The 57,671-nt window shown below is 68.1% G+C and carries 46 protein-coding genes (2 of these 46 cut by a window edge); 27 read left to right on the forward strand and 19 right to left on the reverse strand.

What is annotated here, in order from left to right:
* The 3 genes from ENSA7_RS29490 to ENSA7_RS29500 all read left to right on the forward strand — a co-directional run.
* On the forward strand, nt 1–1,669 hold the 3' portion of the coding sequence (locus ENSA7_RS29490; protein WP_106092706.1) for a protein kinase domain-containing protein. 410 nt of this gene lie to the left of the window's left edge; only the last 1,669 of its 2,079 coding nucleotides appear in the window; the start codon falls outside the window, past its left edge; it ends in the stop codon at nt 1,667–1,669.
* A 60-nt stretch (nt 1,670–1,729) separates the two neighbouring features.
* Complete coding sequence (locus ENSA7_RS29495) at nt 1,730–3,097, forward strand: protein kinase domain-containing protein (protein WP_106092707.1); 1,368 nt, start codon at nt 1,730–1,732, stop codon at nt 3,095–3,097.
* Nucleotides 3,098–3,166: 69 nt separating this feature from the next.
* The gene (locus tag ENSA7_RS29500; protein WP_146158261.1) at nt 3,167–4,723 is read left to right on the forward strand and encodes a transglutaminase-like domain-containing protein; all 1,557 of its coding nucleotides are present in this window, start codon (nt 3,167–3,169) and stop codon (nt 4,721–4,723) included.
* 15 nt (nt 4,724–4,738) lie between these two features.
* On the opposite strand, the gene modA is transcribed toward ENSA7_RS29500, so the two are convergent.
* Nucleotides 4,739–5,509: a molybdate ABC transporter substrate-binding protein gene (gene modA / locus ENSA7_RS29505; RefSeq protein ID WP_106092709.1), complete on the reverse strand. Its 771-nt coding sequence runs from the start codon at nt 5,507–5,509 to the stop codon at nt 4,739–4,741.
* A 338-nt stretch (nt 5,510–5,847) separates the two neighbouring features.
* Between modA and ENSA7_RS29510 the strand changes: the two genes are divergently transcribed.
* The 10 genes from ENSA7_RS29510 to ENSA7_RS29555 all read left to right on the forward strand — a co-directional run bounded on the left by ENSA7_RS29510 (nt 5,848) and on the right by ENSA7_RS29555 (nt 22,732).
* Nucleotides 5,848–11,559, forward strand: coding sequence for an AAA family ATPase (locus ENSA7_RS29510; protein WP_106092710.1), 5,712 nt, complete (start codon nt 5,848–5,850; stop codon nt 11,557–11,559).
* A gap of 168 nt (nt 11,560–11,727) precedes the next feature.
* Nucleotides 11,728–13,824 carry an aldehyde dehydrogenase family protein gene (locus ENSA7_RS29515; RefSeq protein ID WP_106092711.1) on the forward strand — a complete coding sequence of 699 codons (2,097 nt, stop codon included), beginning with the start codon at nt 11,728–11,730 and terminating at the stop codon, nt 13,822–13,824.
* Nucleotides 13,817–14,563: an SDR family NAD(P)-dependent oxidoreductase gene (locus tag ENSA7_RS29520; protein ID WP_106092712.1), complete on the forward strand. Its 747-nt coding sequence runs from the start codon at nt 13,817–13,819 to the stop codon at nt 14,561–14,563. Before ENSA7_RS29515 ends, ENSA7_RS29520 begins: the two co-directional genes overlap by 8 nt.
* A gap of 29 nt (nt 14,564–14,592) precedes the next feature.
* Nucleotides 14,593–15,006, forward strand: a complete 414-nt coding sequence (locus tag ENSA7_RS29525) for an STAS/SEC14 domain-containing protein (RefSeq protein ID WP_106092713.1) — start codon at nt 14,593–14,595, stop codon at nt 15,004–15,006.
* A 13-nt stretch (nt 15,007–15,019) separates the two neighbouring features.
* Entirely contained in the window at nt 15,020–16,153 is a 1,134-nt protein-coding gene (locus ENSA7_RS29530) for an acyl-CoA dehydrogenase family protein (RefSeq protein ID WP_106092714.1), read from the forward strand.
* Nucleotides 16,150–17,634 carry an amino acid adenylation domain-containing protein gene (locus ENSA7_RS29535; RefSeq protein WP_106092715.1) on the forward strand — a complete coding sequence of 495 codons (1,485 nt, stop codon included), beginning with the start codon at nt 16,150–16,152 and terminating at the stop codon, nt 17,632–17,634. Before ENSA7_RS29530 ends, ENSA7_RS29535 begins: the two co-directional genes overlap by 4 nt.
* Entirely contained in the window at nt 17,635–17,928 is a 294-nt protein-coding gene (locus ENSA7_RS29540) for an acyl carrier protein (RefSeq protein WP_106092716.1), read from the forward strand.
* A complete protein-coding gene (locus tag ENSA7_RS29545) occupies nt 17,873–19,414 on the forward strand; it encodes an NAD(P)/FAD-dependent oxidoreductase (RefSeq protein WP_106092717.1) in 1,542 nt (513 codons plus the stop codon). The genes ENSA7_RS29540 and ENSA7_RS29545 overlap by 56 nt, the downstream gene beginning before the upstream one ends.
* Nucleotides 19,411–20,505, forward strand: a complete 1,095-nt coding sequence (locus ENSA7_RS29550; RefSeq protein ID WP_106092718.1) for a beta-ketoacyl-[acyl-carrier-protein] synthase family protein — start codon at nt 19,411–19,413, stop codon at nt 20,503–20,505. The genes ENSA7_RS29545 and ENSA7_RS29550 overlap by 4 nt, the downstream gene beginning before the upstream one ends.
* A gap of 331 nt (nt 20,506–20,836) precedes the next feature.
* Entirely contained in the window at nt 20,837–22,732 is a 1,896-nt protein-coding gene (locus ENSA7_RS29555; protein WP_106092719.1) for a hypothetical protein, read from the forward strand.
* A gap of 78 nt (nt 22,733–22,810) precedes the next feature.
* Here the strand turns inward: ENSA7_RS29555 and ENSA7_RS29560 are convergent, their stop codons facing one another.
* Nucleotides 22,811–23,926, reverse strand: coding sequence for a hydroxymethylglutaryl-coenzyme A reductase family protein (locus ENSA7_RS29560; protein ID WP_106092720.1), 1,116 nt, complete (start codon nt 23,924–23,926; stop codon nt 22,811–22,813).
* A gap of 338 nt (nt 23,927–24,264) precedes the next feature.
* Here ENSA7_RS29560 and ENSA7_RS29565 point away from each other — a divergent pair, with 338 nt between their 5' ends.
* Entirely contained in the window at nt 24,265–25,821 is a 1,557-nt protein-coding gene (locus tag ENSA7_RS29565; RefSeq protein ID WP_146158262.1) for a right-handed parallel beta-helix repeat-containing protein, read from the forward strand.
* A 10-nt stretch (nt 25,822–25,831) separates the two neighbouring features.
* Here ENSA7_RS29565 and ENSA7_RS29570 read toward each other — a convergent pair whose 3' ends face one another.
* From ENSA7_RS29570 to ENSA7_RS29595, 5 genes are all read right to left on the reverse strand, one after another.
* Nucleotides 25,832–26,944: a hypothetical protein gene (locus ENSA7_RS29570; RefSeq protein ID WP_106092722.1), complete on the reverse strand. Its 1,113-nt coding sequence runs from the start codon at nt 26,942–26,944 to the stop codon at nt 25,832–25,834.
* A gap of 21 nt (nt 26,945–26,965) precedes the next feature.
* Nucleotides 26,966–27,811 (reverse strand): MlaD family protein, encoded by an 846-nt coding sequence (locus ENSA7_RS42620; protein ID WP_146158263.1) that lies wholly within the window; start codon nt 27,809–27,811, stop codon nt 26,966–26,968.
* Between the two features lie 78 nt (nt 27,812–27,889).
* The gene (gene arsB / locus ENSA7_RS29585) at nt 27,890–28,915 is read right to left on the reverse strand and encodes an ACR3 family arsenite efflux transporter (protein WP_106092724.1); all 1,026 of its coding nucleotides are present in this window, start codon (nt 28,913–28,915) and stop codon (nt 27,890–27,892) included.
* A 12-nt stretch (nt 28,916–28,927) separates the two neighbouring features.
* Entirely contained in the window at nt 28,928–29,290 is a 363-nt protein-coding gene (locus ENSA7_RS29590) for an ArsR/SmtB family transcription factor (protein ID WP_244923948.1), read from the reverse strand.
* A gap of 143 nt (nt 29,291–29,433) precedes the next feature.
* Complete coding sequence (locus ENSA7_RS29595; RefSeq protein ID WP_244923949.1) at nt 29,434–30,177, reverse strand: ribulose phosphate epimerase; 744 nt, start codon at nt 30,175–30,177, stop codon at nt 29,434–29,436.
* 187 nt (nt 30,178–30,364) lie between these two features.
* Here ENSA7_RS29595 and ENSA7_RS29600 point away from each other — a divergent pair, with 187 nt between their 5' ends.
* From ENSA7_RS29600 to ENSA7_RS44345, 5 genes are all read left to right on the forward strand, one after another.
* Complete coding sequence (locus tag ENSA7_RS29600; protein ID WP_106092726.1) at nt 30,365–31,312, forward strand: metallophosphoesterase family protein; 948 nt, start codon at nt 30,365–30,367, stop codon at nt 31,310–31,312.
* Nucleotides 31,313–31,420: 108 nt separating this feature from the next.
* Nucleotides 31,421–31,984, forward strand: coding sequence for an NADPH-dependent FMN reductase (locus tag ENSA7_RS29605; RefSeq protein WP_106092727.1), 564 nt, complete (start codon nt 31,421–31,423; stop codon nt 31,982–31,984).
* A gap of 168 nt (nt 31,985–32,152) precedes the next feature.
* Complete coding sequence (locus tag ENSA7_RS29610) at nt 32,153–33,220, forward strand: hypothetical protein (RefSeq protein WP_106092728.1); 1,068 nt, start codon at nt 32,153–32,155, stop codon at nt 33,218–33,220.
* 37 nt (nt 33,221–33,257) lie between these two features.
* Nucleotides 33,258–33,683, forward strand: coding sequence for a thrombospondin type 3 repeat-containing protein (locus ENSA7_RS29615; RefSeq protein WP_146158264.1), 426 nt, complete (start codon nt 33,258–33,260; stop codon nt 33,681–33,683).
* A gap of 81 nt (nt 33,684–33,764) precedes the next feature.
* On the forward strand, nt 33,765–35,009 hold the full coding sequence (locus tag ENSA7_RS44345) for a right-handed parallel beta-helix repeat-containing protein (RefSeq protein ID WP_181234240.1): 1,245 nt from the start codon (nt 33,765–33,767) through the stop codon (nt 35,007–35,009).
* Here ENSA7_RS44345 and ENSA7_RS29625 read toward each other — a convergent pair.
* From ENSA7_RS29625 to ENSA7_RS29635, 3 genes are all read right to left on the reverse strand, one after another.
* Entirely contained in the window at nt 35,006–36,322 is a 1,317-nt protein-coding gene (locus ENSA7_RS29625) for a hypothetical protein (RefSeq protein ID WP_106092730.1), read from the reverse strand. The genes ENSA7_RS44345 and ENSA7_RS29625 overlap by 4 nt on opposite strands.
* Nucleotides 36,323–36,356: 34 nt before the next feature.
* On the reverse strand, nt 36,357–36,806 hold the full coding sequence (locus ENSA7_RS29630; protein WP_106092731.1) for a hypothetical protein: 450 nt from the start codon (nt 36,804–36,806) through the stop codon (nt 36,357–36,359).
* 84 nt (nt 36,807–36,890) lie between these two features.
* Nucleotides 36,891–37,628: a DNA-binding protein gene (locus tag ENSA7_RS29635; protein ID WP_244923950.1), complete on the reverse strand. Its 738-nt coding sequence runs from the start codon at nt 37,626–37,628 to the stop codon at nt 36,891–36,893.
* A gap of 303 nt (nt 37,629–37,931) precedes the next feature.
* Here ENSA7_RS29635 and ENSA7_RS29640 point away from each other — a divergent pair, with 303 nt between their 5' ends.
* Both ENSA7_RS29640 and ENSA7_RS29645 read left to right on the forward strand, forming a co-directional pair.
* Nucleotides 37,932–39,224, forward strand: coding sequence for a DEAD/DEAH box helicase (locus tag ENSA7_RS29640; RefSeq protein WP_106092732.1), 1,293 nt, complete (start codon nt 37,932–37,934; stop codon nt 39,222–39,224).
* Nucleotides 39,225–39,314: 90 nt separating this feature from the next.
* Nucleotides 39,315–40,370 (forward strand): formylglycine-generating enzyme family protein, encoded by a 1,056-nt coding sequence (locus ENSA7_RS29645; RefSeq protein ID WP_106092733.1) that lies wholly within the window; start codon nt 39,315–39,317, stop codon nt 40,368–40,370.
* A 69-nt stretch (nt 40,371–40,439) separates the two neighbouring features.
* Here the strand turns inward: ENSA7_RS29645 and ENSA7_RS42625 are convergent, their stop codons facing one another.
* Together ENSA7_RS42625 and ENSA7_RS29655 are read right to left on the reverse strand one after the other, a co-directional pair.
* A complete protein-coding gene (locus ENSA7_RS42625) occupies nt 40,440–40,886 on the reverse strand; it encodes a hypothetical protein (RefSeq protein ID WP_146158265.1) in 447 nt (148 codons plus the stop codon).
* 170 nt (nt 40,887–41,056) lie between these two features.
* Nucleotides 41,057–41,653 (reverse strand): 3'-5' exonuclease, encoded by a 597-nt coding sequence (locus ENSA7_RS29655; protein ID WP_106092734.1) that lies wholly within the window; start codon nt 41,651–41,653, stop codon nt 41,057–41,059.
* A gap of 32 nt (nt 41,654–41,685) precedes the next feature.
* Between ENSA7_RS29655 and ENSA7_RS29660 the strand changes: the two genes are divergently transcribed.
* Nucleotides 41,686–42,702: a hypothetical protein gene (locus ENSA7_RS29660; RefSeq protein ID WP_146158266.1), complete on the forward strand. Its 1,017-nt coding sequence runs from the start codon at nt 41,686–41,688 to the stop codon at nt 42,700–42,702.
* A 209-nt stretch (nt 42,703–42,911) separates the two neighbouring features.
* Nucleotides 42,912–43,910 (forward strand): DUF4350 domain-containing protein, encoded by a 999-nt coding sequence (locus ENSA7_RS29670; protein ID WP_181234241.1) that lies wholly within the window; start codon nt 42,912–42,914, stop codon nt 43,908–43,910.
* A gap of 34 nt (nt 43,911–43,944) precedes the next feature.
* On the opposite strand, the gene ENSA7_RS29675 is transcribed toward ENSA7_RS29670, so the two are convergent.
* A complete protein-coding gene (locus ENSA7_RS29675) occupies nt 43,945–44,793 on the reverse strand; it encodes a LysR family transcriptional regulator (protein ID WP_106092737.1) in 849 nt (282 codons plus the stop codon).
* Nucleotides 44,794–44,880: 87 nt separating this feature from the next.
* On the opposite strand from ENSA7_RS29675, the gene ENSA7_RS29680 reads away from it, so the two are divergent.
* Entirely contained in the window at nt 44,881–45,504 is a 624-nt protein-coding gene (locus ENSA7_RS29680) for an RNA 2'-phosphotransferase (RefSeq protein ID WP_244923951.1), read from the forward strand.
* Nucleotides 45,505–45,528: 24 nt separating this feature from the next.
* Here the strand turns inward: ENSA7_RS29680 and ENSA7_RS29685 are convergent, their stop codons facing one another.
* Together ENSA7_RS29685 and ENSA7_RS29690 are read right to left on the reverse strand one after the other, a co-directional pair.
* Nucleotides 45,529–47,955, reverse strand: a complete 2,427-nt coding sequence (locus ENSA7_RS29685; protein WP_181234242.1) for a TonB-dependent receptor — start codon at nt 47,953–47,955, stop codon at nt 45,529–45,531.
* Nucleotides 47,956–47,996: 41 nt separating this feature from the next.
* Complete coding sequence (locus ENSA7_RS29690; protein WP_146158268.1) at nt 47,997–48,632, reverse strand: hypothetical protein; 636 nt, start codon at nt 48,630–48,632, stop codon at nt 47,997–47,999.
* Nucleotides 48,633–48,843: 211 nt separating this feature from the next.
* On the opposite strand from ENSA7_RS29690, the gene ENSA7_RS29700 reads away from it, so the two are divergent.
* On the forward strand, nt 48,844–50,460 hold the full coding sequence (locus ENSA7_RS29700; RefSeq protein ID WP_181234243.1) for a hypothetical protein: 1,617 nt from the start codon (nt 48,844–48,846) through the stop codon (nt 50,458–50,460).
* A 2-nt stretch (nt 50,461–50,462) separates the two neighbouring features.
* On the opposite strand, the gene ENSA7_RS29705 is transcribed toward ENSA7_RS29700, so the two are convergent.
* The 4 genes from ENSA7_RS29705 to ENSA7_RS29720 all read right to left on the reverse strand — a co-directional run bounded on the left by ENSA7_RS29705 (nt 50,463) and on the right by ENSA7_RS29720 (nt 55,839).
* Complete coding sequence (locus tag ENSA7_RS29705) at nt 50,463–51,572, reverse strand: STAS domain-containing protein (RefSeq protein WP_106092742.1); 1,110 nt, start codon at nt 51,570–51,572, stop codon at nt 50,463–50,465.
* Nucleotides 51,573–51,650: 78 nt separating this feature from the next.
* A complete protein-coding gene (gene uvrC / locus ENSA7_RS29710) occupies nt 51,651–53,702 on the reverse strand; it encodes an excinuclease ABC subunit UvrC (protein WP_181234244.1) in 2,052 nt (683 codons plus the stop codon).
* Nucleotides 53,703–53,745: 43 nt separating this feature from the next.
* Nucleotides 53,746–55,059 (reverse strand): M50 family metallopeptidase, encoded by a 1,314-nt coding sequence (locus ENSA7_RS29715; RefSeq protein ID WP_181234245.1) that lies wholly within the window; start codon nt 55,057–55,059, stop codon nt 53,746–53,748.
* A gap of 114 nt (nt 55,060–55,173) precedes the next feature.
* The gene (locus ENSA7_RS29720) at nt 55,174–55,839 is read right to left on the reverse strand and encodes a hypothetical protein (RefSeq protein ID WP_106092745.1); all 666 of its coding nucleotides are present in this window, start codon (nt 55,837–55,839) and stop codon (nt 55,174–55,176) included.
* A gap of 233 nt (nt 55,840–56,072) precedes the next feature.
* Here ENSA7_RS29720 and ENSA7_RS29725 point away from each other — a divergent pair, with 233 nt between their 5' ends.
* The gene (locus ENSA7_RS29725; RefSeq protein ID WP_106092746.1) at nt 56,073–56,663 is read left to right on the forward strand and encodes a single-stranded DNA-binding protein; all 591 of its coding nucleotides are present in this window, start codon (nt 56,073–56,075) and stop codon (nt 56,661–56,663) included.
* Nucleotides 56,664–57,671 carry the 5' portion of an arginine N-succinyltransferase gene (locus tag ENSA7_RS29730; RefSeq protein ID WP_146158269.1) on the forward strand. The gene runs 267 nt beyond the window's last position, so only the first 1,008 of its 1,275 coding nucleotides appear in the window; the start codon lies at nt 56,664–56,666; its stop codon lies off the right edge, out of view.

Consider the following 57,671-nt stretch of genomic DNA (forward strand, 5'->3'; position numbering starts at 1 on the left):
CATCGATCCACCGCTCGCGGTGCTGATCATCTGCGAGGCGCTCAAAGGCCTGATCGCCGCCCACGCGGCTGGGATCATCCATCGCGACCTCAAGCCCGAGAACATGTTCCTGCACGAGCCCGAGCCGGGGCGCATGCTGGTCAAGCTCATGGACTTCGGGATCTCGAAGTTCACCGAGGATCCGGGCGGCGGCCGGACGGGCGCCAACGTGGTCATGGGCACGCCCGAGTACATGTCGCCGGAGCAGGCGGCCGGGGCCGCCAACGTCGACGCCCGCACCGACATCTGGGCGATGGGCGTGATGCTGTACCGCGCGCTCACAGGCACCGAGCCGTTCAAGGGCAACACCATGGCCGCGCTGCTGCTCTCGCTGTCCATGGAGGACCACGCGCCCATCGAGAACTTCGTGCCGCAGCTGCCCGCGGGCCTGATCGCGGTCGTCGATCGCTGCCTGGCCAAGGATCCCCAGTACCGCTACGCCACCGCGCAAGAGCTGTTCAACGCGCTCGCGCCATTTCAGCAGCTGGTCGCCGAGGGCGAGCGGCCGCAGGCGCCCGTGCGCACGGGCAACACGATGGCGGTCATCCCCGGGCAGGTGCCGATGGTGGCCCCGGGTGCCGCGTCTGCAGGCTCGCCCCCAACCTCCGCTGGCGGCGAGCCGGGCCCAACCCGCAAGCTCAGCCCGGTGCCCGGCGGCCCCACGTCGGCGCCCGCGGGGCCGATGACCTACAAGTCCAACACCACGGGCCCGTCTGGTTCGGGCTCTGGTCCGGGCTCTGGTCCGGGCCACCACAGCCAGCCAGTCGACACCACCGCGGGGACGTGGTCGTCCGAGCTCACGACACCCGCGGTCGAGCCGGGCCAGAGCTGGTCCATGGGCGTCCGCAGCTTCAGCGACGCGGAGAGCCGGCCCTACACGCCAACCACCGCGCGACCCGGGCGGGGCGTCGGCTGGTACGTCGGGGTCGGCGTGCTCGGGCTCGGGCTGATCGGGCTGATCGGCGGCGGCGCGGTCTTGGCCTGGAACTCGGGCGTGTTCGCGGGATCTGCCAGCGACACCGCCGCGTCGGATTCAGATTCAGGCGCGACCGAGACTGGTGGGGGAACCGTGGTCGCCGACGCAGACACGGACGCCGATCAGCCCGCCACGACGGGCGGCGAGACCGGCGGCGCGACCGAGACCGGCGGCGAGACGGGGACTGCAGCGGCGGCCGAGACCGGCGAGGGCGGTGACGACAGCAAGGCCAACGATGACGACGGCGGCGGCGGCGACGACGGCGGCGACGACGATGATGGCGACGACGACGATGGCGGAGCCGCGGGCGACGGCGGGAGCGCTGAAAAGCCCAAGCCGATCGAGTACGGCAACCTGATCCGGTCGGGCAGCATCTACACCCACAAGTCGCGCGGACCCAACGGCACCTGGAAATCGGCCCGCGACTACTGCCGCAGCCTCAAGCGGAAAAAGCGGCATGGCTTGACCAAGTGGCGGCAGCCGACGGTCGCCGAGCTGGCCAGCTTTGGCGGCACCGAGGTCGCGAACTTGCTGTACTGGAGCAGCGAGACCGACGGCAGCAAGGCCAAGACCGTCGCCGTCATGGACGGCAGGGTCAGCGAGCGCGACGTCGACATCCCCTCGCCGCGGGCGTTTTGCGTCTCGCGGAAATGAGCACGGGGCGATCGGCTCAGGGCACGCGAGCGCTGGGGCGGTTCGTGTACCATCGGGTCAGTGACCGCCAACAAGCCCGAGCCGGATCACACCCCGCGAGCCACCGCCGACAAGACCGTCGCCGAGCCGCGCTCTCCGGCGCCCCAGCTGTTGGACTACGACGCCTCGATGATCGAGCAGCTGCTGCGCAGCACGCTCCCGGCCCACAGTGAGCGGCTCGAGCTGCGCCGCGAGGTCGGTCGCGGGGGCATGGGCACGGTGTGGCTGGCGATCGACCGCTCGCTGCGGCGCCCCGTCGCGCTCAAGCAGCTCGACGACAGCTTCGCGACCAACATGAGTCAGGTCGCCAATTTTCTCCGCGAGGCCCGGGTGACCGCGCAGATCGACCACCCCAACCTGGTCCCAGTCTACGAGGTTGGAGTTCGCGACGGTCACCGCATTTACTACACGATGAAGCTGATCGAGGGCGAAGACCTGGCCGTGCGCGTGCGGGCCAAGCCGCTCGAGGAGCGCAGCCAGACCGAGCTCTTGGATCAGATCGACGCGGTGATCCGGATCTGCGGCGCGGTCGCGGCCGCGCACGACTTTGGCTACGTGCACTGCGACATCAAGCCGCACAACATCATGATCGGGCGCTACGGCGCGGCCTACTTGATGGACTGGGGCCTGGTCCAGCCGCTGCGGCGCGAGTCGGTGATCCGCTCGTCGTCGTACAGCGAGGCGCAGGAGGTCAGCGGCAACGAGCCCAAGTGGATCCGCGACGCCAACCTGGTCAGCGGGGGCACCCCCGCGTTCATGGCTCCCGAGCAAGCACGCGACGCGCCGATCACCGCCCAGACCGACGTGTTCGCGCTGGGGGCCGTGCTGTACTTCATCCTCACCGCGCGCGGTCCGTTCACCAATCGCTCGCGCGACGAGGCGCTGCGGCGGGCCCGGGCCTGTGACTTCGAGCGACCGTCGGCCCTGCGCGAAGACATCCCGCCCGCGCTCGAGGCGATCGTGCTCAAGGCCATGGCCGAGCAGCCCTGCGATCGCTACGCCACCGTCGAGGCCCTGGCGACCGCTCTGACTCGCTACCTGCGGGGCGGCGGCTGGGAATTCGAGTCGGTCAGCGTCGCGGCGGGCGAGCTCGTGGTTCGCCAGGGCGAGTTCGCCGACGCCGCCTACATCATCGTCACCGGTCGCTGCGAGGTCACCCGCGAGGAGCAGGGCGAGCAGCGTGTGCTGCGGGTCATGGAGGCCGGCGAGGTGTTCGGCGAGACGGCGATCCTCGCCGGCTCGCCCCGGACCGCGACGGTCCGCGCGCTGACTGACGTCACGCTGTACGCGATCACCGGTGAGGTGTTCGAGCGCGAGGTCGGGCGCTGGAATCCGTGGGTCGCCCAATTCGTGCAGACGCTCGCGCGGCGACTCGGCGAAGATCGCTGAGCTCTCGTCCGTGGCGGCCTGGCTCACCGCCTGCTGGACCGGCGGCCCTGGGCCTGTCACCTTGGAGCGGTGCTACGCGCTCGCTTGCTCGCCCTGCTCGCTCCCCTCGCGCTGACCGCAGCGATCGCCTGCCAGTCGGTCCCGCCCGCCCACGAGCATCCCAGCCAGCAGGTCGACGACCAAGCCAGCGTCGACACGGGCGTCGTGGTGGTCGAGCGGCTGCTCGCGGTCACCGTCGCCGGGCAGACCGTTGGCACCGTGCAGAGCTTCCTGGAGAAGGCCCCCGACGGGACCTGGACCACGCGCGAGCTGGTGACCTTCGCCCTGACCCGCGAAGGCGGGGGCGCCGACGCGCAATTCTCGAGCACGACCCAGAGCGTGTCGATCTACGACGCCAGCCACCAGCTCGTGTCGGAGGTCGAGATCGAGCGCGAGGCCGACGTCACGATCACCCGCTCGGTCACCGTGAAGGACGGCGAGATCATCTCGAGCTACTCGGGCCCGGGCCGCACGGAAGACATCAAGCACTTTCAGCTGCCCGACGACTATCGCAGCGCGCTCGCGGTCGACTTCGAGCTGGTGGAAGAGTGGAACCGGACCGGACAGCCGGCCACGCGCAGCTTCTCTACCTTCGACGACAATCGTGAGCGGTTTGAGCAGACCACGGTCACGCTGACCGGTGAGATCGAGTTTCGCCACGGTGATCAGCTGATCCCCGCCTATGTGTTTCGCTCGACCCAAGAAGACGGCACGATCGTCGACTCGATCGTCGATCACGACTTCACCCCGCTAAAGGTCGACGCGGCTGGCACCTTTGTCGCCACGCTGGTCGATCAGCCGCCCGCGCTCGGCCAAGGGGGCGGGCGGATCAACAGCGAGCTACCGGTGACGGGGCGGACGACCAATCGCTGGTGGGAGCTGGCCGAGCAGAAGATCACCGCGACCGTGACCGGCGACGACCCCAACGCGCCCTCGCTGTGGGACGACAATCACTATCACGAGGTCGTCCGCGAGGGAGAGCGCTACAACATGACGCTGCTGTCCACGCTGCCGTCCGCTGGGTTTGTCGCGCCCAAGCTGCCGGTCGCCGTCAGCGACCCCGAGGTGCGCCGGTTCCTAGAGCCGACGGCCATGGCCCAATCCGATGATCCCAACATTGTCGCGATGGCCGCGAAGATCGTCGGTGGTGAGACGAATTCACTGGCCGCGGCGTCGCTCATCGTGACGGCGGTGTTCGATAGTCTCGACAAGCAAGCGGGCGTCCGCGGCAGCGCGACCGCCAGTGAGGTGCTGCAAAACGGCGCGGGGGACTGTACGGAGCACGCGGTGCTGGTCGTGGCATTGATGCGCGCCGCGGGGATCCCCGCGCGCGCGGTCGATGGGATCGTGTTCGCTTCCGACAAGGGCGGCAGCGGCATGGCCGGCTATCACGCGTGGGCGGAGATCTGGCTGGGTCAGTGGATTGGCGTGGACGCGACGGTCAACGAGACGGGGACGTCGGCCCGGTATCTGGAGTTTGGGATCGACGAGCCAGGCTCGATGGGGTCAGGCGGAAAGATGATGCGCTCGATCGGCAGGACGGCGATCGAGCTGGGACCGCACCTGACCCACGAAGAGCTGCGCTGAGGGCAGCCGGCGATCTCAGTTCGGTGGGGGGGCCGAAAACCCATACTCTCGCAGCACCGCCTGGCCCTCGTCGCCGACCACGAACGCCGCGAACGCGGTCCCCTGCTCCTCGCTCGGCTCCGGGCTGAGCACCGCCAGCTCATAGATCGCGCTGACCTGCACCGTCGCTGGCATCTCGATCCCTCGTAGACTCGGCGAGCGGGCGAGGTCTGTGGCATATGCGATCCCAGCGTCGGCCTCACCAAGCGCGACCTTCGACAGCACGCCATTGACGCTGTCTTCGTTCGACGCGAGGTTCGCCTCGACGGCCGACCGAATCCCCAGCTGGTCGAGGGCCGCTCGCGCGTAGCGACCGGCGGGGACCTCGGGGCCCGCGAGCACGATCCTGAGCCCCGGCGCGCCCAGCTGGTCGAGGGTGCGCAGCGGTGAGTCTGCGGCCACGACCGCGACCACACGATTGCTCGCGAACACGCGCCGCGACGGGCCCGCTGTGGGCCGCTCGAGCAACACGCGATCGAGCGTCTGGGTGTCAGCCGAAGCGAAGAGATCGGCCTGGGCCCCCTCGGTCAGCTGGCTCGCCAGCAGCTGCGAGCCGGCGAGGTTGAGCACCACGTCCACGCCCGGGTGGGCCGCCTCGTACGCGCGCTCGAGCGCTCGGAATGGCTCGCTCAGCGAGGCGGCCGCGAACACCACCACGGTCTCCTGCGCCCTCGCTCGGCAGCTCGACCCAAGGATCGTCACAGCTGCCAGCAGCAGCGCGCGCAGCGAGGTCAGCGACGGGAGCACGGTCGCAAGCTAGCGGATCCCTGCGACGGGTGCGAACACCCCAACCGGGTCGGGTGGTGGGTCACATCGACTCAGCCACGGCGCTGACCATTGTGGTCGACCGCCATGGGGAATTTCGTGACACCCGGGCGCGGCGCGCTTCAACTCGGGTCGAATGGCTATTTGCTATCGGGCCACGATGTACGCAACGACTGAGCATATTCGCCCACCCCGCGCGGAGCTCGGTTTCTCGCACCATGCGCGACGACAAGCACGTGAAACCCACGCGCTGGCTTCTCCCGTGTGCGGATTGGTCGTCAGGGGGTGCCAGCGGCAGGTACGAGCGGTAGTCTGGTGTTGTGAATCCTGTACCGCGCCGCTCCGGCCAGCTGTCACTCGACGGCTATCGGAGCACGCAGGTGCTGCGGGAGTCGGAGCGCACCCGCGTGTACGCGGCCCAGCGCGAGAGCGACCAGCGACGCGTGGTCGTGAAGCTCTACGACCTCGATGACCTCGACGGGCTCGAGGTCCGCATCGACCACGAGTTTCGCACGATTCACGGCCTCGAGCTCGAAGGCATCGTCAGCGTGCTCAGCTATGAGTGCCACGCCCGCGAATTCGCGCTGGTGCTCGATTGGTGCGAGGGCGTCACGCTCGAGGAGTACCGCGGAGGTCGGCCGCTGCCGGTCGCCGACGCCATGGTGATCGCGGTCCAGCTCGCGCGAATTCTCGCTGATCTGCACCGCTACAAGGTCACCCATCGCAACATCAAGCCTTCGAACATCTTCATCGACCCCAAGACCAAGGTCGTCTCACTCGGCCACTTCGGGCTCAGCGTGGTGCTCGAGAGCGAGCGCCAGCGGATCAACGATCCGCGCGTCATCGACAGCATCCTGCCCTACGTCTCCCCCGAGCAGACCGGTCGCACCCACCACGAGGTCGACTTCCGCAGCGATCTCTACTCGCTCGGCGTCAGCTTCTACGAGCTGCTCGTGGGCCGCCGCCCGTTCGAGGCCACGACCCCGCTCGAGCTGATCCACGCCCACCTCGCGCGTCGGCCCCAGACCCCGCAGCGACTCCGCCCGGAGCTCCCCACCATGCTCAGCGCGGTGGTGATGAAGCTGCTCGAGAAGGCTCCCGAGCGGCGCTACCAGTCCGCCCGGGGGCTGCTCGCCGATCTCGATCGCATCCACGCCGCGCTGACCTCCGGCTCCCCGACCGAGGCCTTCTCGCTTGGCGCCGACGACGTCCCGGCGGTGCTGCAGCTGCCGCATCGGCTCTACGGTCGCAGCCGCGAGACCGAGAAGCTCGCCCAGCTGTTCCGCGACGCGAGCCACGGTCACCCTCACTGCGCGCTGATCTCGGGGCCCACGGGGATCGGCAAGACCGCGCTGGTCGCCCAGCTCGCCGAGCCGGTGCTGGGGCGCCACGGCTACTTCGCGCGCGGCAAGTTCGAGCGCGAGCAGATGGACAAGCCCTACGCGGGCGTGTTCGCGGCGTTCTCCGACCTCGCCGATCAGCTGCTCACGCGCAGCGACAGCGAGCTCGCGCCGATCCGCGCCAAGCTGCTCGAGCGCCTGGGCCCGAGCAGCTTCGTGCTGCATGAGCTCGTGCCCAAGCTGCGACCGATCCTCGGCTCGGTCCCGGCGAGCCCCGAGATCGGGCCAGTCGAGTCTCGCAACCGGATCGCGCTGGCGTGCGCGGGTCTGATCGCCGAGTTCGCCCGCGTCGAGCACCCGCTGGTGTTGAGCCTCGACGACCTCCAGTGGGCCGACGAAGCCAGCTGCGAGCTGATCGCCGCGATCCTGGTCGAGCCCGAGGCGGCGCTGTTGGTGGTCGGCACGCTGCACACGGACGCGCTGGCCCCCGACGCACCCGCGCAGCAGCTGCTCGATCTGCTGGCGGGCCGCCCCGATCAGGCCGAGCTCATCCAGCTCGGACCGCTCAGCCGCGACGACCTCGCAACCTTGATCGCCGACGCGCTGGCCTGGCCGATCGATCTGATCCGTCCGCTCGCCGAGATCGTCGGCCGCAACACCAACCACAACCCCTTCTTCGTGGGCCAGTACCTCGCGCACCTGGTCGAGCTCGGGTTGCTGCGGTCGACCTCGCTCGGCTGGGAGTGGGACGCGGGCGCGATCGAGTCCGCCGGTCTACCCGAGGATCTCTTGTCGATGATGACCGCGAAGCTCGGGCTGCTGACGCCCGCGCAGCGCGAGCTGCTGGCCGCCGCCGCGGTGATCGGCATGCGCTTCGACGTCGCCACGCTCGGCGCGCTAGTTGGCAACGACGTGGTCAACCTGGCGCTGGTCCCGATGATCAAAGAAGGCCTGCTGACCTCGCTCCCGGCCGGCCGCTACGGGTTCACGCACGACCGGATCCGCGAGGTCACCTATCAGATGAGCGCCCCCGAGCAGCGCGCGCAGCTGCACCGCATCGTCGGGGAGAAGTGCCTCGAGCGCAGCGGCCTGGGCGAGATCGAGGAGTCGATCTTCGAGATGGTCGACCACCTCGACCTCGGCTACGGGCTGGTCCCGTTCGCGGAGGAGCCGGCCGAGGTCAGCGCGGAGCGGGCCCGTCGGATGCTCGGCGAGCTCGGTGAAGAGCACCGCTCGTTGCTCGCCGAGCTCAACGCCCTCGCCGGCCACAACGCCCAGATCGGGGCGGCTCACCGCGCCGCGGTCCGCTACTTCGAAGCCGGGATTGCCCTGGTCAGCAAGGGCGAGACCCAGGGCGACGACACCAAGGATCCCGCCGAGCCACGCCGCAGCTCCCACCTCAACCACGAGCTGCGCTTCTCGCTGGAGCTGGGTCGCTGTCAGGCGCTGGGCTTGGCCGGCAAGCGAGCGCAGGCGGAGCTCCACTTCGACCGGCTGCTGCAGGCGCCCCTCGACTTCGCCCGGGTCGGGCGGGCGATCGCCGGGCGCGTCGAGCTGCGGATCGCCAGCACCGACCGACTCGGCGCGATCGAGTGTGGCATGGACGGGCTCACGCGACTCGGCGTGCAGGTCCTGCCCGACGACCCCAGCCCCGACCAGTTCCCGCTCAATCGCCTGGTCCCGATGCTGCGCTCGGCCGAGCTGCGCAAGCTCGGCGACACCCAGGCGGTCCGCGATCAGCGACTCGAGGCCGCGCTCGAGATCCTGACCACGCTGATCCCGGTCTCGCACCTGCTCGACGCGGATCTCCACGTCGCCATCGTCACCGAGCACACCCGGATCATGCTCGAGCACGGGCGCCATCGCTCGGCCTCGCTGGCGCTCAGCTACGCGGCGATGATCGTCGGCACCACGGTCGGCCAGCGCCAGCTCGCGCTCGAGATCGTCGAGCTCGCGCGCGAGCTCGCCAACCGCCCGGGTTCACACCGCCAGCGGATCGAGCCACCCTACTGGGTCGTGGCCTCGTGGGTCCGGCCCTACGCCGAGGGCCTGGCCCCGCTGCGCGAGTCCGTTGGCCTGGCGCTCGGGGCCGGCGACAGCGAGGTCGCCAGCTACGCCACCGACATGGGCGTGACCATGAGCCTGTCCGCGGGGGTCAGCTTGCCAGCGCTCGAGCGCATGGCCGGCACCGCGACTCGCCGGCTGCGACAGTGGCAAGCGGGGCCGCTGATCGTCCGCGCCGAGGCCTACCTCGACTTCGCGGGCTCGCTGCTGAGTGGTGATGAGGCGGCCCTGCGAGCTCACGAGCACGAGGACGACGCGGGCGCCAGCAGCATCTCGCACCTGCCCTCGCAGTACATGGTCCGCCTGCTGCGGGCGTGGAGGCGCTGCCTGTTCGGCGACTGGCAGCAGGCCTTCGCCGAGCTCGACGCCATGGATGACTTCCAGCGCGTCGTGTTTGGGGCCTGGCACCTGTGCGACTACGCGTTCTTTCATGGGCTCAGCGCGGCCGGCCTGCGCGGCGCCGCACAGGACGAGGAGACCCGCGAGCAGCTGCTGTGGGTCATGCGCTTGAACCTCGAGCTGCTCGAGGCCGCGGCCGAGCTCGCGCCTGCCAACTGCGTCCCGCGGGCGGCGGTGCTGGCCGCCGAGGTCCACGCCGCCGAGGGCAGCTCGGTTCAGGCGCTGGCCAGCTACTCGGCCGCGCGCCGCTCCGCGGTCGAACATCAGCTGCCGTGGGTCGAGGCGATCGCGCTGGAGCGCTCGGCCCTGCACCTGCGCGCGCTCGGCCTCGATGACCTCGCGCTGGGCCCGATGCGTGACGCTCGCGCGCGCTACGGCAGCTGGGGTGCGCTCACCAAGGTCGCGCAGCTCGACCGGCAGTGGCCCGAGCTCGCCGACGGGCCCAGCCAGGCGACCGACCGTCGCGCCCACGCTGGCGGTCCCGCGCGGCGGTCAGACGGAGCAGGCGAAGCGAGCGCTGCAGCTGCAGGTGCGAGCTCGCAGGCGTTCAACGCCAGTCGGGCCCTGGACCTCGCGTCGATCCTCAAGGCCTCGCAGGCGATCGCCGGCGACATTCGGCTCGACGACGTCGTCGATCGGGTCATGGCGATCGCGCTCGAGAACGCGGGCGCCGAGCGGGGCGCCCTGCTGCTGCCGGGCGCCGCCGGCTTCGAGCTCGCGGCGCTGTGCTCGGCCGACGGACCCACGTCGGGTCAGGGTTCACTCCCGCATCCAATACCCGTCGAGAGCGCGGGCGCCCGGGTCCCAGTCTCGCTGCTGCGCTGGGTCGAGCGCACCCGCGAGTCGGTGATCCTCGACGACGCCGCCGCCGACATGCGCTTCGCCAGCGATCCGTACATTGCGGCGCAGGCGGTCCGCTCCGTGCTCAGCATGCCGATCCTCAAGCACGATCGCCTGGTCGGGCTGCTGTACCTCGAGAACAAGCTCAGCACCGGGAGCTTCACGATCGATCGCCTGGAGCTGCTGCACCTGCTGATGGCCCAGGCCGCCAGCGCGCTCGAGAACGCCCAGCTGTTCGAGGCCCTGCGCGGCAGCGAGGTCCGCTGGCGCTCGCTGGTCGAGGGTCTGCCCGACGTCGTGATGCTGGTCGACCCTCGCGGCCGGCTGGAGTTCATCAACCATTTCGTCGGCGAGTTCGCCCCTGGCGGGGAGCACCACGCGGTGATCGGCGCCCCAGTCGACGCGCTGGTGCACCCAGACGACGCCGACGGACTCCACGAGCAGATGAGCCAGGCGATCCGCGATCTGCGACAGACCGAGCTCGAGCTGCGCGCTGCCCTGCGCAGCTCCAAGATGCGCTGGTACGCCGTGCGCCTGGCCCCGATCGCCGTCGACGGTCGCGTCGAGCGGATCATCGCGGTCGCGACCGACATCACCGAGCGACGCGACGCGCAGCAAGCCAGGGAGCAGCTCGAGGCCCAGATCCGTCAGCAGCAGCGGCTCGAGTCGATCGGCACGCTCGCCAGCGGCGTCGCCCACGAGATCAACAACCCGGTCCAGGGCATCATGAACTACGCCGAGCTGATCGCGACCATGCCGGGCATGGACGAAGTCGCTCGAGAATTCGCGGGCGAGATCGGCTACGAGTCACAGCGTGTCGCGGCGATCGTCCGCAGCTTGCTGTCGTTCTCGCGCGAAGAGAGCGAGCTTCGGTTCGCGGCGACCGACATCGGTGACGTGATCGAGGGGACCCTGCTGCTGGTTCGGACCGTGATCGGCAAGGACCAGATCGAGCTGAGCGTCGACCGACCCAAGCATCAGATCATCGTCGAGTGTCGGGCTCAGCAGATTCGCCAGGTGATCATGAACTTGGTCACCAACGCGCGTGACGCCCTGTGCTCGCGCTGGCCCGGCTACCACGAACACAAGCGCATAGAGATTCGGGTCCAGCCGTTTCGCCACGACAGCGGTCGTCCCTGGCTTCGCATCAGCGTGGCCGACGAGGGCGGCGGCATTCCACCCGAGGTCGTCGGTCGGATCTTTGATCCCTTCTTCACGACCAAGGGTCGGGATCAGGGCACGGGATTGGGTCTCTCGGTCAGCCACGGGATCATCAGCGATCACGGCGGAGAGCTACGGCTCGAAAACGAGCCTGGGGTTGGAGCCTGCTTCCACGTAGAGTTACCCACCGAGACCAGCCAGGCGGCCGGCTCCGAGTCACGCGATTAGCGCGACGTTTCAATTCCACCCAAGCCTGCCTCAAATTTCCATTCTGACTGGATTACTGTTGCTTTTTACACATAAATACTGGAAAATACTCGCCGTGAATCCTGCCAGAATTCACAAATACTGAATTTCTAATAATGGATCCTCAACCACCGCCGTATCCCCGATCAGATGTTCGACACCGTCGCCCGTGATGTCCAAGGTGCCGCCCTCGAGTGGCGTGGTGTCCCGATCCTCGACCGCTTGAGGCTGCTCCGCAGCGCTGGTGAGCTGCTGCGTGACAACCGTGAGGCCCTGCTCGACTGTCTGCGGGCCGACGGGTTATCCACAGCCCTGGCTGAGTACTACGGCGCCTGGATCCTGCGTCAGGCCGAGCCTGACTTGCTCGAGCAGACCGCGAACGAGCTGCTGCGAACCACGCCGGCGCGCGATGAAGTGTTGGTCCGCCGACCCGACGGCGTCGTCGCGCTGATCACTCCCGGCAACTCGCCAACCATCAACACCGCGCCGCTGTTCAGCATGCTGCTGGTCGGCAACGGCGTGATCATGCGGGCGCCAGGCAGCGACGGCGGCGTCCGGCTGATCGCCTCGCAGTGCGTCGGGGCCACGCTCGCGTCCGCCGGCTACTCGCCCAAGCTCGTGCAGGTGGTCACGGGCAAGACCCGGCCGCTGCTCGAGCAGATCTACGCCAGCCCGATCGTCGACACCATCGTGTTCTTTGGCAACGCCGCGTCCGGCAAGTCCGTGGCCGAGCGCGGCCACGCAGCCGGCAAGAAGGTCGTGCTCGAGCTCGAGGGCAGCGACTGCATGGTGGTCTGGTCCGACGCCAACCTCGACGCCGCGCTCGACAGCGCGACCCGGGGCTTCGACTTCTCGACCCAGCCGTGCCCGATCCCCAAGCACTTCTTGGTCCACCCGGCGATCCGGTCGGCGTTCGTCGCTGGCCTGTGCGAGCGGGCCAACGCGCTCGCCAGCGTGGAGGCGGACCCCGAGGCGGGCCCCCTGGTCCCCCTGTTTCGACCCGAGAAATTCGACCTGCTGCTCGAGCAGGCCAAGCGCTGCGGCGAGATCGCCTGCGGGGGCCACCGCACCGACGCGACCGGTCAACCCAGCGTCAGCGGCCAGTACGGGGCGCCCACCGTGGTCGTGCTCGAGCACGACGCCGCGCTGCTGAGCAGCCCGCTGTTCCGCGAAGAGATCAACGTGCCGATCCTCCCCGTCGTCAGCTACGCCGGAGACGACGCCGCGATCCTGCAGACGATGGTGCAGACCATCAACGAGATCCCGTTTGGCCTGCGCACCTCGATCTGGACCGCCGACGATGAGATCGCGACGAGCTTCGTGCGCGACGCGAAAGACGTCGGCCTGGTGCTGGTCAACAAAGATCACGCCCATCACCCCTGCTACCTGTCGCCGTGGGGCGGGCCCAAGCGCAGCGGTGGTCCGCACGGCGAGAGCCACCTGTTCTGGCAGAAGACCTCGCGGCTGCAGGGCGTGGCCGCGCCGCCCCACGTGATCCGCAAGGCCCTGCTCGGCGCGGGCGACAAGCTCGAGCTGAACATCGTCGATCAGATCGCATGGTTGACCCTCAACCGACCCGAGCGCCACAACGCGATCGATCAGGGCCTGGCCGCGGAGCTGTCGGACGCGGTGGATCAGCTCGTCACCCAGGCACAGGATCTGCGCGGCGTGGTCCTGCGCGGGGCCGGCTCGTCGTTCTGTAGCGGCGCCGATCTGACCATGCTGCGCCACCTCGACGCCAAGGCGGCGCGGCGCTTCATGCAAGACGTGACCTGGACCCTGCGCCAGCTCGAGCGCCTGCCGGTCCCCAGCTTGGCGTTGGTCCGCGGGTTCTGTGTCGGCGGCGGCTTTGAATTTGCGCTCCACTGCGACGCGATCATCGCCAGCGCCGACGCCAAGTTTGGGCTCCCCGAGGTCCGCCATGGCCTGACCACCACGGCCGGCGCCGTCGGTCGGCTGGTCCAGGCGGTCGGCAAGCGGCGCGCCAGCCAGTGGCTGTTGACGGGCGCCCGGATCGACGCGGCCACAGCCGAGGCCGCCGGCTTGCTCAGCGCGGTGGTCCCCCCCGATCAGCTCGACGCCGCCGCCCACAGCTGGTGCGAGCACGCCCGCAGCCTCCCGCGCTCGGGCGTGAGCGCCTACAAGCGACTGCTCGCGCCGCTCGGCCCGTCCGACACCTGGCTGTCCGAGCTCGAGGCCTTCGAGGCGCTGGTGCGGGGCCAAGATCAGGGGCAAGACCATGCTTGATCTGACCGGGCAGGTCGCGCTCGTGTCCGGGGGCTCACGCGGGATTGGAGCGGCGATCTGTCGGGCGCTGGCGGCCCGCGGAGCCAAGGTCGCCGTCAACTACCGCAGCAGCGAGGCCGCCGCGACCAGCCTGTGTCGCGAGATCGAGGCAGCTGGCGGCGTCGCGCAACCATTCGTGGGCGACGTGGGCGACTCGGCTCAGGTCACCCAATTGGTCGCGGCGGTCGCCCACACCTGGGGTCCGATCAACGTGCTCGTGCACAACGCCGGGCTGCAGCACTCGGCCATGGCCCACCGCATGAGCGACCAGCAGTGGCGCGAGAGCCTGGCCGTCAACCTCGACGCAGCCTTCTATCTGGCTCGCGCCGTGCTCCCGGCCATGCGCGCCGCCGAGGCGGGCGTCGTCGTGTTCATCGCCTCGGCCTCGGGCAGCATCGCCCAGGCTGGCGCCGCCGGCTACGTCGCGGCCAAGCACGGCCTGATCGGGCTGACCAAGGCGCTCGCGCTGGAGTCGGCCGCCAAGGGCATCCGCGTCAACGCCGTCTCACCGGGTCTCACCGACACCGATATGGTCGCGGACTTGAGTCCAGACCAGCGCGCCGGCCTGCTGGGCATGATCCCGCTGCGGCGCATCGCCAGCCCCGACGAGGTCGCGGCCACGGTCGACTGGGTCGTCCGCGGCGCGACCTATACGACCGGCAACGTGTTTCACGTTGGTGGCGGCGTCGCGATGGGCTGAACCAACCTCCACACGCACACGACTCCCGCATGGCTGACAACCGGACCTTTCTCTACGACATCGCCGGCAACGCGCACGTCGCCGTGCATGGCACCGCGCCTCCCGGTGACGAAGAGTGGCAGGCATATCTCGACGACATCCTCGATCGCGTGCACGAGTGCCGCGGCGTCATCGTCAACACCACGGGCGGCGGCCCAACGGCGGCCCAGCGCCGCGCCTCGACCGAGCACTGGAATCGCTACGGCAGCACCCCGCGCATGGCGATCATGACCGTCTCACCGGTCGTCCGCGGGATGGTCACCGCCCTCAGCTGGTTCCTGGGGACCAATATTCGCGCGTTTACAATCGATGGGTTCTCCGACGCTGGCAAGCACCTCGCGCTCAGCGACGCGGACGTCGAAGAAGTCCGCACAATGGTCGAGAAGCTGCGTGCGCAGCTGTAGAAAGGGAGATTGCGTGGATTTCAACTGGTCGCCGAACCAAGCCGAATTGTTCGAGCGCAGCCTCGAATTCGCCAAACGCCGCGTCGAGCCGCACGCCAAGGCCGAGCAATTCAATCTGGATGTGTGGAACGAATGTGGTGAGTTCGGCCTGACCGGGCTGGCGATACCAACCGAGCACGGCGGCCTGGGCCTCGACGCGCTGACCACCGCGCGCGTGCTCGAGGCGTTTGGCCAGGGCACCTGCGATCTCGGCTTGCTGTTCTCGGCGGGCGCTCACCTGTTCGCGTGTGCGCGCCCGATCCTCGAGCACGCCGAGCCCGAGCTGGTCGAGCAGCTGATCCCGGCGCTCGCGCGCGGCACCAAGATCGGCGCCAACGCGATGACCGAGCCTGGGGCTGGCTCCGACACTCAGCAGCTCGCCGCGCGTGCGGTCCGTGACGGTGACGACTACGTGCTGCAGGCCGACAAGGCGTTCGTCACCAACGCCCCGATCGCCGACGTCTTCCTGGTCTACGCCACGACCGAGCCCTCGCACGGGTACCTGGGCCTCAGCGCGTTCGTCGTCACGCCCGACATGCCGGGCGTGCGGGTCGGCGCGGCCATGGCCAAGGTCGGGCTCGGGTCGTCGCCGTTCGGCAGCCTGTACCTCGAAGACTGCCGCGTGCCCGCTCGCTACCGGGTCGGCCCAGAGGGCGCGGGCTCGCGGGTGTTTCAGAGCTCGATGGCGTGGGAGCGGGCCTGCCTGTTTGGAATCTATCTCGGCGCCATGCAGCGGCAGCTCGACGCCGTCGTCTCGCACGCGCTCGAGCGCAAGCAATTCCGCCGGCCGATCGGCAAGTTCCAGGGCGTCAGCCACCGCATCGCCGACATGCAGCTACGCCTCGAGTCGGCCCGCATGCTGCTGTATCGCGCGTGCTGGATGCACGACCAGCAGCGCGACTCGGTCCTCGCGATCAGCCTGGCCAAGCTGGCCGTCAGCGAGGCCGCGGTCCAGTCCGGGCTCGACGCCATTCAGCTGCACGGTGGGCTCGGCGTGGTCGCCGAAGCCGGGATCGAGCGTGGCCTGCGTGACGCCCTGGCGAGCACGGTGTTCTCGGGCACCTCCGAGATCCAACGCAACCTGATCGCGCGGGCGCTGGGCCTATGAACTTGGCGGCGTTGGTGATCGAGGCCGCCCGCCGCACACCCAGCGCGGTGGCGATCGTCGGGCCCGACGCGCAGCTGAGCTACGCCGAGCTCGACCAGCAGGCCGCCGGCCTCGCAGCCGTGCTCGTGGCCGCGGGCGTCCAGCCAGGTGACCGCGTCGCGCTGTGGCTCCCCAAGTCCGCCCGGGCGATCGTGGCCATGCAGGCGACGCTGCGAATTGGCGCCGTGTATGTGCCGATCGACCCCGAGAGCCCGGCCGCCCGCGCGCGCAAGATCATCACGGACTGCGCGGCGCGGTGCCTGGTGATCGATCGTGACCGCCCCTCACCGCTCGACGATGAATTGGCCGATCGCGTCGCGCTGATCCCCGCCGATGAGCGGCCGCCATCGCCCCTTCAGCCTGGCGTGGCCGCGGTCGAGCTCGACCCCGAGCAGCTCGCCTACATTCTCTACACCTCCGGCTCGACCGGCACCCCCAAGGGCGTCGCGCTCAGCCACCGCGCCGCGCTCTCGTTTGTCAGCTGGGCCCACCAGACCATCGGCGGCGGCCCCGATGATCACTTCGCCTCGCACGCGCCGCTGCACTTCGACCTCTCGGTGCTCGATCTCTACGCCGCGTTCATGGCCGGCGCCCGGGTGTGCCTGATCCCCGAGGGCCTGGCCTACGCGCCCGCGCAGCTGGTCGAGTTCATTCGCAGGCACGCGATCACCGTGTGGTACTCGGTGCCCTCGGCGCTGATCATGATGATGGATCACGGCGGCCTGCTCGAGCTCGAGTCGCCGCCCACCCGCATCCTGTTCGCGGGCGAGCCGTTCCCGATCAAGCACCTGCGCCGGCTCCACGAGCGGTTCGCGGGCGTTCGCCTGCTCAACCTCTACGGTCCGACCGAGACCAACGTCTGCACCTCCCACGAAGTCCTGACCATCGACCCCGCGCGCGCGAACCCGGTCCCGATCGGCCGGGCCTGCTGCGGCGACGAGGTCTGGGCGATCAAGCCAGACGGCGAGCACGCGGGTGTTGGCGAGACGGGCGAGCTCATGGTTCGTGGCCCCACCGTCATGACCGGGTATTGGGGCCAGCCGCCCCTCGCCCACCAGCCCTACCCGACCGGCGACATCGTCCGCGTGCTCGAGGACGGCGTCTACGAGTACGTCGGCCGCCGCGATCACATGGTCAAGGTCCGGGGCATGCGGATCGAGATCGGCGAGGTCGAGGCCGCGCTGCTCGAGCACCCGGCGATCAACCAGGTCGCCGTGGTCGTCGCCGGGACCGGGCTCGAGGCCCGACTCGTCGCGTTCATCTGTGCGCGCGAGCGCGTGTCCCTGCTCGCGCTCAAGCGCCACTGCGCCGCGCGCCTACCCAAATACATGCTGATCGATCAGGCAACGATCCTCGCCGAGCTCCCGCGCACCCGCAACGGCAAGATCGACCGAAAGCTGCTCGTTGCATCGACCCAACCAGTACCCGAGGCACAACCGTAAATGGACGTCAAATCAGTCAATCAAGCGCTCAAGGGCTTCATCACCGACAAGCTGCTCCACGGTGATGGCGCCGAGCTGACCGACCACACCCCGCTGCTCGAGTGGGGGATCGTCGACTCCCTCGCCATGGTCTCGCTGTTGACCTTCGTGCAGACCAGTTTCGGCGTCACGATCCCCGACGACGAGGTCTCGCCTCGCAACTTTCAGAGCATCGAGGCCCTGCAGAACCTGATCATGCGTGTTGCTCGAGACCGCCCCGAGGGTGCGGACGGAGGGGCAGACCAAGGTGCGTGATCACTACGATGTCATTGTGATCGGCGGCGGGCCAGCGGGCTCCGGCTCCGCGATGCTGCTGGCCGAGCGCGGGCTGAGCGTGCTGATGCTCGAGAAGGATCAATTCCCTCGCTACCACGTCGGCGAGAGCTTGACCGGGACCGCCGGCGACTTCATCACCCGCGCGGGGCTGAACGAGCAGATGGCCGCGCTCGACTTCGTGCCCAAGCCCGGTGTCAAGGTCGTGGGTCGTGAAGGCGCCGAGTTCTTCGTGCCCGTGTTGCGACCGACCTGGCAGGTTCGAAGGGCCGAGTTCGACCACCTCCTGCTCGATCTCGCGATCTCCAAGGGCGTCGAGCATGTTCGCGGCGCCGCCAAGAGCGTGCTCTCGGAAGCCGGACGTGTCACGGGCATTACCATGACGACGGCCGAGGGTGACGACCGAGTCGTCCATGCATCGTTCGTCATCGATGCGTCTGGCCAGAGCGTGTTCATGTCCCGGCAAGAGATCGCCGGCCCGCGTCGGGTCGCGGCTTTCAATCGCCAGATTGCCCTGTACTCCCAGTTCTCTGGGGTGGTGCCCGACGTCGGCGTCCAACATAACTCGACCGTCATCTTTTATCGTGATACCTATCATTGGGCTTGGTTGATCCCGGTCAGCTCGGAGCTCGTCTCGATCGGCGTGGTGTTGCCGACCTCCAGCTACAAGCTGCGCGGCGGCACCTCGAAAGGCGCGATGGCGTGGGGCCTCGAGCACCTGCACCCCGAGCTCACGCAGCGGGCGTCTGGGGCCACCCAGGTCGAGGGCATGCACGTGTCGCGCAACTACTCGTACCGGGTCGATCCCTTCGCCGGTCCTGGCTGGCTGTGTGTCGGCGACTCACACTGCTTCACGGATCCCATCTTCTCGTTTGGGGCCTCGTTCGCGCTCACGGAGGCTCAGGCCGCCACCGACACGATCGTCGCCGCGCTCGCAAACCCGACCGCCGAGCCGGAGTTACTCCAGACCTACGCCGACTACTGCAATCGCGGCCAGGGTCGCGCCGCAGAGCTCATCCGATACTTCTGGAAGTTCCCCGCATTCTTTGCATACATGACCAAGGGTCAGTACGGCGATGATCTCGTCCGTCTACTGGCGGGCGACTGCTTCACGCCCGAGCCGCTGGCCGCCACGGTCGAGATGAAGAAGAGCCTCCAGGACTCGCCGTTGCTGCACCGAATCCCCGAAGGTCGGGGTCGGGACATCGCCGCGCGTATCTACGAGCGCTTTGACTTCTTCCAGGGCGTCGACGCGGCGTTCTTGGATCTCAGCGAGGGCGTGATGATCTACTTCATCCTCGCCGAGGACGACATTGATCTCTACGACTCGCTGCGCGACTTCGAGGAGCAGCTGGTCAGCGACTTCGGCCGCGATGAGCTCGCGGTGCTCAGCTTCACGCCAGACATCATCGAGGCGATGCCCCCGCTCGACGACGCCTACACGATCGTGGATCGGCGGCGGCAATGATGGCGACGGGGGCTGCTACAGGGACCGGGCGCCGGTTCCTCGAGCGTCCGGTCGTCGAGCCGGGCCTGAACACCTACCCGCAGGCCGAGCTCGCCGAGCTGTTCCGTCGGCGCTTGAGCTCGCTCGAGGGCAGCGAGCAGATCCGCCAGATGGTCGGCTTCGTCTACGAGCACTCGGGGATCGAGCAGCGCCACGTCGAGGTCAGCGTCCCGGAGATCGAGTCGCGCGGCGGCTGGTATCGCCTGGTCAACGCCGCGACCTTGTCGCTCGCGACGCGAGTCCTCACCAAGCTCGTGCGCGATGATCTACCCGCCGACAGCTTTGACGCGCTGGTGGTCGTCAGCGCCAGCTACGCTGGCTTTCCCTCGCTGAGCCGGCTGCTGCAGACCGAGCTGGGCATGCGCCTGGACGCCCTGTGTTACGACCTGACTGGGCTCGGCTGCGCGGGCCCAACCCACGGCCTGCACCTCGCCGACATGCTGATCACCAGCGGCGCCGCCCGGCGGGTGTGCGTGGTCTGTGCCGACGCAATGGGCACCCACGGTGAGAGCCGCGTCCACAACCAGGTCCCCGACATGTCGCAGCTGGTCGCGCACTGCCTGGCCTCCGACGGCGCCGCCGCGGTCGTGGTTGGCGCCGAGCCGAGCGCGGACGGCTGTATCTCGTGGGACGGCTGCCAGCTCGACAGCCGCCTGTGGCCCGACAGCCTGGCCGAGAACGACTTCACCGCGTCCGAGGACAACCAGCCGCTGATCTCCGTTGGCAAAGAGATCCGCACGCGCCTGCTCGACGAGCTGGGCCCCACCGTCTCCGCCGCCCACCCCGAGACCACCTACTTTCACCCCGGCGGCGCCTCGCTCATGCGCCAGCTCGGCGCCAGCTTTCCTGCGTTTGCGCCCACGCTGGATATCTCGAGCAAGGTGTTGCGCGAGCACGGCAACATCGGCTCGGCCTCGGTGCTGTGGGTGCTGCACGAGGCCTGGGCGCTGCACGACGCGGGCGTGCGTGGGTTTGGGCCGGACTTGCGGTTGATCGCGCTTGGGCCGGGGATCATGTCCACGCAGCTGCGCTTGACCGGAGTCAGCAAGTGATCAGTTCGCGAGATCGCCACCACCACAAATTAGCTAGGAATGACAACCGACGTGAGATACGACCAGGCGGACGAGCCGAAATCCGGCAATTGAACTGAGTCGGCAATTGGGTGTCCAACCTGAACGACCTGGAAGCGTTGAGGAGGACTATTGGATGCATGGGAATTGAGAGAGAGCGAGCTACTCGCTGCGTGAGGCGGCCTCCGAAAACAACGCACCGGACGGGAGTTCTCGCAGGAGTGGGCGGCGGCGGACCAGAGTCGCCGCGCGAGCTTTCACGAGCCTACGTTCGCGCCCATCTCGCGCGCCCGCGCTGTTAGCCTCCCCGCGCATGCGCTGGGAAGATACCTGCATCATCATCGCCGCCGTCACGGTCATGGCCTGTGGCGAGCCCGCTGGCGAGGGGGCCGAGACCAGTGGTTCGGCCGGCACCGAGTCGAGCGGCACCGAGTCGAGCACGACCTCGTCCGAACCGGAAACCGACACGAGCACGGACACGGACACGGGCACCGACACCGACTCCGACTCCGACACCGACACCGACACCGACGGAAACATCGACCTCGGTCCCCCCGTGATCCGCGTCAACGTTGGCGGCCCGGCGATCGCCGAGTTCCTCGCCGACGACGCCCAAAATTCTCCCTACCGCTTCAGCCCCGACACGCAGGTGTTCGCGCCCGCCTCCCCCATCCCAGGGCCAACGGTCCCGGCGGAGCTGCCCGTCGAGGTGCTCGAGAGCGGCCGCGTCGAGGCGCCCGAGCTCGAGGGCGGCACGGGCCAGCTCCGCTACGCGCTCCCGGTCGAGCCTGGCCCCTACCAGCTGCGCCTGCACTTCGCCGGGCCGTCCGCAGGACCCGGCACACGCCTGGCCCAGCTGCTCATCGACGGCCAGCCCGTGGGCGAGGTCCTCGATCTGTCCGCCCTCGTCGACGGCGGCGTCGCGTCCAGCGTGGTCGTCGAGATCGAGGCCGAAGCGTGGCTCGACATCGAGCTCGTGCGTGTCCCCGGCAGCGAGATGCCACTGCTGTCGGCGTTCGAGCTGTTCGGCGCAGGGGCGCTGCGCGACGGGCCAGACGGCGCTGTGTTTCACATCACCCCGGCCGGGGCTGGCAGCGGCGCGAGTCTCGAAGACGCGGCGGGTCTGGCCCAGCTGCCTGGGCTGATCGCCGCCGCCGCGCCCGGCGACGAGCTGTGGATCCACGCAGGCATGGGCGACTACATGACCAACGGCGAGCTGGCGATCAGCGCTGGCGGCAGCGAAGCGGCCCCCATCGTGATCCGGGGCGTCGGCGCAGACTGGCACGACCACGGCCGTCCGCGGTTTGTCGGCAGCCGTGCTGATCCGTGGACCCCCGACGGCGCCACGGGTGGCACGGTCTTTCGGCTGCAGCCTGGCGCCGATCACCTGCACTTCATCAACCTCGACTTCGCCAACCAGGGCAACGGCGTGTGGCGGACCACGGGCAACCTCGAGGATCTGCACATCGAGAACGTGGTCGCGCGCAACGTCCACCGCCTGGTCGAGGACTACGCTGGCGGCGGCGAGTCCGAGTCCACGATCACCGACCTCATCCTGAAGGACGTCAGCGTCCGCGGCTATGCCCGGGCCGTCGCGCGCTTGCAGTACAGCACCCACGACGTGCTGATCGAAGACGTCTTTGGTGACTCGGAGTCGCAGCAGTACGAGTCATTCTCCACCGGCCTGACCTTCTACGAGTTCGCCCACGACGCGGTCGTTCGCCGCACCGTCATGCTCAACCACCGCCAGCTCGACGTCGAGGGCTACTGGAACGCAGACGGCTTCTCGAGCGAGCGCGACAACACCAACCTCCGGTTCGAGGACACCTACGCCGCGGGCAACACCGACGGCGGCTACGATCTCAAGTCGACGCAGACCACGCTGGTCAGGGCGATCGCCGTCGACAACAAGCGCAATTTCCGGTTCTGGGGTCAGGGGGAATTTGTCGAGTGTGTCGGCCTCGACCCAAACCAGCGCGGTGGCTCGGGTACCCAGGCGCAGCTGCACGTGGTCAGCGGCGCGCAGCTGCAGGTCAGCAACAGCCGATTCCAAGACGACGACGCGAGCACGATCGTGTTCGACATCGACGACGACGGCGTGGCGATCGTGACCGGGGGCTGCGCTCAGCATCATCCTCAGGCGACCTTGCAGACCGTCGAAGCGCAAGCGTCGCTGGACCTCGAGGACGTCGCCCCGCAGTGCCCGTGACGGGGAAGGCGACGTCGACTTCCCGTCTCGGTGGTCTGCCAGCCCCTGGGCGCCGGAGGTGCTGGGGTCGAGCCTAAATCAATGGCGATTGCGCCCCATGCGAGCATGCGCCGTGACCCAGTCGCCGGCACACACCGCGGCGATCAGGCTGATCTCGGCCGCCATGATGGTCGCGGCCGCCAGCTCACATAGTTTGTACACCTTGCCCGTACCGTAGCAGTCCATCATCTCGAGCGCGGCTCGCTGGCTCGGCAAATGGGTGCCGCCGCCGTAGGTGCCGACGACAAGGCCGGAGATCGTCATCTCCCACTCGAGCACGCCGCGCTCGATATCGTGGCGCACGGTGGTGAAGGACAGGCTCGACTCGGGCACCGAGCCGACATCCTGACCCGTGGCGATGAAAAGTGCCGCTAGCGTATTGGAGGTGGAAGGTGTCGAAGTGCCCTGCCAGCCGATGCTCGCTGCGCTGCTGGCGAAGATGCTGTGCCAGGCGACAATGTCCTCAGACCGAGCGCGGGTGGTCTCATACAGCAGCGTGTCTGGAATTGCCGCCGAGCACGTAACCTGCTTGCCCCGGCCCATGAGGGTGTTCATGTGACTCGGCATCTTTTCGCCGCTCAGGCCACCATCCATGAAATAGCGGACGATCGCCGGATACCTGTCTGCGATGCCCGCACAAGCATTGGCCACGGCCACCGAGACCATGTTCTGGCCGGCTGCGTCGCCGCTTAGCAAGGACACGCGTAGATGGACGAAGCGCCCGATAGTGAACGGGGTGAGCGATTGTAAGCGTCCGACCCGTGTTGTCGCTTCCACACGTTCCGTGAACCACGCCGTGTCATTCACAATATCCTGTGCGAATTGCCTTGCCGCCACAATTGAGTCGAACTCGAACACGGGAGCGCGCTGGATGCCGCGGTCGGCGACCAGACAGACACGCACGCCACCTGACGCCGTCAGGAGCTTCATACCTCGACTGGCGGACGCCACCAGGGTGCCCTCGGTGGTTGCTAGCGGCACGTGGAACTCGCCCTGCGCGTGCTCGCCATGGATCACCAGCGGTCCTGCCAGCCCGATCGGTACCTTGGCGAGGCCGATGAAATTCTCGATGTTGTTGGTGATCTTGTCTTCGTATACTTCCTGGCCTGCGAAAATTTCTGCGGGAACGTCGCTGGTCATAGTCTTGCGTTTCATCGCGGCACCGTAAACAAATCACGATGACCCGTCGACAGAACGACGCGCGACTCTGCTCCTCGATCTCGATTTCATCGCGGCCTGGCGCGAGTGGCGAGCCCTCGCTACACCATGCCCCCGTGGGTCCCGCAACCCCTATAGGAATTGCTAATTGTGACGCAGACGACACCGACGATTTTTTCCATTCATCGAGCCGGGGCGGTCGGGGCAGACCGCGAATACCGGCTGCCCGGCGTGCAGGCCTCCCGGGCGGTCGCGGAGCTGCAGTCGCGGAGCTGCAGTTGATCGGTCGTCGGTGACGCTGGGTCCGCGATCTTTCAGCTGATAGGCTCCCGCGCATGCCTACCCCCACTAACTTCTCACGTGTGCGCTGCGGCGACGCGCTGATCGTGTGCCTCGTGTCCGGCGTGACAGGTCTGGCCATGTTGGCGTGTACACCGGGCGCCGACGACATGGCCTCGGACGCGACGTCCTTCGACACGACGTCCGATGATACTTCCGCGAGCAACGGCGACGGCGACGGCGACCCCGGCCCGGGCGACGGCGACGGCGATCCCGATCCGGGCGACGGCGACGGCGACCCGGGTGACGGCGACGGCGACCCGGGTGACGGCGACGGCGACGGCGACGTCCCGTCCGTGTGTGACGCGGTCGAGCTCCCGCCCCGCGCGGGTGAGCAGATCGTGGTCTCGCCTGGCGCCGCTGGCATGGTGATGGTCGGCGATAGTGCGACGACGCTGCGCGCGGTCATCTCGGGCGCGAGTGAAGGCGACACGATCCTGCTCGAGGACGGTACCTATACCTTCCCAGAGGTTGGCAACGGGCAATACTCTGGCATCTACATCACCACCCCAAACATCACCGTGCGCTCCATGAGCGGCAACCCAGACGCGGTGATCCTCGACTCGGCGTACCGAAGCCACGGTGGTCAGAGCGCCGTCATCACGATCGCCGCCCCGGGTGTGGCGCTCGCAAACCTCACCGTGACGCGCTCGATCTTCCACCTCGTGCATTTTTGGACTGATGGGGACGACGCGATCATTCACAACGTCCACCTGATCGACGGCGGCCAACAGTTCATCAAGTCGAGCTCGGGCGACGGGCTGATCGACAACGTCGAGATCTCTTGTTCACGCTTTGTGATGACGGCCGAGGGGCGGGACAACGTCTGGGGCTACGGGCCGCAGAACGGGCAGACGCGCTGCTACACCGGCGGGATCGACACCCACGAAGCGACCAACTGGCACATCCACGACACCCACTTCGAGGGGATCTACTGCGACGCGACAGGGGTGCAGCGCCCCGCTCATGGCCAACACGCGGCCGACCGCGACAACATGACCTACAACGGCGGGCTCTCCGAGCACGCGATTCACATGTGGGACAGCCCGTCTGGCGGCCACGTGATCGAGCGCAACCGCATCATCAATTGCGCGCGCGGCATCGGCCTGGGCTTCACGACCGAGGTCTACGGCACGCAGATCGTCAACAACATGGTCTACTCCGAGCATGCGGGCGGCGGTCAGCACGACGTGGGGATCAGCGTCGAGCGTGGCGTCGACATGCTGCTCGCCCACAACACCGTGTACTACAGCCACCCCGAAAGCTACAAAGACGGGATCGAGTACCGGTGGGGGTCCACCGCCAACCTCGCGGTGCACGGCAATCTGACCAATCGCAATATCCGCTCCCGCGACGGCGCGGTCGCGAGCGTGACCGACAACCTGACCGACGCCGACGGGAGCTGGTTCGTGGACGGCGACGCGGGGGACCTGCACCTCGTCGACTGCATGGCCGCCGAGGCGGCGCTGCTGCCCGAGGTGCCGCTCGACCTCGACGCCGACTCGCGAATCGATCCAACCAGCCCCGGCGCCGACGCTTGCGCTGGCAACTGACCGGGTCATCCTAGCCGGTCGGTGGGAACACGATCGGCGCGCAGGTCGAGACCCCAGCGCCGACCACCGCTGCGGGCCCGTCGTCGCTCACCAACGTGTTGGTGTGCTCGACGGGGTCGTAGTCGTAGACCTTGGTCGGTCCAAAGTTCTCGGAGATGAAGATCCAAAACCGGCCGCCCCAGTGCGCGAACGCGAAGCCGCCGGGCGTGAGACCCAGCCCATCGATATCCGGCAGCTCGACGTTGGAGAGCGCGGTCCCGTCTTGCTTGTCGACCTCGCCCAGGTGGATCTCGGGACCACACGGATTGTCTGCGGTGCACGGGTGATCGAACTCGAATGACCAGTTCATGATCAAGATGAACAGCCGCCCCTCGCCGGTACCCGTCAGCTCCGTCCCCGAGAACACCGTGCCCTGGCCCTGCTGAAATTCGTAGTATTTGCCAATCGCAGGATCGCCGCCGACCGGATACACGTAGGTCGCGTGGTCGACGAAGAACAGCTGCTCCGTGCCGCTGCCCTCGGTCTCGCTCACGAACGCCATCCCCATCCCGCTCGCCCACTCGTCGCTCATCGGCAGCTGGCCTTGATCGGGCAGACACTCGCCGGTATCGAGGTTGAGCCGGTCGAGGCGCTTGGGGTACGGCTCCGACGGGCCGTTGGCCGGGCTGCCCCACTGAATCCAGGCGTGACGATTTCGATCTACCGCCATCGAGGAGACCGCCCACCCCTCGGTGCCGGCGCACACGACATCCACGACCCACTCGAACGCGAGGGTCTCGGGATCAAACCCAAAGATCTGCTCGGGCTCGTTGTTCTCGCTGCCGCGCGTGAGCACGTAGATCGGGTTGTCGACGACCTCGCCACACATGTCCGGGCCGCCGCCGAGATCACCACCGAGATCGAACTTCGGGCCGTCGTCGCCCTGGTCTTCGTCGCTGCCGTCGCTCTCGTCGCCCTCGTTGCTGGACGACCCGTCCGCGCTGGAGGTCGCGTCCGCCGTCGACCCAGCTGTTGGCCCGGCCGAGAACGTGCCATCCGCGCTGGAGTCGCTGCCGCACGCAGTGATGAACAGCGCCGCGAGGGCGAGCGTGGAGGAGCGGAGGTCGAGCTTTGGCAGCGTCATGCCCCGCGTTTACCAAATGGATCAGTCGCAGATCCACGAATACTTGATGCGGTCGACCCACGGCTTGGGCCCACCATCGTGGTGAAAGGTGACCTTGACCTGCTTGTTCGAGTGCGGAGGCAGCTCGAAGGGCATGAACCAGTCGCCGCTGCCCGGCAAGCTCGCGACGTCGAGCGCGGCCCCGGACTCGTCCATGAACGCCGCTGTTGCGACGCTGCCGATCTCGACGAAGCCGTTGCCGTCGTTGGTAAAGCGGATCTTGGCTCGCCATCCGCCGTTGGGCAGGTGCAGCGGGACGGCGCTGACGTCGATGACGTCCAGCGTGGAGAACGACAGATCGTCGCCGCAGCTGCGCTTTTGTGGCTTGGGCTTGGGCTTGGATGCTGCGCCGGAGGTGGGCGCGGGGCCCGGTTCGGGCTCGGGTTCGGGCTCGGGTTCGGGTTCGGGCTGGGGCTCGGGGTCGACGGGTTCGGGTTGGGGCTCGGGCGTTGGTGGCTGCGCGGCTGCGCAGCGCTCGAGCTGCGGCGGCGCGACCTCACCCTCGCCGAGCTCGAGCTCGAGCACGACGGTGTCGCCTTGATGACCCACGCGAACGCACGCGCCTGCACCCAGCGTGGGCGTGTGACCGGCGTCGAGCTCGGCCACCACGAGCACCCGCTGTTGCTCGAGCTTGGTCGAGGCCACGCTGCCGATCGCGACTCCTCGGGCGATCACGGGCGTCCCCGCGCTGATGCCCGGCGCCTCATCGAGCACGATCGTGGGTAGCACGGCGGGAGTCGACGCGGTCTCTTGCGGTGCGGCGCTGCGACATCCGCAAGCCAAACAACCCGCGAGGACCAGCGCCGCCTGGAGGATCCGAGTGGGCATGTCGGACGATGGTCGCTCGTACGAGACCGCGTGTCACTGCCGCATGGCACCGGCTACTCACTCGCAGACCCCCGAGTCTCAGGCAGGCGGCCCGAACCACCCCTTGGTCCGGTTGGCGAACGCGACGAGCGAGAGCATGACGGGCACCTCGATCAGCACCCCAACCACCGTCGCCAGCGCAGCCCCAGACGCGAGCCCGAACAGGCTGATCGCAACCGCGACCGCCAGCTCGAAGAAGTTCGAGGTGCCGATCATCGCAGCCGGTGCGGCGACGTTGAACGGCAGCTTCAACACCCGCGCGAGCGCATACGTGATCGCAAAGATCCCATAGCTCTGAATCAGCAGCGGGATCGCAATGAGCACGACCCGGCCCGGCTGGTCCACGATGGTCTGCGCTTGAAAGCCAAACAGCAGCACGACCGTCAGCAGCAGCCCAATGATCGACGTCGGCTTGAGCTTGGCAGAGAGCCGCTCGATCGCCTCCGCCCCGCCCGACGCGAGCAGCCGCTTGCGGGTCGAGATCCCGGCACCCAGCGGGACCACGACGAAGATCACCACCGACGCGATCAGCGTCTCCCACGGGATCTGCAGATCCGTCACCCCAAGCAGCAATCCCGCGATCGGAGCAAACGCGAACACGAGGATCAGGTCATTCACCGAGACCTGAACCAGCGTGTAGTTGGCGTCGCCGTTGGTGAGGTGGCTCCACACGAACACCATCGCCGTGCACGGCGCGACCCCGAGCAGGATCATCCCCGCGATGTACTGCTGCGCGTCTTCGGCGGGGAGGAGCCCGGCGAACACGTGCTGGAAGAACAGCACGCCGAGCGCGGCCATGGTGAACGGCTTGATCAACCAGTTGACGGCCAGCGTGAGCGCGAGCCCCTTGGGCTTCTTGCCGACCTGCGCGAGGCAGGAGGGATCGACCCCGAGCATCATGGGGTAGATCATCAGCCAGATGAGCACCGCGACGACGAGGTTGACCCGCGCCCACTCGAGGCCAGCCACGAGCTCGAAGGCGCCGGGGACGACGAGACCAAGACCGACGCCGGCCGCGATCGCCAGACCGACCCAGAGCGAGAGGAAGCGTTCGAAATTACCCATGATCGTGTTGACTCAGAGCGCCTCGACCAGCGCCTTGAACAGCGCGACCATGCCAGGCTCGATGCAGTAGCAGACCCGCGGTCCGTCGACCTCGCCGCGGATCAGCCCGGCCTGCTTGAGCTGCTTGAGATGCTGCGAGACGGTGGACTGCGCCAGCGGCAGCTCGTCGACGAGATCACCGACGATGCAACCTTCATGGCGGACCAACAGGCGCAAGATTGCGATGCGTGCGGGGTGAGCGATCGCCTTGGCGAGCGCCGCGAGCCGCTCGTTGGCCTCGCCCTCGTCGGCCGGCACGGGCGGCGTTGGATCGGCGGGCGGACAGCACGCGGTGGTGGACTTCTTCATGGTGGTCGGGCGGCGCCGAGCGTACATCGTCGATTTACGATAAAGAGCCACAGCCGTCAAGCTCAGGCCAGCCGGCTGCAACCGGCCAGCGCTCGAGCAGCTGCCGCCTCAACACGACGCCCGCTCAATCGTCGCGAGAGTCAGCGGCAGCGAATGCCCCCTCCGTCGACTCACTCAGGCGGGACCATGCAGATCCCAATGTCCTCGTAGCCGGGCAGCGCCATGCCGGCCTCGAAGAACGGCAGGCACTCCGTCCCCGGGATCGCACACCCGCCCGCGCCCACGCTCAGGCTACAAAACGCCGCGCAGCAGGCCGATCCTTCGCAGTTGGGCACGACCTCCGCGCTTACACAGATGAGGCCGGGCGTGCAGTCATTGATGAACCCGCACGCTTCCCCCTCTTGTAAATTGCTGGTGGTGAACACGCACTGAAACCCGACGTTTGCCCAGTAGCAGCCGGTGCCCAGGCAATCCTGCAACAAGGGATCACAGTTGAGGTTGCAGACGCTCAAGCTGCCGTCGCAGCTGATCGAGCACGAGCTCCCGATCGGGCACGAGGGATCGTCCGCCGTGCCCGTACAAAAAGCCGTGCACGTGCCGATCGCTTCGCCGTCGACGTCGCCGACGTTCCAGCACATCGAGGTCGCGTCGCAGCTGTCGGTCGCCTCGGTGACGCCGTCGTAGGTGCACGGCTCACCGACCTTGCCGTCGCCGAGCACGGGCACGCACTTGTTCGCGTCCCAGTTGCCACCCGTGCTCCCGTACGGCACACACTTCTCGCCCACCTCGCAGTCCTGCAAGAAGGAGTCGCAGCGCGAGGCCTCCACGAAGTCGTAGTTCGGGACGAAGGTCAGCGAGCCTCCGCCGGCCTCGGAGGGGGTCTCTTGGTCACCATCACCTGTATCCAAACCCACGTCGTTTTCCGTGTCTGCTGCGGTGGCAGAGGCGCCGCCTACCGTCGCGCTGCTTCCCCCATCCCGGCCCGAGTGACAAGCAGGGACCAGCAGCACCACAGCCCAGAACATCCAGCGGTTGGACCTCATGTCTCAACCAAAACATTAATTCCTATTAAAACAAACTTAAATTTCGTACACTCGACGGATGAGGTGCAGGCCGACCGTCTGTCTGCTGCTGGGCCTGTCATGCATGTGCCAGTGCACGCGGGTCGACGGCGGCGCCGACGACGACCGAGAGCTCGAGCGGTTTCGGATCGTGGTGCTCGCCGATCCGCACGTGCCCGACCCGAACTACGAGGGCCCCGAGGCCAACGAGCTCGACACCGAGTCGATCCTGGCGGCGCACCAGCGGCTGCTCGACGCGCGCGCGCGCATCAACGCGATGGATCCGGCGCCAGACTTCGTGGTGATCCTCGGTGACCTGCTCCACACCCACTACCCCTACGACGAGGTCCAGGACTACTACGACCAACCCAGCGCGTTCTCGGTCGCGGCCGAGCTGCTCGACGGGTTCGAGGTGCCGGTCCACCTGGTGTTCGGCGAGCATGACTACGGCGTGCCTCGGATCCCCCGCGAGGACAGCCACGTCCTGTTCGCGCACTTCTTCGACGCCGCGCCCCATACCGCGTTCGAGCACCACGGCTGGAAATTCATCCTGGCCAATTCGCAGCTCGGGGCGACCTGGGACGCGAGCAGCGACGACTACGATCCGGCCAGGGGGAGCTACGGGCGCGAGCAGCTCGACTGGATCGCCGATCACCTGTTTGATCGGATGCCAACGGTGTTTCTGAGCCACTTTCCAATTCCCTTCGACACCGCGGTGTTCGAGAATTTGGAGTCGCCATCGCGGGACATCTTCACGTTGATGACCGACCACGCCGACACCATGCAGCTGGCCCTGGGTGGCCACCTGCACCGCTGGGTCGACTACCGGATCGTCGCGCCGACCGACGTATTCGTGGTCGCCGGGCTGCGCTACGACGCCGACAATTTTTGGGTGATCGAGTTCGACCCCGCGTCACAGACCTACGAGATCCTGGACATCGACAAGGTCCACTGGCAGACGCCGTTCTCTGACACGGCGACCGAGTGAGGCGGAAAAAATCTCGCGCCCGGCCGCTCGGGTTTGCGCCCCACGCTCATGACTTGCGCGCGGAGATCCGCTACCGTGCTCGCCTCGGCTCGGCCGACAGGAGCAGCGATGATCGAGATACTCGGGTTTTCGGGGAGCTTGCGCGAGAAGTCGTTCAACAGCGCGTTGTTGCGCGCGGCGGCCGAGCTGGCGCCAGAGGGTCTGCGCGTGGAGATCGGGACGATCCGCGGGATCCCGCTGTACGACGGCGACGTCGAGGACACGCTCGGCATCCCCGAGCCAGTCCGGGAGCTCAAGGAGCGGATCGTCGCCAACCGCGGGCTATTGCTGGTGACACCCGAGTACAACCAGTCGCTGCCCGGCGTGATGAAGAACGCGATCGACTGGCTGTCGCGGCCGCCAAGCGACATGGCCCGGGTGTTCGGCGGGCGCCCGGTGGCGCTGATGGGCGCGACCCCGGGTGGATTTGGCACGGTGTCGTCGCAGCACGCCTGGCTGCCGGTGTTGCGGGCCCTGGGCACGCGCCCCTGGTTCGGTGGGACCTTGCGAGTTGCTGGTGCTGGGGCCGTGTTCAACGCCAACGGCGAGCTCGAGAGTGAGACGACCCGCAAACAGTTGCGCAACTTTCTCGAGGGCTTTCGCTCGTTCGTCGCCGAGCTCCCCGGCACCTGAACACCCCTGGCACCCATCCCGGCGAGCTCGGCTCGGGCCTGACGTCTCGGACCCGGCACCAGGGCGAAGCGACCTCGTGGATTGTGCTCGACGGCGACCGCCAGCCGCCTATCGAGCGATGCTACATGAATGGCAGCGAGCGACCTCGGGTTTGCGATAGTGAGTCTGATGGCCAGCCAATCCCTCGATCAGATCCGCGAACGGACGGCGAGCCCCCACGCGGCCAGCTTTCAGCTGATGACCGAAGACGGGTGGCTGATCGGCCCCGATCCGAGCGCGCTCGCGGCCTTCACCGCCGGCCTGCCCACGTCGCTCGCCACCAGCGTGACCACCACGCAGGCGCAGCTGCAGCGCAACGCCCACCGCTGGTGCACTCGCTTCAACACTTCAATGCAGGCGCGGGTACGGGGCTACGTCGCGCTCGCGCGGGCCTGTCACTACGAGTATCCGTGGCCAGTCGTGGCGATCCTGGGCATCTGCGCGGTCGTCGAGGGCGAGCGGCGGGCGTCAGTGTTCGGGCTGTTGGGCGACGCCGCCGCGCGGCTCGGTAGCGACGGGCTCGCGCGCATGAGCGACCGCAGCAAGGACATGCTGCGTCGCACCAATCGGGCGATCTTCGCCGACTCGGTGCCAACCGTCATCTACGCGCTGCGCTGCCACAACCTCACGATCGGCGGTCAACCCGAGCTCGCGCAGGCGCTGCTCGATGCCCCCTTGCCGCCGTTGATGGACGAGACCAGCCGCCAGCTGATGCGTGGGTTGTGTGCTGCGCTGCGGCTCGCCGACGGGCCTGCACGCTTTGATGCCTTGTCGCAGCTGACCCTCGAGCACTTCGAGCGCGAGCAACGGATCTTGTCGTTCAACCTTGGCGTGCGCGAGCTCGAGTCTGCGCCCAGCCGCCGCGGCGGATCGCGCCGGCCCACGCTCCTCAGCCGGCTGCTGAACACCAACAGCACCAACGCGCCCGTGATCCACAGGGGCCGGGTGCGCTTCGAAGCTCAGGCGCTGCCGACCGGCTTCGACATCAAGCATCATCGCGCGCGCGTCGACGTGTTCGGGCGGCTGTATGTCAGCAGCGTGACCGGCAGCCAGGCCGACTATCGCGTCGCGGTGACCCACGTGGAGCAGGAGTTTGGCGACGGGCACCCGTTCGGCGGCAGCGTCACGGGCCAGCCGCGCTACCCTCACGGCGGCGCACCCCGCTGCGGGCTGGAGCTGCCCTCGGCGAGCCGGTAGCGGATCGTGCGCGCGAGTGGAAGATATACTGGGGACAATGGGATCGCCTCTGTTGGATCGAACGCCATGCGTGGCGCGAGCGTTGCCGCTGGTCCTGGCCCTGATCGCCTGTCGGGCTCCAACGCTGGAACCCAGCGTCGAGCCCGAGCTCGACGAACGAGCACCGGAGGGTGCTCCTGCACAGCCATGGCTCTTCATCGAGCGCGAAGACCCCGGGGCCCGGGCCACGCAAGTGGGCGTCCCGGGCGGCGTCCCCACAGGTCCCGACGAGGACGGCGACGGCATCCCCAACGACCTCGACCTGTGCCCGCATCACACGGAGGACTACGACGGCTTTGAAGACGGTGATGGGTGCCCGGAGCCCGACAACGACCAGGACGGCGTCCTCGATATCGACGACAAGTGCCCGAGCGAACCCGAGACCTTCAACGGCCGCGACGACGAGGACGGGTGCCCCGAGTAGTCACGCGTCCGTGGTCACGCAGGTAGACGCTCTACGGAGCGTCCATGCCGAAGCGGCGCATGTCGGTGGTATAGGTCTGCGATGAACCTGCGACATCTTCTGGGGCCTGCCGCGATCTTGATCCTGAGCCAAGGGGTGCTCGCCTGCGGTAACGACACGAGCACTGGCGACGGGTCTGGCGACGGCGACACGACGGGTGATGCTGGAGACGGCGACGGCGATCCCGGCGATGGCGATGGCGATGGCGATGGCGATCCCGGCGACGGCGATGGCGATGGCGATCCCGGCGACGGCGATGGCGATCCCGGCGACGGCGATGGCGATCCCGGTGATGGCGACGGTGACGGCGACGGCGACGGCGATGGCGATGGCGATGGCGACGGCGACGGTGACGGCGATGGTGATGGCGACGGCGACGGCGACGGCGATGGCGACGGCGATCCGCCCTTCGACTGCGATCCCAACCTCGATCCTGTGATCTTGACCCTGATGGGCGGTCAATCAGCCCGCTACCCAACGATCGCCGACGCAGTGTTCGCCGCATCCAATGGGTCGCTCGTGCAGCTCTGCCCCGGCACTTACGAGCAAACCGTGATCGTCGACGACGAGATCGAGATCCAGGGCGCCGGACCGGAGCTGACGGTCTGGGACCCCAGCGCGGGCGCGGCGTTGATCATCAACTCACCCAACGTGACCGTGCGCGACCTGACCTTCACCGGCGGCACGGGCACGGTTCAATCCGGGTTCAACGTGACCTGCGGCGGCGCGGTGCACATCCGCTGGCAGGCCAACCTGGCGTGGCCGATCACGCTCGAGAACCTGGTGTTTCACGACAACCAGGCGGTGCTCGGCGGCGCCCTGTGTATCTCGGGCGGCAGCAACAACAACGTCCCAGTCGTGACGATCAATGGTTGCACCTTCAACGACAACAGCGCCACCCAAGACGGGGGCGCGGTGTTTACCTACGGCCGCTTCCACATCACGGACACGACGATCATCGACAATGTCGCGGGGTTGAGCGGCGGCGGCATCTTGCTCAACTACGGCTGTCAGACGGCGGCCCAGTGCACGATCGAGGACTCCGTCGTCAAGCACAACACCGCGACCGCCGGCATGTACACGGGCGGCGGCGGTCTGTGGCTCGGCGACTCCTTCCAGGGCGGCTCGGGCGTCACGGTGACCAACTCCGACTTCGGGTTTGGCTTCGCCGAAGAGAACCTGCCCGACGACGTGTTCTTGCTGTTCGAACAGACGACGGAGAGCTATGGCTTCTACGCCAACGGCACCAGCTTTGTCTGCGACGAAGGGATGTGCTCGGATCCTTAGAGATTGTACGGAGTCTCGTTGATCCAGTGAAACCCGCGCTCGAGCAGCACCAGCTTCGAGCGCGGGCGCTGTTGCAGCCGAGCCTCGAGCGCTTGCCCCTGCCATGTTCCGGTCACCACGAGCCCGTCAATTGTCTGCTCGAAGCGCAGGACGTCGGCCTCCGCGTCGTCATCCAGTTCGTACGCGCCGGAAGGCATCACCGTCATTGTCAGGGCCTCGGTGTCGTACTCGACCACGTGATAAGACAGCGCACCATCCATTTGCTGGATCGTGATGTAGCCGGGCCGCTCGAAGTCTACGAGCTCGATCGGCAGCGCGCTGTCGATGACGAGGGCCCGCCAGCGGACCGCGTCCGTCGTCAATGGCGGTAGCTCCTCTGCGTCGAGTGAGAACGAGTCGACGTCGTAGATGCCGTAGAGCGGCGGGTGCTCGCGACCATCACCGTAGCTGCGATAGGCGTCGAGCCCCTGGTCGATGCTGGTGTAGGTCACCCAGGCCAACAGGGCGATCGCGGTCACCCGGCCGGCGATCTGCCCGCGGCGCGAGGCGAACAGGGGCGGAAGCTCGCGCGCAGGCACAGCTTCGTGCGACCAGAACAGCGCGAACAAGCGCTCGCGGTCGAGCCACGCCAGACCGCTCGCCAGGGCCAGCAAGTGAAGCGAGAACAGCTTGACCGGCACGTCGTAGCACAGGTTGAGCATCACGACGTTGGTCATGACCCCGACGCAGATCAGCGCACCAAGGGTCCGGGTCCGGCGAAACAGCACGAGCGTACCACCGAGGGTCTCGGCGAGACCCGTGAACACGCAGTAGGCCGGCGACGCCCCCATGAAGGTCCACAACAGGCCCATCGGAGATGACTCGCCATATGTGCTCAGCAATCGTGTGAGGCTGGGTGTCGGGAACTGCGTCGGGATGATCTTGGCCCACCCATAATAGGTGATCGTAATTCCCAGGAACCACGCGCAGCCATGCTCCAGCCACCGCTTGGCGGCTGCGTGGTCTCGCTGCTTGCGATCAACCAACGACCAGACGATCACCGCGACGATGGTGATGAACACGTTGATCAGCACGATGAGCTGGACCTCCGTCGTGTCGCCGCTCCCGGTCGGGCCCGTGAAGAGATCGTCAATGCCGAACACCACGCGCCCGACCCAGGTCGCCAGCTCCGACCGCAGCAAGCTCACCGCCTCCGCGAGCAGCTCGCCGAGCCATGGCAGGCAGTTGAGCGGGAACGGAGCGGTGTAGAGGATGAAGTAGACCGCGAGCGCCCGGAATGCCGTGCGGGTGACCATCGAGCTCGAGGCCGGCATCGGTCGATGCTACACGAGTCAGGGCCCCCGCCGTCTACAAGCGCAGCGAGAGGCAGCTCAGCCCGCCGTCCATTTTCTCGACTTCGCTCATGTTCAACACGATCAACCCAAACCCGCGGGCGCGGAGCTTGCTCGTGAGCTCGGGGAACCCAGCGGCGACGAGCACGTGATCGTTGATCCGCAAGATGTTGGCGGCGTAGGCCTCGGCCTCGGCGACCTCGATCACCTCGAAACCGTGAAACTCCGGCCGCCCCGCGAACGCGGGGGTGGCGACCAGCGTGTCGTGTCCGAGCAGGTTGACGCTGGACTTGAAGTGCAGTCCGGCGGCGACCGGGATCGTGCAGAGCGTGTAGCCCAGCGGCTCGAGCTGCTCACGCAGCGCCGCGGCGGCGGCTTCATCGGGCTGACCCAGGCCGCCTGCAGCGCCTGCGCGTAGGCCCGATGCTGCGCGAGCAGGCGGTCGTGAGCGGGGCGCTCGGTCCACGCGACGTTGGTGAGCCCGTCTGCGAAATTCGAGGCGGGGGTGCGCAAGATCGCGTGGCTGAACGCCTGCATGTTGGTCACCAGCTCAGGGCATGACGACGAGGTCGGCCGCGTGCCGGGGTGCGATCTCGTAAGTCGTCTCGTACTGCGCGACCAAGCCGACGACCTCGACCGTGTCGTCGATCGCCAGCCCGGCCGTCTCGATCACCCCGACGCCATCGACCAGGTGGATGAACACCTGAACCTCGCCAGAGCCATCATCGACATAGAGCTTGAGCCCGTACGGCGCGTCGTCCTCCAGGTCCTGGGTGACGGTCCCGCTGATCTTGACCAGCAGGCCCTCGAGGTCCTCGTCGATGTCGCCGGTCGCCGCGTCCATGGGTGCGACCGGCTGCCCGCCGTCGGACGCCACGATGTCGGCGGCGACGGCCTCGATCACCCGCAGTTGGTTCATCTGGCCAAGCACGCCGGTGACCTGAACCGTCGTGTCGAGCGGGAAATCCAGAACGTCCGCGGTCTTGACATAGACGCCGCCGCTGGCGTCCTGGATCGCAAACCCGAGCTCACCGGTCGCGGAGTTGAAGGTCCCCGGCGCCACCGATGCGTAGCCCTCGACGGTGACCGTCATGCCGTCGGACTGCTCGCGCGCCTGCGCGATCGAGATCACGTCCGCGTCGCCCGACGTCTCTTCGGTGCCCGAGGTGTCTGCGCTCTCGTCACCAGCTCCGTCGTTGCACGCGGCGGCGACGAGCACAAAACCGCCAAGCAACGGAGCGAGGAGCCGAACGAACGCCGTCATCGAGGTTTGTTGCGAAGTGATCATCTGGCCGATCTATCGCTTTCGATCCAGGCGGACAAGCGCTCATTGCTCACCATGCCGACGGGCCGCCGCCCTGCTCGCCGGCCCTCGTCAACACCGCCAAACGAGCCCGCGCCGCGTCGTCGCGCCCAAGCTGGGCTGTGAGCCAACCCAAGCGGCCGCCGTCGATTGGATCCAGTGAATCGCAGGTACGAGGTCGCGTTCGGGCGTGGCGGTTCCACGAACACGACCTCAGCGAACAGCGCCACGCCCGGCCGCACACCCGCCATGCTTGCGCGGTCGCGGTATTCGTGGGACCTCCCGCCCGTGAGTTTCGAACAACTCGGCCTCGTGCCGTCTCTCCTCCGCGCCGTCCGTGAGTCCGGCTACGACCAACCAACCCCGATCCAGACCCAGGCGATCCCCCCTGCCCTCGCCCGCCGCGACATCCTCGGCTGTGCGCAGACGGGCACCGGAAAGACCGCCGCGTTCGCGCTTCCGATCCTGCAGCACCTCGACCGCACCGCTGGCGATGAGCCGGTCCTGCGCGCGCTGATCGTCACCCCCACCCGCGAGCTCGCGGCCCAGATCGGCGAGAGCCTGTCCACCTACGGCGAGCACCTCGAGCTGTGGCACTCGGTCGTGTTCGGTGGGGTCAACGACAAGCCGCAGATCCGAGAGCTGCGCAAGGGCGTCGACGCGCTGGTGGCCACGCCCGGCCGGCTGCTCGACCTCATGAACCGCGGCGAGATCAACCTCGGCAAGATCGAGATCTTCGTGCTCGACGAGGCCGACCAGATGCTCGACATGGGCTTCTTGCCCGACATCCGGCGGATCGTGGCCAAGCTGCCGCGCGAGCGTCAGACCCTGTTCTTCTCGGCGACGATGCCCGCCTCGATCCGCGAGCTCGCGGGCACGCTGCTGCGCGACCCACTCGAGGTCGCGGTCGCGCGCGTCTCGGAGCCGGCCGACGTCGAGCAGCACCTGTACTTCGTCGACAAGAACGACAAGCGGCGGCTGCTCGTGGATCTCATGAACCGCGATCGCCAGGTCAGCCGCTCGCTGGTGTTCAGCCGGACCAAGCACGGCGCCAACCGCATCGTCAAATACCTGATCGACGCTGGCGTCGGCGCGGCGGCGATCCACGGCAACAAGTCGCAGGGTGCCCGGACCCGCGCGCTCGACTCGTTTCGCAACGGCGAGCTGCGCGTGCTGGTGGCCACGGACATCGCCGCGCGCGGGCTCGACATCGACGAGGTCTCGCATGTGATCAACTTCGACCTGCCGAACGTGCCCGAGACCTACGTGCACCGGATCGGGCGAACAGCGCGAGCGGGCGCGACAGGGATCGCGCTGTCGTTTTGCGATCTCGAGGAGCGAGCCTTCCTCGTCGACATCGAGCGTCTGCTCCGCAAGCACATCCCGCGCGTGGAACAGCACGACTACTTGCCGACTCAGGCCCCGCCCCAGGCGACGGATCTGGCCAGCAAGTCGGGGCATCGGCCCAGCGGCGGTGGTGGTGGAGGTGGCAAGGGTCCGTCGCGCAGCCAGCCACGACGCGGCAAGCGAAGCGGCCAGCGAGCCCCCGGCCGCCGCGGCAACAACTCGTCGCGATCGTGAGCACGATCGTGCGCCCGAGTGTCAAACCCGTGAAGCGGGTTGCGTACTTTCGGGTAGTAACGCAGACGGCCAGCAACGTAGACTCCAGCGATGTACTCGCTCAATCGCTCTACCTTGGTGTGCCTCCTCGCTGGCGGTTTCGCGCTCGCAGCCTGTAACGACGACACTGGCGCGACGACGACGGACGCGTCGGACACCGCCACCGACAGCGGGAGTGACTCGGGCGACGGGGACGGCGACCCAACCGGTGACGGCGACGGGGACCCGGCTGGCGACGGGGACGGCGACCCGACCGGCGACGGGGACGGGGACCCGACCGGCGACGGGGACGGGGACCCGACCGGCGACGGGGACGGCGATCCGACCGGCGACGGCGACGGCGATCCGACTGGCGACGGCGACGGCGATCCGACTGGCGACGGCGACGGGGACGGCGACGGGCTATGCCACGGTAGCTGCGGCGAGCCCGGCTGCGGCGCGTGCCCCGATGGGCCGGCTCCCGTCGATCGTGGCACCTACTCGATCGACGCGACGGAGCTGCCCAACAGCTACTACGCGCAATTCCTCGACGTCGAATTCGCCCCCGAGTACCTGCCCGACCTGCTCGGTGAGGCCTGCGCGTGGAAGACCGACTTCGTCCCCCTGGACTGGCCGAACGACCCCGTCCCCACCCTGCCCGTGATCGGCGTCGACTGGTGCGACGCCATGGCCTACTGCACCTGGGCCGGGAAGCACCTGTGCGGCGAGATCGGGGGCGCCCCCGCGGCCCTGAACGACCTGCAGAACGCGGCCAACAACGAGTGGTATCGGGCCTGCTCCAACTCGGGCACGACCACCTACCCCTACGGTCTGATCTACGCGGGAGACGCGTGCAATACGATCGACGCGGGCTTTGGGCAGCGCACCAACGTCGGCAGCCTCGCGGAGTGCGAGGGCGGCTTCGCTGACCTGTTCGACATGAGCGGCAACGTGTGGGAGTGGACGAACGCCTGCGACAACGACCCCATGCTGCAGCCCAACGAGCAAGAGTGTCGGCGGCGTGGGGGCTCGTACTTCAGCGACGGCCCCACTACCCGGTGCGGCATCGACAGCGTGCGCCCACGTGAAACTCGCAACACCAGCGTCGGGTTCCGCTGCTGCGACTGAGTCCTCCGGACGCGAATCGACCTGCATGGGCGCGAGGCTCATGCAGGTCGACAGCCCGCTCAGCTCAGCTCAGCTGGGCCGGATATCGCGGGGGTCCTGGGGAACTGGATCGGGACCGGGACCTGGGGGAACTGGATCGGTGGGAACTTCCTCCCCAGGATCGGGCTCGGGCTCGGGCTCGGGCTCGGGCTCGGGCTCGGGCTCGGGCTCATCGACCGGCACGCACTCGTCGTAGAACTCCCACACACACTCACCGTCGGCGTCGACGCACTCGCTCGAAGCGACGAGCTCGAAACCGGGTGGGCAGGGCTCCAGCAACGGTGCAATCGGGATGCAGTCGTCGGGCTCGCAGGGCTCGTCTTCAACCGGCACGCCGCGGGCGTTGTCATCGCTGCGGTCGAGGGGCTCGACACATCCGCCCGCCATTGCGAGCAGCAGTGGAACAGCCAACATCGAGGAAAATCGCATCACCATCGTCTTGCTCATCATCTTGCTCACCTTCGTCTTCGCTGCCATTTGCAGTGTCCAACACTACGCTTCTAACTTCAACAGTAAATTTGTCCGAACGAACAAAAACTATCTTTGGCAGGCTCCAGGCTGGTGCTGAGCCTCAACATGGTCAGTTTCGGGCCGACGTGTGCGCGCAATCGAACGGAAGTTAATTATGACAGTTTATGCTAGCTCGATTACGCCCCAAACTGGGCGGCCCTGCGTACCTCCTCCACCGACCAGGCCCCAATCGCGAAGGGCAGGATCCGGGCGATGTTGCGGGCGTCGTCGATCCCCCGGTGATGAGTGCCGACCAGCGGCAGCCCCAGCTTGTCCAGCGCCTTGGCCATGCCGAACCGCTTGCGGGTCCCGAGCGTGTCCGAGAACGCTTGCTTGATGTTCAGGTGCTCGTCGTTGAACGGCAGCTCGACCTGATGAAAGTCGGCGTCGAGTCCGAACTGCCCGCGATCGTAGTTCCCCCACGAGCAAAACAGCGGCTGGTCGTCACCCATGAACTCGCGCAGCTCGTCGAGCACCGCGACGAACCCCTGCGCGTCGTCGACTTCGGCCTGCGTGATCGAGGTCAGCTGCCGGCAAAACGGTGTCAGGACTGGGTGTCGGACCGGACGGACGAACCGCTGGAACTCGGCGATCGGCTCGAAGCTGGCGGTGTCGAGCAGCACCGCGCCGATCTCGATGATCTCCATCTCGCGTCGCGGCACCGCGTCGCGGTTGTCGCAGGTCGCCTCCAGATCGATGACCAGGTAGTGTCGGGCTTGGGTCTCGTCATTCATGACGGGCTCAGAGTGGACCAACGACGCAGACCGTGCCCGGACAAGAAAGCGGACAAGCGGCGTTCGACTGGGCGGACATGGTCGATCAGGTCGTCGCCGAGCGCGGCTCGCTGGCGTTGGCGGCCCAGTACATGGCCGAGCGACGCAATTTTCAAGAGGACGTCGCCAGCGTCGAGCGGGGCCTGCGAAGGCTCCGCGGGCGCGGCAACAAGGATGGTGGCGTGTGGGGTCAACGAGCGCTGCGCTGCTTTGGACTGCCGGTTGAAGTCGACGACCGCGTGCGCTGGATGGGCCAGTACCACACCCGCTTTAGCGATCTGCCCGCGTCGCTGTGCGACGAGCTGCTGCGCGCCTGGGACCGCCCGCCGGTCAGCGAGAGCCCGGCGCGGATCTGGGTGCTGCTCGGCCACACGAGCCTCGCGCTGCGTCGACGTCAGGACCCTCGGCCAACCCTCGCGCAGGCGACGGTGCTGGCCAGCCAGGCCCAGCTCGCGGCCCGGATCGAGCTCGCGCTGGTCGAGGCGTTCGCGTGGGGGCGCAGCGATCCCGCGAGCGCACGGGCGGCGCTCGAGCGCGCGCGGGGCCTGCTCGAGCGAGACACACCGGAAGCCGAGCGCGACGCGATCAGCCCGAGCGATCGCGCGTGTCTGTTCGCGCGGTGGATCGATCAAGAGGCGTACCCGCTCAACAAGCCGGACACTGGCCAGCCCAACCATGACGCCGCCGCCGCGCTGTACGAGCGGATCCCCGCAGACGGTCCCCTGTTCGCGCGGTGTCGGCGAGAGAACGGGCTCGGCTGGACCTACTTGCTGCTCGGCGAGCGCGAGCGAGCGCGGGCTCACGCGATCACCAGCGTGCGTGCGGCCGGCGACGCGGGCTCACTGCGCATGCGCGCGATGGCGCTGAACCTGCTCGCCGCCTGTAGCGTGGGCGCGGCCGTCGATGTGGCCACGCAGCGCGCCCGCGCGATCGCGGGTCAGCTCGAAGACGAAGCGCTGCTGGTTCGGTTTGGGCCGCGCCGACAATCCCGACAGTCGCCATTGCGGTGAATCGCCCACATCCCAGGTAGTCGGCGAGGGGTGCGCGATCTGGTCGCGCGATTGAGAATGGTGGAAGCTCGCAGCCAGCCATGTACACGCGATCAATTGCCCTGATTCATTCTTGCGCTGCGGCGCTTCTGCTTGCTGGTTGTGGCGGTAGCGGCTCGGACGACACGGCCGGCTCGACCGGCGAGAGCGGGGACACTGCCACCTCTGGCATGACCACCGAGGACGAGTCCGGCACCGCGACGATGACCGGCGACGGCGACGGCGACCCAACCGGCGACGGCGACGGCGACCCGACTGGCGACGGCGACGGTGATCCCGGCGACGGCGACGGCGACCCGACCGGCGACGGTGACGGCGACCCGACCGGCGACGGCGACGGCGACCCAACCGGCGATGGCGATGGCGATGGCGACGGCGACGGCGACGGCGACGGCGACGAGTGCGTCCCGTCCGAGATGGTCGAGATCACCTGCGACAACATCGACAACAACTGTGACGGACTGATCGACAACGTCGATCAAGGCAATGATGGCTTCTGCGACTGCCTGGTGATCGGGATCCTCGGCGCCACCGGCTTCGCGCCGACCTCCGACTTCGAGGCCTACCTCGAGGATCAGGGCACCACCGTCACGCGCACGCTGCTCAACCAGCCCAACCTCGTGACCCCCGAGTTCCTCGCGCCCTACGACGTGATCTTGATCGATCGGATCCAGCGCGGGTTCAGCCCCGAGGAGAGCGCCGCGCTCGAAGAATTCGTCAAGACCGGGGGCTTCGGCGTGATCACCCTGATCGGCTACAACTTCGACAACGGCAACCCGGGCCCCGAGCGCGACCGGGCCAACACCGTGCTCGCCCCGTTCGGGCTGGCCTATCAAGGCGGCTATATCCACGCGGGTGGCGGCGCCAACGTGACGCCGACCTTCGATCAAAACCACGAGGTCTCCATGGGGATCACCGACGTCAACTTCGCCGGCGGGATCGAGCCGGTCGACAACGAAAACCAGGGGATGACGAGCGTGTTTGCGACCGTTCCCCAGGGTGACGCCGGGCTCGCGCACGAGACCGACATGGGCGGCCGGGTGATCGTGTGGGGCGACGAGTGGCTGACCTTCGACAGCGACTGGCAGGGCTACGCCGACGTTCAGAGCTTCTGGGCGCAGATGCTCAGCTGGGTGAAGCCGCAAGACTTCTGCGCGTCGCCCCAGTAGCGCTGTAGTAGCGCTGTAGTAGCGCCGCCACGGCTCAGCCGGTCAGCTTGGTCCAGAGATCCTCGACGCGAGGATCGAGGTCGCGGCGCGGGTCTCGGACGACAATATAGCGCCGCGATCCCAACCCGCTGAACGCAACCAGCGTGACCCCACGCGGCGCCCGGCAAAAATCGTTGACGATCGCCACGCCAATGCCCAGCGCGACCAGCTGAAGGGTCAGCGGCCACCCGGCGATCTCCACGGCGATCTCCACATCGTCGGGCAGGTGTTGGTCGAGCGCGACCCGATGCGGACGCCCAGCTGGCGGGACGATCAGCTGACGCCCAGCGAGGTCCGACCACGAGGCGCCCGGGCGCTCGGCCAGCGGATCGCTGGTCGGCACCGCCAGCGCAAACCCAACCTCGGCTACGAGCTCGTGCTCGAGCGCGGATGGTGGTGGGTCGAGCGACAGCACGCCCACGTGCGCGAGGCCGGCGGCCACGTCCCGGGACGTGCCCTCGGCGTCGCGCACGAGCACGCGCAGCGGATGTCGGCGAGCGAAGCGGCGCAGCGCAGGACCCAACAGATACAAAAGCGCCCCCTCTCCCGCGCACAGCGTGATCGGAGCGCGGAGCTGCTCGTCGCGCATCTGCTCGGTGAAGTCGCCGAGCCGGGCCCGGATCTCACGAGCAAAGCGAGCGGTCCGCAGGCCGGCCTCGGTCAGCACCAACCCCCGGCCGTCCCTGCGGTACAGCGGCGCGCCAACAGCCTCGCCCAACCGGCGCAGGCGCGTGTGCAGGGCCGGCTGGGACAGGTGCAGGGCCCGCGCGGCGTGGGTGAGGTTGAGGTGCTCGGCGAACACGGCGAAGGCCTCGAGCTGTTCAAAGTCTGGAGCGTTGGACATGAGCTATCCAAGCTTTGGATACCATATCCGAACACTGGAATTGCCGGCCATCTCGACCCGCCCCATCTTGGCGGCATGCAAGTTACAATGAACAGCACCAAGGCGATGGACCGCGTACTCGTCAAGAAGAGCAAGAAGCTGTCGCGGCTGCTGCGACACAGCGCGAGCGAGGCCGGGCTCGAGATCGACGAGGCCGGCTGGGTCGATGTGGCCGAGGTCCTGCGCTCCGTCAACATGAGCCGCGCCGATCTGGAGATGGTCGTCCGCGAGAACAACAAGCGCCGGCTGCAGCTCGAGGGCGACCGCGTGCGGGCATGCCAGGGCCACTCGCTCGACAACTGGGCGGTCACGCGCGAGGGCCTCGAGGGCTCGTGGGCCGCGTACGCGAGCGAGGCCTCGGTCTGGCACGGGACCAGCGTCGACGCCGTACCAAGCATCGCCCGCGAAGGGATCCTCGCCGTCGCGCGCACGCACGTGCACCTGGCCCCTGCGATGTCCAGCAAGGTCGGCAAGCGAGCGTCGGTTCACGTGATGCTGGAGATCAGCCCGGCGCGAGTTCGGGCGGCGGGTGTGGGCTTGTACGTGGCGCCCAATGGGGTCGTGCTCGCCCGCGAGATCCCGGCGGACTGTGTGATCGCGCTGCACCCCATGACCGCCCGCGCCCGCGAGCGCGCGGCGGACCTCACCAAGCTGTTCAGCGCGTGCGAGTAATCGGGCTCGAGCTGAACAATCAGGTCAGACCGCGGCCCCGCGCGCTCGCGGGACGTCGAAGTCCACCGACACACGCAGCTGCAGCCCCCAACCCGGCTCGTCAGCAAAGTAGCGCAGCAGGCTGTTGTACTCGCGGTAGCGCTGGTTCAAGAGGTTGGTGCCGACCACGCTCACGTGCACCAGCTGCTGCGCGGCGGCGAATTCGACCCCGGCCCCGGCCCCCAACAAGACATACGCGGGCGGGGCCGGGGCGAAGTCCAGCTCGGGGTCAACCCGGGTCTGGCGGGCGACGACGGTGCCGTTGAGCTCGAGGTAGCCGCGCGACGAGACCTTCGTGTCAGGCCAAAAGTAGCGGCCCGCGAGCGCGTAGCGATCAGCCGGCACGAACGCGAGGTAGCTGCGGCTGTCGAGGTCCAGCGCGCGGACCCAGGCGGCGCTGCCCGACAGACCAAAGGGCAGGCGCGGCGCGGTGAGATCGAAGCGAACCTCACCGCCACCGAACAGCGCGTCGGTCGGGACGAACGCGAACACCGGGAACGGGCCGCGGGTCGTGCAGGTCAGCGGCGCGCACTGGCCCGTCTGCGGCTGCGGGACAAAGTAGATGTAGTCGTCGATGTAGGTCGCGTAGGCGGCCGCCTCGACGAACAGCCAGTCGCCGTCGTACTGCAAGCTCGTCTCGCCGCCCCAGCTGCGCTCGACGCCGATCTTGGCGTCGCCAAACCCGAGGATCGGGAACGAGGGCGCCGCGCCGTTCATGAATTGCTCGTCGATCGCGGGGATCCGGGCCGAGGAGTCGAGCTGGGTCCGCCAGCTGAATTCGGGCACGCGGCGGATCGGTCGGCCGAGCACGCCCAGCGAGAGCGAGGGCGTGTGAAACTGATGGGTGCAGCGACCACCATCGCCGGCGCTCGCTCGATCGCAGCGGCTGGGATCGAGGCGACCGCCCGCGTCTTGGCCCAGGTAGTCGCGCTCTGAGAGCAGGGCGAGCCGGTGCAGGCCGTCATAGCGCGCGCCGATCTCGAGCTCGACGCGCTCGTGGACGAAGCGCTCGACGTCGTAGATGCCCCAGCTCCACTGGCGATAGTCGGGGATCAGGCTGGACGCGCTCTCGAACTCGTTGCGCTGCTGGCTGGCGCTGGCCCCGAGGGTGCCGACGAGCGCCCACGTGCCCATGTGCACGGCCGAGTGCTCGAAGCGAAGGTCGGCGCTGTGGGTCGCCAGCCCAAACCGAAGCTGGGGGCCCTGGATGTCGCCGCGGACGATGTCGAATTCCTGCCGATCATCGAACTGGAACGCGTAGGTGACATGCAGCTCGCCAGCCTGGGCCAGCATCACGCGCGCGTGCGCGAACGCGACGTGGTGCCAGATCTCCTGCCTGGGCCGGTCGAGCGTGAAGTCGGCCGTGTACAGATCGAGGTTGACCGGCCCGCGCCGATCGATCGAGAGCTGAAATTCGTCGGGGCTAGAGACCCGCAGGCAGGTGCAGATGCCCAGCCGCGAGCGCATCAGGTGGTAGCCGACCTCGACGTCGGCGAGCTCGCTGGCGTAGCCCAGGCGGGTGCCCGCGTTCCAGGTCGAGGCCCCGGTGTTGTCGAGCGCGTAGGTCGGGGTCATGGCCGCGCGGTGACGCGCGAGGTTGCCCTCGACCCGCATCGCGAAGCCGCGGCCGCGGGCGGGCGCCCAGTCGATGCGGGCCGCCCCGCCGCCGCCCAGCGGGTTCGAGAAGCCGACGCTGCTGACCTCGCCGCTGAGACCCGGGCGGCGCGGCAGCGGCAGGCCCTCGAGCAGGACCACGCCGCCGACGGCGTCGGGTCCGAACCGGATCGTGCCTGCGCCCTTGATCACGGTGATACGTCCGGCCGCGTAGGGATCGACCTCCGGGGCGTGATCGAGGCCCCACTCCTGACCCTCGTGGCGAACCCCGTCGACGACGATCGCGTTGCGCCGCCCGAATTGCCCGCGAATGATCGGCTTGCCCATCCCGCCCGCGGGCCCGCGCAGGGTCGTGACGCCGGACATGTTCGACAGCGTGTCGGCCAGGCCTTGGCCGCGGGCGCGGGCGAGCTCGGCCCCGGCGAGCGACTCGCTGGCCGCCACGTTGGTCGGGCTCTCGTCGTGGATCACGATGACGTGGGCGCTGTGGTGATCGTGGAGGCCCTCGAGCTCGATGATCGTTGGCTCGACGTCCGCCTGCCTCTGCGGAACCTCGACCGCGACCTCGAGGGCCAGCGAGGCGTGCTCGGCCTTCGACACCCGCACGCGCATGGTCCCGGGGCACAGACCCGTGACCTCGACCCGACCGTCGCGCTCGCTCCGGACGAAGCTGGGCGACTTGCCGCCCGCGGGCTGCAGCACCAGCTGGGCACCGGGGATCCCTTCGTCGGTGTCGGCGTCGAGGACGACGGCCTCCCACGTGAGGGTGCACGCTGCCCGTGGCGACGAATCGTTCACGGGCGGCGCCAGCACCAAGGTCGCGAGTAACAGCGGCGGGATCACTGGATGGTCAACTCGAAGCTGACATCGACGTCCACGTCGCCGGGCAGGGCCTCGCCAGCGGCGAGCGACTCGGGCAGCCCGGCGGTCTTCTGCGGGGTGCCGTTGAGCTCGGGCAGGTGGCGGAGCACGACCCGCAGACCGGCGGTTCCCGCCTTGGTCGCTTCGATCGTGCTGACGATCCCCAGCGGGAGGTCGTCGCCGATCGCATTGGCGCCATAGTCTGACTCGAGGTCCGCGTAGGCGTGGCTGACCAGCGCCGTCGAGACAGACGACGGGGAGGCCGGACCGGCGACGCCGTCGCCGAGCACGAACACGAAGTGGTCCTCGGCTTCGTCCTCGACCTCCTCGGTGATGTCGACCGCTGGATCAGCGAGATCGTTGAGGAACGCGACGCGGAGCGAGTACGTCTCGCCCAGCGCGAGCACGATCGGCTCGGCGCTGCCGGAGACGCCGCCGTCGCCGTCGGGATCGGAGAACGCGAACACCCGCGGATCGCCGCCCGCGATCGGCGTGAAGGTCAGCTCGACTCGAGAGATGATCTCGGTGTCGTGATCGTCGTGGCCTGGCTCGGTCGGTCCGCAGCCTAGGGCCAGGACGCAGGGCACGAACAGCGCGATCGTCTGGTTTCGCATCCGCGGGACCATAACAGTCCGACCCCGCGGGCACGCCACCAGCGGAGAAACGCCAGGAGCGTCGCCTGGTTCGCGGCTCGCCGACCACGGTCGCCGCGTCCGCCGCCAGCTAGCCGCCATCCCGAACGTCCCGACGTGGGGCAAACAAAACCGTTGCCAAGCCGTGACACAAGGCCGCTACTGTCCCGAGATGACTATAAATCTTCGCGCCATGACGGTGTGCTCGAGCCTCTCGGTTCTGTTCGCTTGCGGTGGTGACGACGCAATGTTCAGCGCTGGGCTGACGACGCATGAGGCGACCGGGGACGGCGACGGCGACGACGACGGCGACGGCGACGGCGACGGCGACGGCGACGGCGACGGCGATACCAATCCCGGAGACGGGGATGGCGATGGCGATGGCGATGGCGACGGCGATGGCGACGGCGATCCCGAGCTCCCATGCGAGACCGACACCGACTGCGAAGGCTCGCCCAAGGGTGGGCTGTGCGACGTCGACACCGGGGGGTGCATCGCCTGCATGCCAGGCACGGTCGAGCCTTGCTACACGGGCGCCGAGGGGACCGAGAACGTCAGCCACTGCGTCGGTGGGCAACAGACCTGCGCAGCGGATGGCTCGAAGTTTGGCGCGTGTATGGGCGAGAGCACGCCGGTCACCGAGATCTGCGGCAACGACATCGACGACGACTGCAACGGCGTCACCGACGACAACCTGGACAACGACAACGACGGGTGGGGCGCGTGCGCGGGTGATTGCTGCGACATCGTCAGCGGCGACTGCTCCTCGCCCGAGCTCGTCAACCCCGGCGCGTACGAGTTCGAGGGCAACCTGGTCGACGACGACTGCGACGGCGTGGTCGACGAGCCGGCGATCGCGTGTGACGCCAACTTGAACGAGAATTCGGTCAACCCCGATCACTTCGCCATGGCGATGGAGCTGTGCCAGTTCACCAGCCTCAACCCGGCGCCCGAGGACCGGGTCTGGGGGGTGATCGAGGCCGAGATCAAGCTGCCGAACGGGGCCCCGCTCACGCACTGGGAGCAGGTCGGGATCCCGACCAACTACGGGCCCAACCAGCCCCCGGCCAACGACGCGATGGTCGTGCTGTCGTCGGGCTGGGCGTCGGACACGGCCGCGAGCGCCGAGTGGGGCAAGGGTTGGAACGTGGTCCAGACCGCGCCGCCGTCGTGGACCATGCACCACGGCGGGTTCTTGCCCAAGAACCCGGGCTGCGGGCAGAACGGCAACACGATCCGCGATCCCGCCATGCTCGAGCTCACGATCCGCGCGCCGACCAACGCGCTGTCGTTCAGCGTCAATATCGACTTCTTCAACGCCGAGTATCCGGAGTGGGTGTGCGGCAATTACCAGGACATGTTCGTGGCGCTGATCGACAGCGCGAGCATGGACAATCCCGTCGACGGCAACATCGCCATCTACGATGACGGGATGGGCGGCCAATTTCCGCTGGGCGTCAACCTGGCTCGGGACAGCGGGCTGTTTCGCCAGTGCGCGCCAGGCTCGACCTTTGGCTGTCAAGGCAGCGGTGGCAACCAGCCCGCGCCCGCCTGCGCCAGCGTCGTGCAGCTGCTGGGGACGCCGTATGGTGCGAACGATCCCGGGTGCGGGGGTGGGCACACCTACTCGGGTGGCGCGACCGGCTGGCTGACGATGAGCGGCAACGTGATCCCCGGCGAGGTGTTCACGATCAAGCTGTTCGTGTTCGACGCGGGCGAGGGCGGCTCGGGGCTCGCGGACGCGCTCGTCCTGATCGACAATTGGCGGTGGCAGCTGGAGCCCTCGGCGCCCGGCGTCGAGCCGCAGTAAAGCTAGCCCAGCAGCGCTCGCATACAGTGACGCAGCGCGTCGCGGAGGTTCCGGTGGGTCCCCACGCTGCCAAGCTCGACGCCCAGCCCGACCATCGTCTGCGCGACGTACGGGCTGACGCCGGTGACCAGGCCCTCGACGCCGAGCAGCCTGAGGCTGGCGAGCAAGCGCAGGATGTGGCTGGCGATCGAGGTGTCGAGCGCCTCGACGCCAGTGAGATCCAAGATCACGTACGCGGCACCCGAGCGGCTGACCTCCGCGAGCAGCCGCTCGATCAGCTTGTTGGTCTGCTCATCGTCCAACACCCCGATCAACGGCACCGTCAAGACCTTGTCCCAGACCTCGATCAGCGGGGCGGACAAGGCCTGGATCGCGCGCCGCTGCTCCTGGATCGTCTGCAGCTGGTGCTCGAGCTCGGCCTGCGACTTGACCGTGGCGGTGATGTCGAGCGTCAGCCCTGCGCAGTACTCTGTCACGCCCGCCTCGTTCTTCAGGGGGATGTTCCAGGTCTCCCAGTTCACGCCATGGACCTCGGACTTGTAGTGCGAGGCGGTCCCGTAAAGCGCCTCCTGGATCGGCGCGGTCGCGGCGGGCGGATAGATGTCGAACACGTTCATGCCGAGGAACTGCCCAGGTGTGAGCCCGGCGGTTGCGAGCGCCTTGCCCTCGTGAAACACGAATTTTCCGGTGGGATCGACCGCCCAGAGCACGATGTCGAGCGTGTCCATGACCGTGCGCAGCAGCGTCTGTCGGATCTCGAGCTCGGCAGACCCTGCGCCCGTCGCTGCGACCGGCTCGAGCGTGCCATGGATTGAGCCCGTCGAGGATCGGCGAGCCTCGCACCGCACCTTGGTCGTTCCGCCTGCTTGGTCGGGTACACCGAACACACAGGTCACAGCCTCGTCGGTCTCGGCGAGCGCGCCAAGGAATGCTTCGACGGTCTCACGCTCGCCGTCCGCGGCCAGCGACGCGAGCGTGGCGGCTTCTGAAAGTCGTGACTCGAACCGGCGAGCGAGCGAGCGACTGCAGCGATCGATGACCCCGTCGGCGCTGGCGATGAACAGCAACCCGGGGCAGTGCTCGAAGTACTCGCTCAGCGCGTCGGCGGTCATGCAGCAATGGTACCCACTCGCGCTCGCGAATTCTGATCGTCCCTCATCGGTGACTGATCAGTCTGACGCTCTGCGGCGTCAACGCATACTCGAGAGGATCGCCTCGGCCAGCTTGGCCCCCACCCCTTTGACCTCGCACAGCTGCTCGACCGAGGCGGCCTTGATCGCCTTGACGCTGCCAAAGTGCTTGATCAACGCCCGCTTGGTCGCTGGCCCGATCCCAGGGATCCCGTCCAACACCGACACCAGCGAGCTCTTGCCCCGGCGCTTGCGGTGATGGGCGATGGCGAACCGGTGAGCCTCATCGCGCAGCCGGGTCATCAGGTAAAGCTCGGACGAGCCGTGCGGCAGGGCGATGGCATCGCGGGCCCCGGGCACGAACACCCGCTCCGGCCGAACCTCGCCCGGGTCTTCCGAGTCGTCGGCGGTCTGCACCACATAGTCCGCGAGCGCCTTGCCCGGGGTCGCGTCAGGATCGGCGCCCAGGTCCGCGGCGGCCCCCTCGCGCAGACGCTCGAGTCCCTGCTTGGTCGCGCGCACGGCAAACCGCCGCTCCTTCGCCAGCGACACCAGGTCCACGCCCTCGTCGCCCAGCGCGATGCCCAGATCCTGCATCGTCGCGATCACCCGGTTGAGCTGGCCCTTGCCGCCGTCGATCACCATCAAGTCGGGCAGCGCCCAATCGTCGTGCTCGAGCGCGCGTCGGAGCCTGCGCTCGAGCACCTCCTGCATCGAGGCGAAGTCGTCGTTTTGCCGCTGGCCCTGGCTGAGCTCGCCGCCGCTGCCCTTGATCTTGAACTGTCGATAGCTGGCCTTGTCGGGCTCACCGTCGACGAACACGACCATCGACGCGACCGGGTCGCTGCCCTGAATGTGGCTGACGTCGTAGCACTCCATGCGCCGCGGCAGCCGGCTCAGGCGCAGGCGCTTGCGCAGGGCCGTGAGCGCGGCCTCGCCGTCGTCGCGCTTGCTCCGGCGCGTCGCAAAGTTGCTGGCGGCGTTGCGCTCGGCCAGGAGCACGAGCTTCTTGCGATCGCCCCGCGCGGGGACCTTGACCGGCACCTTCTTGCCGCGTCGCTCGCTGAGCCACTCGGCGAGCGGCTCGGCGTCGTCCTCGGCCAGCGCGAGCGGCAGCAGCAGCTCGTCGGGCACGATCGGCGCCTCGTCGTAGTAGGCGCTCAGGAAGCTCGACAAGACCTCGGCGTCGGGCAGCTCCATGCCCTTCTCGGAGTAGCGCTGGGTGCCCATCAGCTTGCCCTGGCGCACGTGCATGACCACGAACTCGACGTTGCCGCCCTCGCGGTAGACCCCGACGACGTCCTGATCCAGCTCGCCAGTGCCGACGACGTCCTGGCGCTGCAGCGTGGTCTCGATCGCGCGCAGCTGATCACGCGCGCGGGCGGCCTTCTCGAAGTCCAGCGCATCGGCGGCGGTCTGCATGCGCTGCTCGAGCCCGCTGACCAGCTCGCTGTGGCGCCCGGCCAGAAACAAGCCGACGTCGCGGACCTGATCGGCGTACAGCTGGGCGTCGACCTCGTACACGCAGGGCGCCGGGCAGCGATCGATCTGGTACTGCAAGCAGGGCCGCTTGCGGTGGTCCAGCACGAAGTCCGAGCAGGTCCGCAGCTTGAAGTGGCGGTTGACCACGCGCAGCGTGTGGCGGGCCGAGCTGGCCGAGTGATAGGGCCCATAGTACTGCGCCCCGTCCTGCGCGATGTTGCGGACGACCTCGAGCTTGGGCCAGGCCGCGCGGGTGTCGAGCCGCAGGACCAGGTATTGCTTGTCGTCGCGCAGCTTGACGTTGAAGCGCGGTTGATGCCGCTTGATCAGGTTGTTCTCGAGCAGCATCGCCTCCTTGTCGTTGGAGGTGACGACCGACTCGATGTCGCCGAGCAGCTTGGACAAGGCCGGCACGAACAGGCGGTTGTCGTGGCCGTTGAAGTACTGGCGCACGCGCGCGCGCAGCCGCCGAGCCTTGCCGACGTAGACGATGCGACCCTTGCGATCGCGCATCACGTACACGCCCGGCTCGTTGGGCAGCAGCTCGACGAGCTCGAGCAGCTGCTCGCGGTTGCGGGCGCGCGGCTTCCAGTCGGCCGGGATCCCCTCGTCCGGCTCGGCGGTGGGCACTCGACGGGACCGAGCTTTAGCCATGGGGATGCGTGCTCCGGGCTCAGCCAGGATCGGGCACGGCCGGCGGCGTCGGGACCGGCCCGCCCTCGGGGACGGGGGGCGCGGCCTCGGGCGCGTCGGGCTGATCCTCGGGGAGCGGCGGCGCGGCCTCGGGGGCCGGTGGCGGCGCGACCTCGGCAGCGGGGGGCGCAGCCTCGGGGGCCTCGGGCTGCGCGGCTTCGGGCTCCGCGTCGGCCTTCTCGAGCTTGATCGCCTCGGCCTCGAAGTCGGTCGCGGCCTGCTCCCACACCCGGGTGGTCTCGGGCCGCACGTCGTTGACGGTCGCCCACCCGATCAGGGCGAGCAGGGCGATCATGCCACCCATGTGGATCCGCTCTTCTAGCAGCTTGTTGGGCGGGCGTCGGGCGACGAGCTCGTAGAACAAGAAGATCAACCGGCCGCCATCCAAGGCCGGCAGCGGCAGCAGGTTGAACATGCCGAGCACCGTGGAGATCAGCGCGCTGAACATGATCAAGTCGACGGCGCCACGGTCCGCGCTGCCCTTGATCGCCTTGGCGATCGCCACCGGACCGCCGACCTTGGCCTCGGCCTTGCCGGAGATCAGCGACCACAGCCCCTTCAGCTGGCGGGCGGTCTGGGTGAACGGCCACTCGACCCCCAGCACCACCGCCTTGCCCGGGTTCATGGGCACGTAGCTGCCGATCTCGGCCAGATCGGCCTGCATCGCGGGGGCCTCGGAGTTGAGCGCGATCGGGAAGCTCAGCTCCTCGCCCTCGCGCTCGACCGTCACGTCGACGGTCTCGCCGAGCCGCGCGAGCGTGAGCTCGATGACCTGGGCCCGGGCGTCGGGGCCCCGCACGTCGACCCCGTCGACCGCGAGGATCTCGTCACCGACCTCGAGCCCCGCCGCCGCCGCGGGGCTGCCCACGCGGAAGTCCGAGACCTGCACACCGATCGGCTCCTTGAGCCCGACCGACGCAAACACGGCGATGACCAGCAGCATCGCGGCGAGGTAGTTCGCGATCGGCCCGCCAGCGATCGCCAGCAGCCGGGCCCACAGCGGGCTGTCGCGGAAGTTGCGGTAGCCGGAAGGTGGCGGCGGGAGGTTGCCCTCTTCGTCGAGCGCGTACTCCTCCGGCTCCATGCCCACGATGTGGACGTAGGCGCCGAACGGGATCGCGCTGATGACGAACTCCGTGCCCTTCCAGGTGAACAGCTTGAGGATCACGGGCCCGATGCCGATCACCGAGAAGCGATCGACGTGCATCCCCCCGAGCTTGGCGCACGCGAAGTGCCCGAACTCGTGAATGATGATGAGGACCGAGAGCGCGAGGATGGCCAGGACCCAAGTCACGGTGATGTATATACCCCCACAGCCGCCGCGCACTTCGGCACGGGCTCCGCGTCATCCCAACCAGTTGATGTGGCAAGTGAGCGAGGGCACGGGGACCGCCCGACCCTGCTCGCGCTAGCGACGATCGAACTGACCGAGGCCGAACCCAGCGAGGCGCCCCCGAACGAACAGCCGGGCCCGATTGCGCAGGGCCTGGTCGCGCGGGGGGCTCCACGCGGGGCGCTGCCCGTGGGAGTCGAGCAGGCGCTCGACCTCGCGCTGGGCGCTGACGAGACCGCCGCCCATCCAACCGAGCGCGGCCTGGCCGACGCCACGCCGGAGCGCCAGGACTTCACCTGGAATCACGGCCGCTTGATCGCCGCAGAACACCTGTCGCGTCGCCCACAGCCCATGCGCGAGATCAAAGGGCGCGTCGACGATCAGCCACACGCGACCGCGGGCCAGGCGAGCGGCCCGCATCACCGCGGTGCCGGGCTCGAGCGCCTGGAAGCTGCGCAGCTGCGAGTGCCGACCGTGGAGGATGCTGAGCACGCTCAGGGTGTTGTCCCGCGACGACTCGTCGAGCGCGAGCACCTCGTAGCTCAGGTTGGGATCTGCACGACGCTCCGCGCCCGCAGCGATCCAAGCTTCCTCACGTGCATGCTCGGGCGCCTCGTGCCACTCGCCAGCGGCGTGCTCGCGCCTGAGCGCCTCGGCGACCTCGACGGCGGCCTTGGCCATGACCGGCAGGCGCGTCTCATCGTCGCGTAGGCACAGGGCGATGCTCAGATCCAGCGACATCGTCGCAACACGAGTCCTTCGGTGGAAGTCCTTCACCTTGACCCGCGGGCCCCAGCCGGTCAACCCGCAGCGGGTTTCGCGGGCGCCGCGAGAAAGTTCTGCAGATTGACTGCAAACCGACCGGAGCCGGGCCGACATGAGCAGGGCGCGGCGAATTTCACCAACGCGACTCGGGCCGTCGCCGCGCTTGCCAAGTCTCAACCCAGGCCCGACCATTCGCACCAGGAGCCTCCATGTCCGGCGTAAACAAGGTCATTCTCATCGGCAACCTCGGACGCGATCCAGAGCTTCGCTACACCCAGAGCGGAAGCCCTGTCGCCAGCCTCTCGGTCGCCACCACACGCAAGTGGCGCAACAAGCAGACCAACGAGATGGTCGAAGAGACCGAGTGGCATCGTGTCTCGGTGTTTGGCCAGTCGGCCGAGCACTGCAACAACTACCTGTCCAAGGGTCGCCAGGTCTACGTCGAGGGTCGCCTGCGCACGCGCAGCTACGACGACAAGGACGGCGTCAAGAAGTACTCGACCGAGATCATCGCCGACACCGTGCAGTTCCTCGGTGGTCGTGATGGCGCCGGTGGGGCCGGTGGCGGTGGTGGTGGTGGCCGCGGCGGTTACGACGACGGCGGTGGTGGAGGCGGCTACGGTGGTGGCAACCGTGGCGGCGGCGGGAACCGGGGTGGCGGCGGCGGCGGCAACTACGGCGGCGGCGGCGGCGGCAACTACGGTGGTGGTGGTGGCAGCGGCGGCGGTGGTAGCCCCGAGCCCTACGACCCCGGCAACTACGCCCCGTCTGGCCCCGAAGACGACGACATCCCGTTCTGATTGAGCCGGCGTTCCAGCCCGGTCCCGAAGGAGCACATGCAGTCGTTCGTGTTCCGTGACGCGATGGCCAGCGACGAAGACGCGATCTTCGAGCTCGCTGGCCATCTCGACACGCTCAACCTCCCGCCCGATCGCGGCTTCATTCAGGAGCTGATCGCTCGGTCGGAGAGGTCGTTCGCTGGCGGCAACGATCCGGAGCTGTTCGACCCCGAGCGCCGGTTCTTGTTCGTGCTCGAGAGCCCGACCGGCGAGGTCGTGGGCACGTCCATGATCCACGCCCAGCACGGGACCCGCGGCGAGCCCCACGTGTTCTTTCGCGTGGTCCAAGAAGAGCGCTACGCCGAGCTCAGCCTCGGCTCCGAGCGCCGTGAGGTCCACATGACCCACGAGATGCTGCACCTCGGGCGCACGTATCAGGGGCCCACGGAGATCGGCGGCCTGGTCCTGCACCCGGATCTTCGCAAGCACCCGCGCAAGCTCGGGCGACTGCTCTCGCTCGGGCGGTTCTTGTACATCGCCGCGCTCCGCCACCGGTTCCGCGACCGCGTGCTCGCCGAGCTGCTCCCGCCGCTCGAGCGTGGGCCGCACGGGCGCACGCACTCGCGCCTGTGGGACGCGCTCGGCAGCCGGTTCACCAACCTCACCTACGCCGAGGCCGATCGGCTCAGCGCCCACGACAAAGAATTCATCTGGCGGCTGTTCCCGGTCTCGCCCGTGCACGTCAGCTTGCTCCCGCCCGAGGTCCGCAACTTCATCGGCGAGGTCGGGCCGGAGACTGTGGGCGCGCTGCGGCTGCTGCAGAGCATTGGCTTCACCGACTCGGGCAAGGTCGATCCCTTCGACGGCGGGCCCCACTGGGAGGCCGCGACCGACGAGATCAGCCTGGTCCGCGACGCGCAGTGGTGTCGCGCGCGAGCGGGCGCCGTCGACGAGGCCGGCGTCCCAGGGATCGTCGCGCGGGTTCGCCAGGCTCACGAGTCGCCGGAGCTCCCGTGGTTTCGCGCGGTC

It is taken from the genome of Enhygromyxa salina (assembly GCF_002994635.1).
In the GTDB taxonomy this organism is placed as follows: domain Bacteria; phylum Myxococcota_A; class Polyangia; order Nannocystales; family Nannocystaceae; genus Plesiocystis; species Plesiocystis salina_B.

What these genes read in the sequence shown, in the direction of transcription:
- ENSA7_RS29600 (WP_106092726.1), top strand. Translation starts at nt 30,365, where the DNA reads ATGAGGTGCAGGCCGACCGTCTGTCTGCTGCTGGGCCTGTCATGCATG.
- ENSA7_RS42620 (WP_146158263.1), bottom strand. Translation starts at nt 27,811, where the DNA reads ATGCCCACTCGGATCCTCCAGGCGGCGCTGGTCCTCGCGGGTTGTTTG.
- ENSA7_RS29535 (WP_106092715.1), top strand. Translation starts at nt 16,150, where the DNA reads ATGAACTTGGCGGCGTTGGTGATCGAGGCCGCCCGCCGCACACCCAGC.
- ENSA7_RS29690 (WP_146158268.1), bottom strand. Translation starts at nt 48,632, where the DNA reads ATGCGAAACCAGACGATCGCGCTGTTCGTGCCCTGCGTCCTGGCCCTA.
- ENSA7_RS29615 (WP_146158264.1), top strand. Translation starts at nt 33,258, where the DNA reads ATGGGATCGCCTCTGTTGGATCGAACGCCATGCGTGGCGCGAGCGTTG.
- ENSA7_RS29720 (WP_106092745.1), bottom strand. Translation starts at nt 55,839, where the DNA reads ATGTCGCTGGATCTGAGCATCGCCCTGTGCCTACGCGACGATGAGACG.
- ENSA7_RS44345 (WP_181234240.1), top strand. Translation starts at nt 33,765, where the DNA reads ATGAACCTGCGACATCTTCTGGGGCCTGCCGCGATCTTGATCCTGAGC.
- ENSA7_RS29550 (WP_106092718.1), top strand. Translation starts at nt 19,411, where the DNA reads ATGATGGCGACGGGGGCTGCTACAGGGACCGGGCGCCGGTTCCTCGAG.
- ENSA7_RS29635 (WP_244923950.1), bottom strand. Translation starts at nt 37,628, where the DNA reads ATGATCACTTCGCAACAAACCTCGATGACGGCGTTCGTTCGGCTCCTC.
- ENSA7_RS29680 (WP_244923951.1), top strand. Translation starts at nt 44,881, where the DNA reads ATGAACAGCACCAAGGCGATGGACCGCGTACTCGTCAAGAAGAGCAAG.
- ENSA7_RS29645 (WP_106092733.1), top strand. Translation starts at nt 39,315, where the DNA reads ATGTACTCGCTCAATCGCTCTACCTTGGTGTGCCTCCTCGCTGGCGGT.
- ENSA7_RS29705 (WP_106092742.1), bottom strand. Translation starts at nt 51,572, where the DNA reads ATGACCGCCGACGCGCTGAGCGAGTACTTCGAGCACTGCCCCGGGTTG.
- ENSA7_RS29675 (WP_106092737.1), bottom strand. Translation starts at nt 44,793, where the DNA reads ATGTCCAACGCTCCAGACTTTGAACAGCTCGAGGCCTTCGCCGTGTTC.
- ENSA7_RS29590 (WP_244923948.1), bottom strand. Translation starts at nt 29,290, where the DNA reads ATGTACGCTCGGCGCCGCCCGACCACCATGAAGAAGTCCACCACCGCG.
- ENSA7_RS29700 (WP_181234243.1), top strand. Translation starts at nt 48,844, where the DNA reads ATGACGGTGTGCTCGAGCCTCTCGGTTCTGTTCGCTTGCGGTGGTGAC.
- ENSA7_RS29515 (WP_106092711.1), top strand. Translation starts at nt 11,728, where the DNA reads ATGTTCGACACCGTCGCCCGTGATGTCCAAGGTGCCGCCCTCGAGTGG.
- ENSA7_RS29605 (WP_106092727.1), top strand. Translation starts at nt 31,421, where the DNA reads ATGATCGAGATACTCGGGTTTTCGGGGAGCTTGCGCGAGAAGTCGTTC.
- ENSA7_RS29555 (WP_106092719.1), top strand. Translation starts at nt 20,837, where the DNA reads ATGCGCTGGGAAGATACCTGCATCATCATCGCCGCCGTCACGGTCATG.
- ENSA7_RS29525 (WP_106092713.1), top strand. Translation starts at nt 14,593, where the DNA reads ATGGCTGACAACCGGACCTTTCTCTACGACATCGCCGGCAACGCGCAC.
- ENSA7_RS29565 (WP_146158262.1), top strand. Translation starts at nt 24,265, where the DNA reads ATGCCTACCCCCACTAACTTCTCACGTGTGCGCTGCGGCGACGCGCTG.
- ENSA7_RS29520 (WP_106092712.1), top strand. Translation starts at nt 13,817, where the DNA reads ATGCTTGATCTGACCGGGCAGGTCGCGCTCGTGTCCGGGGGCTCACGC.
- ENSA7_RS29560 (WP_106092720.1), bottom strand. Translation starts at nt 23,926, where the DNA reads ATGAAACGCAAGACTATGACCAGCGACGTTCCCGCAGAAATTTTCGCA.
- ENSA7_RS29570 (WP_106092722.1), bottom strand. Translation starts at nt 26,944, where the DNA reads ATGACGCTGCCAAAGCTCGACCTCCGCTCCTCCACGCTCGCCCTCGCG.
- ENSA7_RS42625 (WP_146158265.1), bottom strand. Translation starts at nt 40,886, where the DNA reads ATGGCAGCGAAGACGAAGGTGAGCAAGATGATGAGCAAGACGATGGTG.
- ENSA7_RS29725 (WP_106092746.1), top strand. Translation starts at nt 56,073, where the DNA reads ATGTCCGGCGTAAACAAGGTCATTCTCATCGGCAACCTCGGACGCGAT.
- arsB (WP_106092724.1), bottom strand. Translation starts at nt 28,915, where the DNA reads ATGGGTAATTTCGAACGCTTCCTCTCGCTCTGGGTCGGTCTGGCGATC.
- ENSA7_RS29655 (WP_106092734.1), bottom strand. Translation starts at nt 41,653, where the DNA reads ATGAATGACGAGACCCAAGCCCGACACTACCTGGTCATCGATCTGGAG.
- ENSA7_RS29610 (WP_106092728.1), top strand. Translation starts at nt 32,153, where the DNA reads ATGGCCAGCCAATCCCTCGATCAGATCCGCGAACGGACGGCGAGCCCC.
- ENSA7_RS29625 (WP_106092730.1), bottom strand. Translation starts at nt 36,322, where the DNA reads ATGCCGGCCTCGAGCTCGATGGTCACCCGCACGGCATTCCGGGCGCTC.
- ENSA7_RS29540 (WP_106092716.1), top strand. Translation starts at nt 17,635, where the DNA reads ATGGACGTCAAATCAGTCAATCAAGCGCTCAAGGGCTTCATCACCGAC.
- ENSA7_RS29670 (WP_181234241.1), top strand. Translation starts at nt 42,912, where the DNA reads ATGACCACCGAGGACGAGTCCGGCACCGCGACGATGACCGGCGACGGC.